General features: G+C 42.7%; 70 protein-coding genes, 1 rRNA gene, 2 pseudogenes and 2 other annotated features (2 of these 75 only partly in view). Of the genes and pseudogenes, 2 read left to right on the forward strand and 71 right to left on the reverse strand.

Annotated features, from left to right (window positions below; all coding sequences use genetic code 11):
* Positions 1-1246: ribosomal RNA gene (locus H7F27_RS19995) — 16S ribosomal RNA — on the reverse strand; it reaches 304 nt to the left of the window's first position.
* 351 nt (positions 1247-1597) lie between these two features.
* On the opposite strand from H7F27_RS19995, the gene pdaB reads away from it, so the two are divergent.
* Positions 1598-2362 carry a polysaccharide deacetylase family sporulation protein PdaB gene (pdaB, locus tag H7F27_RS20000; protein ID WP_101861377.1) on the forward strand — a complete coding sequence of 255 codons (765 nt, stop codon included), beginning with the start codon at positions 1598-1600 and terminating at the stop codon, positions 2360-2362.
* A gap of 1 nt (position 2363) precedes the next feature.
* Here pdaB and kbaA read toward each other — a convergent pair whose 3' ends face one another.
* Positions 2364-2960, reverse strand: coding sequence for a KinB-signaling pathway activation protein (kbaA, locus tag H7F27_RS20005; RefSeq protein ID WP_095714777.1), 597 nt, complete (start codon positions 2958-2960; stop codon positions 2364-2366).
* 109 nt (positions 2961-3069) lie between these two features.
* On the opposite strand from kbaA, the gene gerD reads away from it, so the two are divergent.
* On the forward strand, positions 3070-3627 hold the full coding sequence (gerD, locus tag H7F27_RS20010; RefSeq protein ID WP_010332792.1) for a spore germination lipoprotein GerD: 558 nt from the start codon (positions 3070-3072) through the stop codon (positions 3625-3627).
* 36 nt (positions 3628-3663) lie between these two features.
* Here gerD and salA read toward each other — a convergent pair whose 3' ends face one another.
* From salA to radA, 69 genes and pseudogenes are all read right to left on the reverse strand, one after another.
* On the reverse strand, positions 3664-4722 hold the full coding sequence (gene salA, locus H7F27_RS20015) for an iron-sulfur carrier protein/transcriptional regulator SalA (protein ID WP_103672513.1): 1059 nt from the start codon (positions 4720-4722) through the stop codon (positions 3664-3666).
* 95 nt (positions 4723-4817) lie between these two features.
* Entirely contained in the window at positions 4818-5531 is a 714-nt protein-coding gene (cwlD, locus tag H7F27_RS20020; RefSeq protein WP_044153395.1) for an N-acetylmuramoyl-L-alanine amidase CwlD, read from the reverse strand.
* Between the two features lie 59 nt (positions 5532-5590).
* On the reverse strand, positions 5591-6034 hold the full coding sequence (locus H7F27_RS20025) for a YbaK family protein (RefSeq protein WP_044153396.1): 444 nt from the start codon (positions 6032-6034) through the stop codon (positions 5591-5593).
* 220 nt (positions 6035-6254) lie between these two features.
* Positions 6255-7022: a class I SAM-dependent methyltransferase gene (locus tag H7F27_RS20030; protein ID WP_095714778.1), complete on the reverse strand. Its 768-nt coding sequence runs from the start codon at positions 7020-7022 to the stop codon at positions 6255-6257.
* 681 nt (positions 7023-7703) lie between these two features.
* Positions 7704-8096, reverse strand: a complete 393-nt coding sequence (gene rpsI / locus H7F27_RS20035; RefSeq protein ID WP_003225846.1) for a 30S ribosomal protein S9 — start codon at positions 8094-8096, stop codon at positions 7704-7706.
* 20 nt (positions 8097-8116) lie between these two features.
* Positions 8117-8554: a 50S ribosomal protein L13 gene (rplM, locus tag H7F27_RS20040; protein ID WP_003241966.1), complete on the reverse strand. Its 438-nt coding sequence runs from the start codon at positions 8552-8554 to the stop codon at positions 8117-8119.
* A 161-nt stretch (positions 8555-8715) separates the two neighbouring features.
* A complete protein-coding gene (gene truA / locus H7F27_RS20045; RefSeq protein ID WP_105955678.1) occupies positions 8716-9459 on the reverse strand; it encodes a tRNA pseudouridine(38-40) synthase TruA in 744 nt (247 codons plus the stop codon).
* 9 nt (positions 9460-9468) lie between these two features.
* Positions 9469-10266 carry an energy-coupling factor transporter transmembrane component T family protein gene (locus tag H7F27_RS20050; RefSeq protein ID WP_127696154.1) on the reverse strand — a complete coding sequence of 266 codons (798 nt, stop codon included), beginning with the start codon at positions 10264-10266 and terminating at the stop codon, positions 9469-9471.
* Positions 10263-11132, reverse strand: coding sequence for an energy-coupling factor ABC transporter ATP-binding protein (locus H7F27_RS20055; protein WP_095714782.1), 870 nt, complete (start codon positions 11130-11132; stop codon positions 10263-10265). Before H7F27_RS20055 ends, H7F27_RS20050 begins: the two co-directional genes overlap by 4 nt.
* Positions 11108-11953: an energy-coupling factor ABC transporter ATP-binding protein gene (locus H7F27_RS20060; protein ID WP_095714783.1), complete on the reverse strand. Its 846-nt coding sequence runs from the start codon at positions 11951-11953 to the stop codon at positions 11108-11110. The genes H7F27_RS20055 and H7F27_RS20060 overlap by 25 nt, the downstream gene beginning before the upstream one ends.
* A 129-nt stretch (positions 11954-12082) precedes the next feature.
* Entirely contained in the window at positions 12083-12445 is a 363-nt protein-coding gene (gene rplQ, locus H7F27_RS20065) for a 50S ribosomal protein L17 (protein WP_003225836.1), read from the reverse strand.
* A gap of 77 nt (positions 12446-12522) precedes the next feature.
* Positions 12523-13467 (reverse strand): DNA-directed RNA polymerase subunit alpha, encoded by a 945-nt coding sequence (locus H7F27_RS20070; protein ID WP_010332783.1) that lies wholly within the window; start codon positions 13465-13467, stop codon positions 12523-12525.
* Between the two features lie 176 nt (positions 13468-13643).
* Positions 13644-14039: a 30S ribosomal protein S11 gene (rpsK, locus tag H7F27_RS20075; RefSeq protein ID WP_010332782.1), complete on the reverse strand. Its 396-nt coding sequence runs from the start codon at positions 14037-14039 to the stop codon at positions 13644-13646.
* A 20-nt stretch (positions 14040-14059) separates the two neighbouring features.
* Complete coding sequence (gene rpsM, locus H7F27_RS20080; protein ID WP_003156545.1) at positions 14060-14425, reverse strand: 30S ribosomal protein S13; 366 nt, start codon at positions 14423-14425, stop codon at positions 14060-14062.
* A gap of 22 nt (positions 14426-14447) precedes the next feature.
* Positions 14448-14561 (reverse strand): 50S ribosomal protein L36, encoded by a 114-nt coding sequence (gene rpmJ / locus H7F27_RS20085; protein WP_003156543.1) that lies wholly within the window; start codon positions 14559-14561, stop codon positions 14448-14450.
* Between the two features lie 33 nt (positions 14562-14594).
* Entirely contained in the window at positions 14595-14813 is a 219-nt protein-coding gene (gene infA, locus H7F27_RS20090) for a translation initiation factor IF-1 (RefSeq protein ID WP_003156508.1), read from the reverse strand.
* A pseudogene (locus H7F27_RS21050) lies at positions 14791-15070 on the reverse strand (RNA-binding protein). Before H7F27_RS21050 ends, infA begins: the two are co-directional and overlap by 23 nt.
* Positions 15071-15134: 64 nt before the next feature.
* Complete coding sequence (gene map, locus H7F27_RS20095) at positions 15135-15881, reverse strand: type I methionyl aminopeptidase (protein ID WP_044153406.1); 747 nt, start codon at positions 15879-15881, stop codon at positions 15135-15137.
* Positions 15878-16531, reverse strand: a complete 654-nt coding sequence (locus H7F27_RS20100) for an adenylate kinase (RefSeq protein ID WP_010332780.1) — start codon at positions 16529-16531, stop codon at positions 15878-15880. The genes map and H7F27_RS20100 overlap by 4 nt, the downstream gene beginning before the upstream one ends.
* Positions 16532-16584: 53 nt before the next feature.
* Positions 16585-17880, reverse strand: a complete 1296-nt coding sequence (secY, locus tag H7F27_RS20105) for a preprotein translocase subunit SecY (protein WP_185848349.1) — start codon at positions 17878-17880, stop codon at positions 16585-16587.
* A 1-nt stretch (position 17881) separates the two neighbouring features.
* Positions 17882-18322 carry a 50S ribosomal protein L15 gene (rplO, locus tag H7F27_RS20110; RefSeq protein ID WP_003225819.1) on the reverse strand — a complete coding sequence of 147 codons (441 nt, stop codon included), beginning with the start codon at positions 18320-18322 and terminating at the stop codon, positions 17882-17884.
* 30 nt (positions 18323-18352) lie between these two features.
* Entirely contained in the window at positions 18353-18532 is a 180-nt protein-coding gene (gene rpmD / locus H7F27_RS20115) for a 50S ribosomal protein L30 (protein ID WP_003156497.1), read from the reverse strand.
* A 13-nt stretch (positions 18533-18545) separates the two neighbouring features.
* Positions 18546-19046 carry a 30S ribosomal protein S5 gene (gene rpsE / locus H7F27_RS20120; protein ID WP_003156493.1) on the reverse strand — a complete coding sequence of 167 codons (501 nt, stop codon included), beginning with the start codon at positions 19044-19046 and terminating at the stop codon, positions 18546-18548.
* A 24-nt stretch (positions 19047-19070) separates the two neighbouring features.
* Positions 19071-19433, reverse strand: coding sequence for a 50S ribosomal protein L18 (rplR, locus tag H7F27_RS20125; RefSeq protein WP_044153410.1), 363 nt, complete (start codon positions 19431-19433; stop codon positions 19071-19073).
* Positions 19434-19465: 32 nt separating this feature from the next.
* Complete coding sequence (rplF, locus tag H7F27_RS20130; RefSeq protein ID WP_010332777.1) at positions 19466-20005, reverse strand: 50S ribosomal protein L6; 540 nt, start codon at positions 20003-20005, stop codon at positions 19466-19468.
* A gap of 29 nt (positions 20006-20034) precedes the next feature.
* Positions 20035-20433: a 30S ribosomal protein S8 gene (rpsH, locus tag H7F27_RS20135; RefSeq protein ID WP_010332776.1), complete on the reverse strand. Its 399-nt coding sequence runs from the start codon at positions 20431-20433 to the stop codon at positions 20035-20037.
* A gap of 31 nt (positions 20434-20464) precedes the next feature.
* The gene (gene rpsN, locus H7F27_RS20140) at positions 20465-20650 is read right to left on the reverse strand and encodes a 30S ribosomal protein S14 (protein WP_003156488.1); all 186 of its coding nucleotides are present in this window, start codon (positions 20648-20650) and stop codon (positions 20465-20467) included.
* 22 nt (positions 20651-20672) lie between these two features.
* The gene (gene rplE, locus H7F27_RS20145) at positions 20673-21212 is read right to left on the reverse strand and encodes a 50S ribosomal protein L5 (protein WP_044153413.1); all 540 of its coding nucleotides are present in this window, start codon (positions 21210-21212) and stop codon (positions 20673-20675) included.
* A 25-nt stretch (positions 21213-21237) separates the two neighbouring features.
* Positions 21238-21549: a 50S ribosomal protein L24 gene (gene rplX, locus H7F27_RS20150; RefSeq protein ID WP_003156486.1), complete on the reverse strand. Its 312-nt coding sequence runs from the start codon at positions 21547-21549 to the stop codon at positions 21238-21240.
* A gap of 36 nt (positions 21550-21585) precedes the next feature.
* On the reverse strand, positions 21586-21954 hold the full coding sequence (gene rplN / locus H7F27_RS20155; RefSeq protein ID WP_003225805.1) for a 50S ribosomal protein L14: 369 nt from the start codon (positions 21952-21954) through the stop codon (positions 21586-21588).
* Positions 21955-21995: 41 nt separating this feature from the next.
* Positions 21996-22259, reverse strand: coding sequence for a 30S ribosomal protein S17 (gene rpsQ, locus H7F27_RS20160; RefSeq protein WP_003178345.1), 264 nt, complete (start codon positions 22257-22259; stop codon positions 21996-21998).
* 22 nt (positions 22260-22281) lie between these two features.
* On the reverse strand, positions 22282-22482 hold the full coding sequence (rpmC, locus tag H7F27_RS20165) for a 50S ribosomal protein L29 (protein WP_003156482.1): 201 nt from the start codon (positions 22480-22482) through the stop codon (positions 22282-22284).
* The gene (gene rplP, locus H7F27_RS20170; protein WP_003225801.1) at positions 22472-22906 is read right to left on the reverse strand and encodes a 50S ribosomal protein L16; all 435 of its coding nucleotides are present in this window, start codon (positions 22904-22906) and stop codon (positions 22472-22474) included. The genes rpmC and rplP overlap by 11 nt, the downstream gene beginning before the upstream one ends.
* Position 22907: 1 nt before the next feature.
* Positions 22908-23564, reverse strand: coding sequence for a 30S ribosomal protein S3 (gene rpsC, locus H7F27_RS20175; RefSeq protein ID WP_010332773.1), 657 nt, complete (start codon positions 23562-23564; stop codon positions 22908-22910).
* Positions 23565-23567: 3 nt separating this feature from the next.
* The gene (rplV, locus tag H7F27_RS20180; RefSeq protein WP_003156475.1) at positions 23568-23909 is read right to left on the reverse strand and encodes a 50S ribosomal protein L22; all 342 of its coding nucleotides are present in this window, start codon (positions 23907-23909) and stop codon (positions 23568-23570) included.
* A gap of 16 nt (positions 23910-23925) precedes the next feature.
* Positions 23926-24204 (reverse strand): 30S ribosomal protein S19, encoded by a 279-nt coding sequence (gene rpsS, locus H7F27_RS20185; protein WP_003156472.1) that lies wholly within the window; start codon positions 24202-24204, stop codon positions 23926-23928.
* A gap of 57 nt (positions 24205-24261) precedes the next feature.
* On the reverse strand, positions 24262-25095 hold the full coding sequence (gene rplB, locus H7F27_RS20190) for a 50S ribosomal protein L2 (protein WP_003225795.1): 834 nt from the start codon (positions 25093-25095) through the stop codon (positions 24262-24264).
* A 31-nt stretch (positions 25096-25126) separates the two neighbouring features.
* Positions 25127-25414, reverse strand: coding sequence for a 50S ribosomal protein L23 (rplW, locus tag H7F27_RS20195; RefSeq protein WP_003225793.1), 288 nt, complete (start codon positions 25412-25414; stop codon positions 25127-25129).
* On the reverse strand, positions 25414-26037 hold the full coding sequence (rplD, locus tag H7F27_RS20200) for a 50S ribosomal protein L4 (RefSeq protein WP_003242004.1): 624 nt from the start codon (positions 26035-26037) through the stop codon (positions 25414-25416). The genes rplW and rplD overlap by 1 nt, the downstream gene beginning before the upstream one ends.
* 27 nt (positions 26038-26064) lie before the next feature.
* Positions 26065-26694: a 50S ribosomal protein L3 gene (rplC, locus tag H7F27_RS20205; RefSeq protein WP_059291697.1), complete on the reverse strand. Its 630-nt coding sequence runs from the start codon at positions 26692-26694 to the stop codon at positions 26065-26067.
* A 39-nt stretch (positions 26695-26733) separates the two neighbouring features.
* Positions 26734-27042 (reverse strand): 30S ribosomal protein S10, encoded by a 309-nt coding sequence (gene rpsJ / locus H7F27_RS20210; protein ID WP_003156464.1) that lies wholly within the window; start codon positions 27040-27042, stop codon positions 26734-26736.
* 259 nt (positions 27043-27301) lie between these two features.
* On the reverse strand, positions 27302-28240 hold the full coding sequence (locus tag H7F27_RS20215) for an alpha/beta fold hydrolase (protein WP_185848350.1): 939 nt from the start codon (positions 28238-28240) through the stop codon (positions 27302-27304).
* Between the two features lie 98 nt (positions 28241-28338).
* Complete coding sequence (tuf, locus tag H7F27_RS20220) at positions 28339-29529, reverse strand: elongation factor Tu (RefSeq protein WP_010332768.1); 1191 nt, start codon at positions 29527-29529, stop codon at positions 28339-28341.
* Between the two features lie 119 nt (positions 29530-29648).
* Positions 29649-31727, reverse strand: a complete 2079-nt coding sequence (gene fusA, locus H7F27_RS20225; RefSeq protein ID WP_095714790.1) for an elongation factor G — start codon at positions 31725-31727, stop codon at positions 29649-29651.
* Positions 31728-31779: 52 nt separating this feature from the next.
* Positions 31780-32250 carry a 30S ribosomal protein S7 gene (rpsG, locus tag H7F27_RS20230; protein ID WP_003225784.1) on the reverse strand — a complete coding sequence of 157 codons (471 nt, stop codon included), beginning with the start codon at positions 32248-32250 and terminating at the stop codon, positions 31780-31782.
* 41 nt (positions 32251-32291) lie between these two features.
* Entirely contained in the window at positions 32292-32708 is a 417-nt protein-coding gene (rpsL, locus tag H7F27_RS20235) for a 30S ribosomal protein S12 (RefSeq protein ID WP_003156445.1), read from the reverse strand.
* A 114-nt stretch (positions 32709-32822) separates the two neighbouring features.
* On the reverse strand, positions 32823-33071 hold the full coding sequence (locus H7F27_RS20240) for a 50S ribosomal protein L7ae-like protein (RefSeq protein WP_059291694.1): 249 nt from the start codon (positions 33069-33071) through the stop codon (positions 32823-32825).
* 179 nt (positions 33072-33250) lie between these two features.
* Complete coding sequence (gene rpoC, locus H7F27_RS20245; protein WP_044153421.1) at positions 33251-36850, reverse strand: DNA-directed RNA polymerase subunit beta'; 3600 nt, start codon at positions 36848-36850, stop codon at positions 33251-33253.
* 61 nt (positions 36851-36911) lie between these two features.
* Complete coding sequence (rpoB, locus tag H7F27_RS20250) at positions 36912-40493, reverse strand: DNA-directed RNA polymerase subunit beta (RefSeq protein ID WP_044153423.1); 3582 nt, start codon at positions 40491-40493, stop codon at positions 36912-36914.
* A 245-nt stretch (positions 40494-40738) separates the two neighbouring features.
* Positions 40739-41344: a class I SAM-dependent methyltransferase gene (locus tag H7F27_RS20255; protein WP_185848351.1), complete on the reverse strand. Its 606-nt coding sequence runs from the start codon at positions 41342-41344 to the stop codon at positions 40739-40741.
* Between the two features lie 90 nt (positions 41345-41434).
* Positions 41435-41806, reverse strand: coding sequence for a 50S ribosomal protein L7/L12 (gene rplL / locus H7F27_RS20260; protein WP_003156436.1), 372 nt, complete (start codon positions 41804-41806; stop codon positions 41435-41437).
* 43 nt (positions 41807-41849) lie between these two features.
* Positions 41850-42350: a 50S ribosomal protein L10 gene (gene rplJ / locus H7F27_RS20265; protein WP_044153425.1), complete on the reverse strand. Its 501-nt coding sequence runs from the start codon at positions 42348-42350 to the stop codon at positions 41850-41852.
* A gap of 64 nt (positions 42351-42414) precedes the next feature.
* Positions 42415-42554: a sequence feature (ribosomal protein L10 leader region), on the reverse strand.
* 47 nt (positions 42555-42601) lie between these two features.
* The gene (rplA, locus tag H7F27_RS20270) at positions 42602-43300 is read right to left on the reverse strand and encodes a 50S ribosomal protein L1 (RefSeq protein WP_003225765.1); all 699 of its coding nucleotides are present in this window, start codon (positions 43298-43300) and stop codon (positions 42602-42604) included.
* Positions 43301-43394: 94 nt separating this feature from the next.
* Positions 43395-43820: a 50S ribosomal protein L11 gene (rplK, locus tag H7F27_RS20275; RefSeq protein ID WP_003156430.1), complete on the reverse strand. Its 426-nt coding sequence runs from the start codon at positions 43818-43820 to the stop codon at positions 43395-43397.
* Positions 43821-43987: 167 nt separating this feature from the next.
* Positions 43988-44521 (reverse strand): transcription termination/antitermination protein NusG, encoded by a 534-nt coding sequence (nusG, locus tag H7F27_RS20280; protein ID WP_010332761.1) that lies wholly within the window; start codon positions 44519-44521, stop codon positions 43988-43990.
* A gap of 183 nt (positions 44522-44704) precedes the next feature.
* Positions 44705-44884, reverse strand: a complete 180-nt coding sequence (gene secE, locus H7F27_RS20285) for a preprotein translocase subunit SecE (protein ID WP_010327716.1) — start codon at positions 44882-44884, stop codon at positions 44705-44707.
* A 33-nt stretch (positions 44885-44917) separates the two neighbouring features.
* Positions 44918-45067, reverse strand: coding sequence for a 50S ribosomal protein L33 (gene rpmG / locus H7F27_RS20290; protein WP_003156421.1), 150 nt, complete (start codon positions 45065-45067; stop codon positions 44918-44920).
* Between the two features lie 92 nt (positions 45068-45159).
* The gene (gene sigH / locus H7F27_RS20295) at positions 45160-45816 is read right to left on the reverse strand and encodes an RNA polymerase sporulation sigma factor SigH (protein WP_003225758.1); all 657 of its coding nucleotides are present in this window, start codon (positions 45814-45816) and stop codon (positions 45160-45162) included.
* A gap of 62 nt (positions 45817-45878) precedes the next feature.
* Positions 45879-46391: a ribosome-dependent mRNA decay endonuclease Rae1/YacP gene (gene rae1 / locus H7F27_RS20300; protein ID WP_044153431.1), complete on the reverse strand. Its 513-nt coding sequence runs from the start codon at positions 46389-46391 to the stop codon at positions 45879-45881.
* A gap of 6 nt (positions 46392-46397) precedes the next feature.
* The gene (gene rlmB, locus H7F27_RS20305; protein WP_185848352.1) at positions 46398-47147 is read right to left on the reverse strand and encodes a 23S rRNA (guanosine(2251)-2'-O)-methyltransferase RlmB; all 750 of its coding nucleotides are present in this window, start codon (positions 47145-47147) and stop codon (positions 46398-46400) included.
* Positions 47131-47563, reverse strand: a pseudogene (locus H7F27_RS20310) (mini-ribonuclease 3). Before H7F27_RS20310 ends, rlmB begins: the two are co-directional and overlap by 17 nt.
* A 3-nt stretch (positions 47564-47566) precedes the next feature.
* On the reverse strand, positions 47567-48967 hold the full coding sequence (gene cysS / locus H7F27_RS20315) for a cysteine--tRNA ligase (protein ID WP_185848353.1): 1401 nt from the start codon (positions 48965-48967) through the stop codon (positions 47567-47569).
* Complete coding sequence (cysE, locus tag H7F27_RS20320) at positions 48964-49617, reverse strand: serine O-acetyltransferase (RefSeq protein ID WP_059336716.1); 654 nt, start codon at positions 49615-49617, stop codon at positions 48964-48966. The genes cysS and cysE overlap by 4 nt, the downstream gene beginning before the upstream one ends.
* A gap of 80 nt (positions 49618-49697) precedes the next feature.
* Positions 49698-49928, reverse strand: a binding site (T-box leader).
* A gap of 2 nt (positions 49929-49930) precedes the next feature.
* Positions 49931-51382 (reverse strand): glutamate--tRNA ligase, encoded by a 1452-nt coding sequence (gene gltX, locus H7F27_RS20325; protein WP_185848354.1) that lies wholly within the window; start codon positions 51380-51382, stop codon positions 49931-49933.
* Positions 51383-51470: 88 nt separating this feature from the next.
* On the reverse strand, positions 51471-51947 hold the full coding sequence (gene ispF, locus H7F27_RS20330; protein WP_103672508.1) for a 2-C-methyl-D-erythritol 2,4-cyclodiphosphate synthase: 477 nt from the start codon (positions 51945-51947) through the stop codon (positions 51471-51473).
* Positions 51940-52638: a 2-C-methyl-D-erythritol 4-phosphate cytidylyltransferase gene (gene ispD, locus H7F27_RS20335; protein ID WP_185848355.1), complete on the reverse strand. Its 699-nt coding sequence runs from the start codon at positions 52636-52638 to the stop codon at positions 51940-51942. Before ispD ends, ispF begins: the two co-directional genes overlap by 8 nt.
* A gap of 14 nt (positions 52639-52652) precedes the next feature.
* Positions 52653-53753, reverse strand: coding sequence for a PIN/TRAM domain-containing protein (locus H7F27_RS20340; RefSeq protein ID WP_059291688.1), 1101 nt, complete (start codon positions 53751-53753; stop codon positions 52653-52655).
* Positions 53754-53872: 119 nt separating this feature from the next.
* Entirely contained in the window at positions 53873-54955 is a 1083-nt protein-coding gene (gene disA / locus H7F27_RS20345) for a DNA integrity scanning diadenylate cyclase DisA (RefSeq protein ID WP_003242042.1), read from the reverse strand.
* A 3-nt stretch (positions 54956-54958) separates the two neighbouring features.
* Positions 54959-55174, reverse strand: partial view of a DNA repair protein RadA gene (radA, locus tag H7F27_RS20350; protein ID WP_044153447.1) — the 3' portion only. Its footprint extends 1161 nt past the window's final position; 216 of the gene's 1377 nt are visible here — the last part of the coding sequence; its start codon lies beyond the right edge, outside the window; the stop codon is at positions 54959-54961.

A 55174-nucleotide genomic window follows, 5' to 3' on the forward strand; every position in this document is an offset into this window, starting at 1 on the left:
TTGTAGCACGTGTGTAGCCCAGGTCATAAGGGGCATGATGATTTGACGTCATCCCCACCTTCCTCCGGTTTGTCACCGGCAGTCACCTTAGAGTGCCCAACTGAATGCTGGCAACTAAGATCAAGGGTTGCGCTCGTTGCGGGACTTAACCCAACATCTCACGACACGAGCTGACGACAACCATGCACCACCTGTCACTCTGCCCCCGAAGGGGACGTCCTATCTCTAGGATTGTCAGAGGATGTCAAGACCTGGTAAGGTTCTTCGCGTTGCTTCGAATTAAACCACATGCTCCACCGCTTGTGCGGGCCCCCGTCAATTCCTTTGAGTTTCAGTCTTGCGACCGTACTCCCCAGGCGGAGTGCTTAATGCGTTAGCTGCAGCACTAAGGGGCGGAAACCCCCTAACACTTAGCACTCATCGTTTACGGCGTGGACTACCAGGGTATCTAATCCTGTTCGCTCCCCACGCTTTCGCTCCTCAGCGTCAGTTACAGACCAGAGAGTCGCCTTCGCCACTGGTGTTCCTCCACATCTCTACGCATTTCACCGCTACACGTGGAATTCCACTCTCCTCTTCTGCACTCAAGTTCCCCAGTTTCCAATGACCCTCCCCGGTTGAGCCGGGGGCTTTCACATCAGACTTAAGGAACCGCCTGCGAGCCCTTTACGCCCAATAATTCCGGACAACGCTTGCCACCTACGTATTACCGCGGCTGCTGGCACGTAGTTAGCCGTGGCTTTCTGGTTAGGTACCGTCAAGGTACCGCCCTATTCGAACGGTACTTGTTCTTCCCTAACAACAGAGCTTTACGATCCGAAAACCTTCATCACTCACGCGGCGTTGCTCCGTCAGACTTTCGTCCATTGCGGAAGATTCCCTACTGCTGCCTCCCGTAGGAGTCTGGGCCGTGTCTCAGTCCCAGTGTGGCCGATCACCCTCTCAGGTCGGCTACGCATCGTTGCCTTGGTGAGCCGTTACCTCACCAACTAGCTAATGCGCCGCGGGTCCATCTGTAAGTGGTAGCCGAAGCCACCTTTTATGTTTGAACCATGCGGTTCAAACAAGCATCCGGTATTAGCCCCGGTTTCCCGGAGTTATCCCAGTCTTACAGGCAGGTTACCCACGTGTTACTCACCCGTCCGCCGCTAACATCAGGGAGCAAGCTCCCATCTGTCCGCTCGACTTGCATGTATTAGGCACGCCGCCAGCGTTCGTCCTGAGCCAGGATCAAACTCTCCGATAAAGTAGTTTGACTGACTACGCACATCGCTGTGCGATTTATATTAAAACTTGAATTAACAGGTACGTTTTGTCTTGTTTAGTTTTCAAAGATCATTTATGCCGCTTAACGAAGCAGCTTTATTACTATAACATTCAGCTTCTTTTAAGTCAACACTTTTTTTAAAGGGTTAATGAAGCTTTTATTTGTTGTCAGCTGTTCATCAGCGACGAATAATAATATAACACGGATATTATCAAATGGTCAATAACTAATTTAATCTGTTTTAAAGAGACTTTTTATCAGTTATATTCGTTTGGCCAGGCACATAAGATGTAACACAAGAATGATGGACAAGATAAGGAGGCATCATCAGTGAATCACTTCTATGTGTGGCACATAAAACGCGTTAAACAATTTATCATTATACTTATCGCCGCATTTGCTGCAGCCAGCTTTTTTTATATCCAAAGAGCTGTCCCGCTCCCTGTGTTTTCGACTGACAGCGGACCGAAAGCCATTTATAAAGGAGAAACAGATTCAAAAGACATTGCTCTTACCTTTGATATCAGCTGGGGCGATGAGAAAGCCGAGCCTATTCTTAATACCCTGAAAACCAACGGCATCAAAAACGCGACGTTTTTTCTTTCCGCTTCTTGGGCCGAGCGCCACCCGGACACGGTGGCTCGCATTGTAAAGGACGGCCATCAAATAGGAAGTATGGGTTATGCGTATAAAAACTATGCCAATCTAGAGGATAGTGAAATAAAAAAGGACATTAACCGTGCGCGGACTGCCTTTGAAAAATTAGGAATCAAAGACATACGGCTCCTAAGACCTCCTACCGGTCAGTTCAATAAAAATGTCCTATCAATCGCAAAGCAGTATAACTATACAGTCGTTCACTATAGTGTGAACTCCCATGACTGGACGAATCCAGGCGTTGAAAAAATCGTCGATAATGTAAACCGTCAAGTTTCAGGAGGAGACATTATTCTTTTACACGCCTCAGACTCAGCTAAACAAACAGAAGAGGCCCTGCCTGAGATTATCCATCATATGAGAGAAAAAGGTTTAAAAAATGTCAACGTGGGAGATCTCATTGCAAACACAGATGCTAAATCCGCCGAAGTAAAATAAATTATTTCTCTGCAAACTTCGGCAGCATCAGCAATTGAAAAGCATTACACGCCATTAACGGAAAGAGCATTAAGTAAAGCCAGTCCTCATCATTTACTCTGAGCGCAGGAAACCATTCCAATGCAGTGATCACAACCATTAAAAATAAAGATGACACAAACGTTTTCTTTGAGGACTGCTTTTGTTTTATATACGCGGTAAGCAAACCGAAGATCAATAAAAATAACGGCAGCCACGCATAGCCAGCCATTGACTCTCCTCTATCTCCGAAAAATAAAAACCGCACGTACATTAAATCAAAAGCGACAAACAGGATGAAAAACAGCTGCAATAAATTCCATAATGATGAAGATCTTAATATTTCGAGTGCAAACCGGTGAACTGTTAAAAACACGAAAAAGCCCATTTGACTGATGACACTAAAAATCATGCCGACACCGATAAACCAAAATAAAACAGAGAAAATCTGGCCCGCTTCAAAGTTCAGAAACAGCTCCTTATATCCCCCCCATTTTAAAGCAAAACCCACAACACTTGTGACAACCGCTCCGACAGCTAAAATAGAAAAGAAAAAACGAACTAAGCCACGGCTTTTCATTTCTTTATTCAACCCCTCAAAAATCGCAGATCGCGATATTTTGTTATGTATAATTCCAACCGGATGAATCATATTAAAAGTAAGATAAGTATGTGAAAGGAGCTTAAGCATGTCAAAAGCCAAAACGCTATTGATGGGCTGTTTTTTGATATTATCTGTAACAGCTTGTGCTCCAAAAGACCAAGCAGCGGATATGGATTATGATCAGACCAAAAAAATGGTTGTTGATATATTAAAAACAGATGATGGAAAGAAAGCAATTAAGGAATTATTAAACGATGATGCGATGAATGAAGCACTGGTGATTGATCAGGATGCCATTAAAGGAACAATAGAAAAAACACTCACCTCTAAAAAAGGTGCGGATTTTTGGAAAAACATCTTTGAAGACACTGAATTTGCGGAAAGCTTTGCTAAAACCCTTCAAACAGAGCATGAAAAAGTAATTAAAAAGCTGATGAAGGATCCGGATTATCAGAAAATGCTGATGAGTGTTATGCAGGACCCGGGAATGAATAAAAAATACAGCGAACTGGCAAAAAGCCAAGAATTCCGCAGTTATTTAGAACAAGTAATTACTGAAACACTTTCTAGTCCGCTTTACAAAAAACAGTTCGAAGATGAACTGAAAAAAGCAGCAGCAGAAACCGCTAAAGAAGGTGAGTAAAGGGAAGCCGGGATCAAAAAATCCCGGTTCGCCTTTTTATATTTGCACTTCCATTTTTTCAACGACTTTTTTTGCAATGTCATGATATATTTCACCGATTGGATGGCTTTCGTCATAAACAGACGGAGCAAATTGATCTTTATCCCAATCAGGCTGTTTCAACGGTATTCTGCCGAGCAAAGGCACTTTAAGCTCCTCAGCAAGTTTATCTCCGCCGCCTTTGCCAAAGACATATTCTCTTTCCCCAGTCTTTGCACTTTCATAATAAGCCATGTTCTCTATGACGCCAACGACCTCATGATCTGTTTTAATAGCCATAGACCCCGCTCTGGCCGCAACAAAGGCTGCAGTCGGGTGCGGCGTTGATACGATAATTTCTTTACTGCTCGGAAGCATCGTATGTACATCAAGTGCGACGTCCCCTGTTCCAGGCGGAAGATCGAGAACGATATAGTCTACTTCTCCCCATTCTACTTCGTGGAAAAAGTTGTTGAGCATCTTGCCCAGCATTGGCCCTCTCCAGACGACAGGAGCATTTTCTTCAACGAAGAAACCCATCGACATGACCTTTACACCGAAGCGTTCAACAGGAAGCAGTTTGTCTCCTTCAATTGTTGGACGCACTGTAATGCCCATCATATCCGGCACACTAAAGCCGTAGATATCCGCGTCAATTAAACCGACCTTTTTCCCAAGCCGAGCCAGAGAAATAGCAAGGTTCACTGACACAGTTGATTTGCCTACTCCGCCTTTTCCGCTCGCTACAGCAAGGAAAACCGGCGGGTTATCCATATTTAACAATGTTTTGTTCTCTGTTGACGGCGCCCGAAATTTCGCAACTGTTTCTTCAGGCAGCTCTTCAAATCGAAGGCCTACCGTCTCAGCGCCTACCCCTTTTAAGACATTTACGATTTCTTGCTGAACCTGCATTTGTTCTGCTGTTCCGGTTTTTGCAAGAGCCACTTTTACACTGACATGCCGTTTTTCAGGCTTTATTTTTACTTCCTTAACGGCATCCAATTCTCCCAGAGGTCTTTGAAGAAAAGGTTCGCGCATTTCACCGACTAGTTTTCTTACTTCATCTTCTCTTATCATCGAACCTCACCCTTTTGTGTATTCGTTTACAAACATTATTATATCATACATAAACAGCAGGTGTCTTTTGCTTAGAACCATGAGAAAACCCTCCTTTACTCCGGAGGGTCGCCTTTTTCTGTAAAGTATCTCAATATTCCTTTATATATGGAAGATGCCACTTTGTCCTGATATTTCGGTTTCCCCAGCATCTTTGCTTCTCCAGGATTGGATAAAAAACCGACTTCCACAAGCGCACCTGGTTTTGTGACGTTTTGCATTAAGTAAATACCATGAATTCTCTTTGCTTTTCGGGTTGTATTCTCCAGGTTTGTTCTCAACTCATCCTGAATATATTTTGCAATTTTCTCGTTTTCCTCGTATTTTCCGTAATAAAAGCTTTGGGCTCCGCTCCATTTTTGTGACGGGATCGCATTAAGATGAATGCTAAGGTAGAGCTCAGCCTCTGAATTGTTAATTAAGTTCACTCGCTGTCTTAAGTCTTCCGCTTTTCGTTTACTATAGCCTCTTGTCCCTTCAGGAGCTAGATCGGTGTCACTTTCTCTAGTCATAATCACTAAGGCCCCTTGTTCCTGAAGATAATCCCTGACTCTGAAAGCCACTTCCAGGGTTATATCCTTCTCTAACAGCTTGCCGCCCACTGCCCCTCCATCAGGCCCGCCATGACCTGGATCAAGATAAATAATTTTTCCGCTCAAAGGCAGACTCCACGGATTCCAAGAATCGTTATTGCTGAATTGATACTTGAATAGAAACAGTAATACGATGAAGCCTAGCATAAAACTGAGCCATTTAAGCTTTTTCCTCATCCCTTCCCCTCCCGCTTGTCCGTTATTACATAAGTATGGGACAGGGTCGGGAAATATGATTAACGCATGCGAAGCTTACATTGTTTTTCTCTTTGGACAAACCCTTCTGTCCACCAGTCTTTGATGAATTTTCGTGCAGCTTCATAAACTGTGTTTTTATCAAACGTTGCGTATTGCTCATGTGTCCAATGATAAAGGTATTCAAAAAACTCCATACGAAGCTCTTCTTCTTCCCTTGCAGAGCGGGCACTAACACTTTGCATAGATTCTCCATAATACCCGAAAACCCCGAAACGCCCGCCTAACAAATAAGCTTCTATCGCAAAATCAATACAGCCTTCACTAATAACGTCCCTTTCATCCTGCAAAAATGGAAATAATGGAGTAAGACATGCCTTTACAGACTGAATGATTTGTCTAAGTGAGAGTTCTTTGAGCAAGTTTTTTTCTAATTCAAAATCCTTTTGGCGTTTCACATCCATAAAAGACAGTACCTCTGCCATACAAATTCACTCTCCTTTTACCGGTTATTTTGAGGTTTGGGAGGTGAAACCATGCCCAAATTCGGTTGGAAATTCGCCCAAATGAAGGTGTCGATAACTTGAACATATTAAAAAGAGTGTAAAAAAAGCAGCTTTCTGCGGGGCAGGGAACGTATGTTTGTTCACAAAAGCAGAGGCAGCACAATAATAAAAGGCAGCTCCCTCTAATAGGTCGCTGCCTTCATACTTTAATGCTTCTTGTTGCAGAATATGTATTAATGTATTGATCCAATACAAAACCGCCTTTATCTTCATAAAAACCAGTGACAATAAAACCGGCATCGAGCTGTCCCTTAATTTGGTCTTCTAAGGAATGCCCGAATTCCAGAGCTTCATTATTTTCAATCAGCTTTTTCACCTTATGTTTTGGAAGATCTTCTGAGTCGGCGTATGGAATAGAGTGCTTTACTTTTAAAACGCCCTGCTCTTCTAATTCAATGTCAAACAGAAAAACAACTGGATTAACAAATCCTGAAATTAAAACGCCATTTCTTTTCAGCACGCGGTGCGCTTCTTTCCAAACCGGCAGGATATCTTCAACAAAAACATTGGCAACTGGATGTACGATGAAATCAAATGATTCATCTTCAAATTGACTGAGATCATCCATACTTCCTTTCACGGTGCGTATGGTCAAGCCGTCGCGATCAGCAACCATTCTGTCCTGTCCAAGCTGCTGTTCTGAGTTATCTAAGACGGTGACATCCGCTCCGGCTGCCGCTAAAACCGGGGCCTGCTGTCCGCCTCCTGAAGCCAAACAAAGCACCTTCAAGCCTTTTACAGGAGGAAACCAATCCTTTGGCACATTTTTAATAGGTGTTAACCTTATATCCCAATTCCCTTTTTTCGCTTGTTCAATGACATGCCGCTCTACAGCAACAGTCCATTCATTGCCTGTCTCTACTTTTTGATCCCAGGCTTTGCTATTATGATCTACTAACGCATTCATGAATCGTTCTCCTTACTTTAATGTTTAGAGTATAACAAATATTTCTAGATTGATACCGCTTTCCCTTTGCATATTCGGAAAAAAATTCATAAAACCGCAATAAATTAACAAAGGAGATATGTGATTTTATTGCTAGTGATTATAATATCACTTTTTCAAATCAAATTAATGACAAAGCACTTGATGCCGGCATTACGCTTTTCATTGCCCTATGGCATTTGAACACTTATGTAAGACTCACTTCAGCACTAGACGTTTCTTTCTGCGATGCGAATTGGTATTTGAACGGTTCCGTGTTTCCAAAAACGAGTTGAAAATCCTTCAATTTGTGATAACAAACCATTTTAGCGAATAAATGCGTATGCCATTTGCAAAGGACGTTTGAATGGAGCACGCAGATGCGCTCTATTTATCTAGATGCACATACACCAGTCATAGAATAGCATGCGCTTGAATTTACAGGGGCTCAAGATAGATCATTGAAGCATTGAATTGAAAGGTGACATATTTTGTGCTGGAGCGGAGGTTAAACTATTCGAAACCTTGTGAGAAAGACCGGCATTTAAAGACGATCGTTTTATAAAGCAAAAAAAGGATGCCTGTTTAATCGCTTCTGTTTTAATTCTTAAAAGAAAATAAAAAAAGCCCCCAACCCATGGTTGAGAGCTTTGAAACGTAAAATTAACGTTTTGAGAACTGAGGTGCACGACGAGCGCCTTTAAGACCGTATTTTTTACGTTCTTTCATACGAGCGTCACGAGTCAGAAGACCTGCACGTTTAAGTGTTGCACGGTATTCTGGATCTGCTTCAAGCAAAGCACGAGCGATACCATGACGGATTGCTCCAGCTTGACCAGATAAGCCGCCTCCATGTACGTTTACTAAAACATCATAAGTTCCAGCTGTTTCAGTCAAAGTTAATGGTTGTTTGATATCTTCGATTAGAGCTGGAGATGGGATGTGCTCGCTGATTTCACGATTATTAACGACGATACGACCTTCTCCTGGAACTAAGCGCACACGCGCTACAGAGCTTTTACGACGGCCAGTACCGTAATATTGAACCTGTGCCAAATTGGTAACCTCCTTTTTAATTAACCGCGAAGTTCGTAAACTTCAGGTTTTTGTGCTTCATGTGGATGCTCAGAACCACGGTATACGTTCAATTTTTTGAACATTTGACGACCTAGAGAACCTTTTGGAAGCATGCCTTTGATAGCAAGCTCAAGCATTTTCTCAGGGTAGTTTGTACGCATTTCAAGAGCAGTTCTTGATTTTAATCCGCCTGGATGTTGAGTGTGACGGTAGTAGATTTTGTCAGTTAACTTTTTACCAGTTAACTCGATTTTTTCAGCGTTGATGATGATCACATGATCTCCAGTATCAACGTGTGGTGTGTAAGTTGGTTTGTGTTTTCCGCGAAGGATAGCTGCAACTTCTGAAGAAAGACGACCTAAAGTCTTGCCAGCAGCATCAACAACTAACCACTTGCGTTCAATAGTACTTGCGTTAGCCATAGGTGTTGTACGCATTGAATTTCCCTCCTAAATGATCTGTCATTTTCAATAAACTTCGATTACGTTCTATTTCACAACACAATAAGTTCCGGGGCTTATCGTGGGGTTGAAATACATACCATATGATATCTTATAACTTTATGCAGACTCTGTCAAGAAAATATTATACACCTGGTTTAGTTGTCATAGTAAACGTTCCATAAGTACAGTCCGTGTCCCGGTGCTGTGCGCCCTGCTGCTTCGCGGTCCTTCGCTTCCAGCATGGATTTCACATCATCAGGAGAAATTTTTCCAATACCTGCATCCAGCAAAGTACCTGCAATAATTCTGACCATATTATATAGGAAACCGCTGCCTGTGATCCGCATTTGCAGGCCGTCATCAGTCTCAGTCCAATCGAGTTCGTAAATCGTTCTCACTTTGTCCTGCACTTCCGTTTTAGCCGCACAAAAGCTTGTAAAATCATGTGTTCCTAAAAGATGCTTTGCCGCTTCTCTCATGTTCTGCACATTGAGGCGATATGAAAAATGGTAAGCGTAATGCCGTTTAAATACGTCCGGGTGTTTCTCCGTGTATACAAAGTAGCGATATTCCTTTTTAACTGCGCTAAATCGTGCATGGAACCCATCATCCGCAATTTCTGCCGTTTTGACTGCAATATCATCCGGAAGCAGTGCATTTAAAGCATAGGGCCATCTCTCAGCTGGAATAGAGAGCGGTGTATCAAAATGAATCACCTGTCCGGCTGCATGAACCCCGCTGTCCGTCCTTCCAGAGGAAACGACAGGGATTCTGTCTTGTGACTTATGCAGGACAGCCAGCGCCTTCTCCAGCTCATCCTGAACCGTTCTCTTCCCCGGCTGTACTTGATATCCTTTAAACAAATGTCCGTCATAAGAAATTGTGCATTTCAGTCTCATAAAGCACCTCTAAGCCCTTAAGAAAAATAACAGAGCAGCCAATATGAACAAGCTGACGATGACAGAAGTATCCTTTGCCGTCCATACAAGCTTTCTGTATTTAGTGCGTCCCTCTCCGCCTTGATAGCCTCTTGCTTCCATTGCAACCGCAAGCTCTTCAGCACGCTTAAACGCACTGACAAAGAGTGGGACTAGCAGCGGCACAATTGCCTTCACTCTGTCTTTAAGCGGTCCGCTTGTAAAATCAACGCCTCTCGCCATCTGAGCCTTCATAATCTTATCTGTCTCCTCCATCAAGGTTGGGATAAACCGTAAAGAGATCGACATCATAAGAGCCAGCTCATGAACAGGAAGCTTCAATTTTTTAAATGGGTTGAGCAGCTGTTCCATCCCATCGGTAATCTCAATAGGTGTTGTTGTCAGCGTTAATAGAGTTGTCATTAAAATCAGATAGACGAACCTAAGGGAAATGAAGATCCCTTGTACCAAACCGCCCTCATAGATCTTGAAAAAGCCAAGTTCAAAAATGATCGGCCCTTCATGTGTCATGATAATATGAAGCAGGAACGTAAAAAGAACAATCCAAATGATCGGCTTTAGCCCTTTCATCAAAAAGGAAAAAGGAACTCTTGTTAAGGAAACAACGCCTGCTGTAAATAAACCAACCACCGCATATGTCTGCACATTATTGGCCAGGAAAACGATACAGACAAACAAAAAGATCGTAACCAATTTTGTTCTTGGATCAAGCCGGTGCACAAGTGAAGAACCCGGCACATACTTGCCGATAATCATGCTGTCCATCATAAGGTTTTTCCCCCCTGAAAGAGAGCACGGATTTCAGCAGCGGCATCTTCTATTGTGAGCAGAGGTTCTTTAAATTTGATACCAAGTGCGGCTTCCAGCTGTCTTTGGAATTTAATCGTTTCCGGAAGGTCCAGCCCCCAGCCGGCCATTTCTTCCCCTTTTAAGAACAAGTCTCGCGGACTGCCTGATGCCTGGATAGTTCCTTTATGCATCACGATCATTTCATCAGCATAGGCAGCCGCATCCTCCATGCTGTGGGTAACAAGAATTGTCGTCAGGTTTCCCCGTTGGTGGAGCTCATAAAACATGTCCATGATCTCTTTTCGCCCTCTTGGATCCAGCCCTGCTGTCGGCTCATCGAGAACAAGCACTTCAGGATCCATCGCAAGCACCCCGGCAATTGCAACCCTGCGCATTTGTCCTCCGCTTAATTCAAAAGGTGATCTGTCCAGAAGCTCTTCAGATAAACCTACAAGCTTCAGCATCTCTCTCGCTTTTTGTTCAGCGTCTTCCTTTTTCACACCAAAGTTCATCGGTCCAAATGAAATATCTTTGAGAACTGTTTCTTCGAATAATTGATGTTCGGGGAATTGGAAAACGATTCCGACTTTTTTTCGGAGGGATTTAAGCTCTTTATTCTTTTTTCCTGCCTGTATAACGGTACTGCCTAATGAAATATGCCCCTTTGTAGGCTTCAGGAGACCATTCAGGTGCTGAAGAAGAGTGGATTTACCGGAGCCTGTATGCCCTATTACGGCCACATAGCTGCCTTCCTTAATCGATGCATTGATATCATACAGGGCAAGGCGCTCAAACGGCGTCTTTATCTGATAGCGATGCTCTACATCTTTGATTGTAATGTCCATAGCTCGTTCACCAGCCCTTCCTGAGTCAAATGATTTTCTTCCAAAGCCAGTCCATTTTCTCTTAAGAGCTGGCTGAGCTGGAATGAGAAGGGTAAATCAAGCCCGATTCGAACAAGTTCCTTATTCAATTTAAAAATTTCTTCAGGCGTACCCTCGGCATATTTCTTACCGCCATTCATGACAATGATTCTGTCAGCTTTTGCTGCCTCATTCAGATCATGTGTAATCGAGATGACAGTTGCCATGCCTTGCTCTTTTAAATGTCTTACCGTTTCAAGCACTTCTTCTCGCCCGATCGGGTCAAGCATGGATGTTGCTTCATCTAAGATAATAATATCAGGACGTGCGGCAATAATCCCTGCTATCGCAACTCTCTGCTTTTGGCCTCCGGAGAGATGGTGCGGCTCTTGATCAAGAAAATCCTGCATGTTGACCTGTTTGACAGCCCAATCTACTCTCTCAATCATTTCTTCCCGCGGTACACCATTGTTTTCTAAACCAAAAGCCACATCATCGCGAACTGTCGTTCCGACAAATTGGTTATCCGGATTTTGAAAGACCATTCCAATCTTCTTACGCACTTCCCACACTGACTCCTCTGTCAGTTGAATTCCAGCAACCTTTATGTCGCCTGATTCAGGAAGGATTAAACCATTCAATGCCCGGGCCAGTGTTGATTTCCCTGAACCGTTATGACCTACAATTGCAAGCCATTCACCCTCATACACCTGCAGGGAGACGCCATCTAGTGCTCGTCTTTCTGCGTCTTTCCGATATCGAAAAACGATATCCTCTACCGATATCAACTGATTTTGATTCACGGACAACCGGCCTCCTCTCAGCTCATACTCTGCTTGTCTCTCTATTGGAAAAGTTGCAGTATCTAAAAAAAGGGCATAGATCCAGTTAGAAACTGTCCCGCCCTTCTTTAGATACACAAAAATATGTGATTAAACCAATTCGATAATTGCCATTGGTGCTCCGTCACCACGGCGAGGACCAAGCTTCATAATACGTGTGTATCCACCTTGGCGCTCCTCGTAACGAGTTGCAATGTCAGAGAATAATTTTTGAAGTGCATCTTGGTTATTTTCTTCGTTAGCAACCTCGTTGCGGATGTATGCAGCAGCTTGACGGCGAGCGTGAAGATCACCGCGTTTGCCAAGCGTGATCATTTTTTCAACTACAGAGCGAAGTTCTTTCGCACGTGTTTCAGTTGTTTCGATTCTTTCGTTGATGATCAAATCAGTTGTAAGATCACGAAGCATAGCCTTACGCTGTGCACTCGTACGTCCTAGTTTTCTGTATGACATGTGATGTCCCCTCCTTTATTGGAATGCTTTTTCTGAATTATAAACACACGAAAATCCTAGTTCACAAGGGAAACTAGTCAATCGTCTTTGCGAAGTCCGAGTCCAAGTTCTTCTAGTTTCGCTTTCACTTCTTCAAGTGATTTACGTCCTAGATTACGAACTTTCATCATATCTTCTTCCGTCTTGTTCGCAAGCTCTTGAACCGTGTTGATACCCGCACGCTTTAAGCAGTTGTAAGAACGAACAGAAAGATCCAATTCTTCAATCGTCATTTCAAGAACTTTCTCTTTTTGATCTTCTTCTTTTTCAACCATGATTTCAGCATGCTGAGCTTCGTCAGTTAAACCAACGAATATATTAAGGTGTTCAGTTAAAATCTTTGAACCAAGCGCAATCGCTTCTTTAGGTCCAGTGCTTCCATCAGTCCAAACATCAAGTGTAAGTTTGTCATAGTTTGCAACCTGGCCTACACGAGTGTTCTCTACTTGATAAGATACACGAGAAACTGGCGTATAGATTGAATCGATCGGAATCACGCCGATAGGCTGATCGTCTCTTTTGTTTGCGTCAGCAGGCGTATACCCACGTCCTCTTTGAGCAGTAAGGCGAACTCGGAAACTCGCATTCTCACCAAGAGTCGCGATATGAAGATCAGGATTTAAGATCTCTACATCACTGTCGTGTGTAATATCAGCTGCTGTTACAGTTCCATCACCCTGTACATCAATTTCTAGCGTCTTCTCTTCATCAGAGTAGATTTTCAATGCAAGCTTTTTAATGTTTAAGATAATCGTTGTAACATCTTCCACAACGCCTTCAATTGTCGAGAATTCGTGCAGTACACCATCTATCTGGATTGATGTTACAGCGGCACCAGGGAGTGAGGATAAGAGGATACGACGTAAGGAGTTACCCAGAGTTGTACCATATCCACGCTCAAGTGGCTCTACGACAAACTTACCAAATTTGGCATCGTCGCTGATTTCAACCGTTTCGATTTTTGGTTTTTCAATCTCGATCATTACTTAAAACCCTCCTTCAAAACGTCGAAACCTCGAATAGAATCATATGAGATTCCATCCGAAATTCCCCATTGTTTAGTCCCGTATGTGCTCAGGCAACGAGTCGGTGCATTCGTTTAATAAATAACTGTATCATAACCCATTATTGACAGGGACACAAAATCTATACAAACAAATTACACGCGGCGACGTTTTGGTGGACGGCATCCGTTATGAGGAACAGGAGTTACGTCTCTGATAGCAGTGACTTCTAATCCAGCAGCTTGAAGCGCACGGATAGCAGCTTCACGACCTGAACCAGGGCCTTTTACAGTAACCTCAAGAGTTTTAAGTCCATGTTCGATTGAACCTTTAGCAGCTGTTTCTGCAGCCATTTGTGCAGCAAAAGGAGTAGATTTACGAGAACCTCTGAATCCTAGAGCTCCGGCACTAGACCAAGAAAGAGCATTACCATGAGTGTCAGTGATCGTAACGATCGTGTTATTGAAAGTTGAACGAATATGAGCAATTCCAGACTCAATATTCTTTTTCACGCGACGTTTACGCGTGTTAGATTTACGAGCAGCAGCCATTGTTTAGGTACCTCCCTTACTTATTTTTTCTTGTTAGCTACAGTACGACGCGGACCTTTACGAGTACGCGCATTGTTTTTAGAGTTTTGTCCGCGAACAGGCAAACCTCTGCGATGACGGATTCCGCGGTAGCTTCCGATTTCGATCAGACGCTTAATGTTAAGAGAAACTTCACGGCGAAGGTCACCTTCTACTTTCAGTTTGTCAATAACATCACGGATTTTACCAAGTTCTTCTTCAGTAAGATCACGCACACGAGTATCTTCTGAAACACCAGCCTCTTTCAAGACTTGCTGAGCCGTTGTGCGGCCAATTCCGAAGACATATGTTAAAGAAATAACAACACGTTTGTCACGTGGGATATCTACACCAGCAATACGAGCCATTCTCTGGGCACCTCCTTATAAATTATCCTTGTTTTTGTTTATGCTTTGGATTTTCACAGATCACCATTACTTTTCCTTTTCTGCGAATAACTTTACATTTTTCGCAGATTGGTTTAACTGATGGTCTCACTTTCATGTGTTTCCAACCTCCTTCAGTTTCCGGAGTGCTTTATTTGTAACGGTACGTAATCCTGCCACGAGTTAAGTCATATGGAGATAATTCTACCGTAACTTTGTCTCCAGGTAAAATGCGAATGAAGTGCATGCGGATTTTACCAGATACGTGAGCCAAAACAGTGTGTCCATTTTCGAGTTCAACTTTGAACATCGCGTTTGGCAATGTTTCGACTATCGTACCTTCCACTTCAATTACATCGTCTTTCGCCATTCAAGTGTTCTCCCTTCTTCAAATCAGTAACTTGCTTTCTGACAAATTTCAAAAGAGAAAATCTCAGTTTTCCGTTTGTCACACGCCCTGTTTCGTTTATACTGTTCTGAACTTCCGGAGATACGCAATCATAAAGGGTTAAATGATTGATATTCTATTTCTTAGGAGAATGAAATGTACGCTTTTCTCCGTCTGCTATTAGTACATGATGATTACAATTCCACCGACAACGGCAAGATGAATTCGTTCCTGCCAATGTTAAACCGAACCTTCTGCCCTATCAAGCCGGAAAAACATCTGCCTTCGGAATGATGTCATCATCTAGACTTTTGTCAGTATATCAAAACCCGTTTCCGTAATCGCAATTGTATGTTCAAAATGAGCACACTTTTTCCCATCTACCGTTACAACCGTCCAGTTATCAGCCAAAGTTTTCACATAGCGGCTGCCAGCGTTCACCATAGGTTCAATAGCGAGAACCATGCCAGGTTTAAGCCGTGGTCCTTTGTTGGGCGGACCGTAATGAGGAATTTGCGGGTCCTCATGCAAGTCTTGACCAACACCATGTCCGACATACTCCCTAACAACTGAAAACTGCTCATTTTCGACATACGTTTGTATTGCGTGGGAAATATTCGACAAACGTTCACCTGGTTTTGCTTCCTGCAAGCCTTTATATAAAGATTCCTCTGTCACTTCCAGAAGTTTTTTATCATCATCACTGATGTTTCCTACCGGATATGTCCATGCAGAGTCACCATGATAACCATTTAATTTAGCACCGATATCAATACTGATGATGTCACCGTCACGCAGCACCCTGCTGCCAGGAATGCCGTGAACGAGCTCTTCATTCACTGATACGCAAATGCTCCCGCGAAACCCATTATACCCCTTAAAAGATGGGATTGCACCCTGCTTCTTAATAAAACGTTCGGCAATTTGATCCAATTCTTTTGTCGAGATTCCTGGTTTAATGTGCTTTTTTAACTCTTCATGAGTCAAAGCCACGATTCGCCCTGCTTCCCGCATGATACCAAGTTCACGTGGGGTTTTACAGATAATCATTTTTTTAATCCTCCAAGAAGATCCTTCACATCTGCATAAACATCTTGAATGTCCTGCTGGCCATTCACGTTTACAAGATAACCTTTCTCAGAATAGAAATCGAGTAAAGGCTGAGTCTGCTTCATGTTTACCTCAAGCCGTTTAGAGACTGTTTCCTCATTATCATCTGCCCGTTGATAGAGTTCGCCTCCGTCTTTATCACAAACACCCGGCGTTTTCGGCGGATTAAAGACTAAATGATAGGTTGTGCCGCAAACACTGCAAATTCTGCGTCCAGTCAGACGTTCCATTAAAGAATCTTTATCAACTTTAATGTTAATGACATAATCAATCGGCTTGCCGTATTCTTCAAGAATTTCTTCAAGAGCTTCGGCTTGAGCGACTGTTCGCGGAAATCCGTCCAGAAGAAAACCTCTTTCACAATCATCTTTGCCAAGTCTTTCTTTGACAATTCCAATTGTGACTTCATCAGGTACGAGCTCTCCCTTATCAATATAAGATTTTGCTTCGAGTCCGAGTGATGTTTCCTCTTTCATAGCAGCACGGAACATATCTCCTGTTGAGATGTGAGGTATTCCATAATCCTCAACAATTCGTTCGCCCTGTGTACCTTTACCGGCACCAGGAAGCCCCATTAAGACTAAGTTCATTCGGATTTCCCCCGTCCTCTCTAATTAAGAGGGAATGGATAAATCCATTTCCTCTAGTTTTTCATAAATCCACGGTAGTTTCGTTTCACCAACTGGCTTTCTAGTTGTTTCATTGTCTCCAAGGCTACCCCGACAACAATTAACAAAGATGTTCCGCCAATTTGTGCACTTTGAGGCAATCCAGCGAATTGAATGAAAAAGATAGGAAGAATGGAAATCACGGCTAAGAATAAAGCACCCACAAACGTAAGTCGATACAAAATGCTCGTAATTCTATCTTGAGTCATTTTCCCTGGACGAACCCCCGGGATATAGCCACCCTGTTTTTTAAGGTTATCAGCCATTTGTTCAGGATTAACCTGGACAAAAGCATAAAAATACGTAAAGGCAATAATTAACGCAACATATATAGTCATCCCCACCGGATGTGTATTGTCAAAGTTGGCTTGAATCCACTTTGTCACATCGTTTGTTCCAAAGAATGACGCGATCGTACGCGGTGTTATTAAAAACGCAACCGCAAAGATTACTGGAATAACACCGGCAGGATTCACTTTCAATGGAAGGTGAGTAGACTGACCTCCGCCAGCAGGTGAACGACCTGTGCCTTTAGCATATTGAATCGCAATTTTCCGTACAGCTTGCTGAATGAAAATAACTCCAACAATAACTGCTAAAATCGCAATCACAAGAAGAGCGACTTTCACAATATGAATAAACAGCTGATCGTTGCTGCCGACAAATTGAGTCTCATATATTTGTCCAACCGTTTTCGGAATACTAGACACAATCCCCGCGAAGATAATGATCGATATTCCGTTGCCTACTCCATGAGATGTGATTTGTTCTCCAAGCCACATTAAAAAGGAAGTTCCGCCAGTAAGTACTAAAGCGATGATCAGATATGTGGATACGCCGGATTTTTCAATCAGCAATCCGTTAGCCAAATTGTTAAATCCGTATGACATACCCAACGCTTGGATAAATCCAAGGACAATCGTAAAGTATCTTGTGAACTGAGCCAATTTACGGCGGCCGACTTCACCCTGCTTAGACCACTCAGTAAACTTCGGCACAACATCCATCTGAAGCAGCTGGATGATGATTGAAGCTGTGATATAAGGAGTAATCCCCATTGCGAAAATAGAGAATTGGTAAAGCGCACCGCCGCCAAATGTATTAAGAAGATCAAATACTCCCATTTGAGACTGTGCCTGTAACACATCAGCGTTAACATACGGCACAGGAATAAACGCACCTATGCGAAAGACGATAAGCATGAGTAAAGTGAATATGATTTTATTCCGGATATCACTCACACGCATAAAGTTGGAGATTGTTTTAAACAAGTTAGATCACCTCAGCTGTACCGCCAGCAGCTTCAACAGCTTCTTTCGCAGAAGCAGAGAATTTATTGGCTTTTACAGTTAATTTTTTCTCTAATTTACCGTTGCCAAGAATCTTTACTCCTGCATTAAGTTTGCTTATAACACCAGTCTCAAGAAGAAGTTCAGGAGTGACTTCCGTTCCTTCTGCAAAACCGTTCAATTTGTCTAGGTTGACTACAGCGTATTCCTTACGGTTAATGTTAGTAAAACCGCGTTTAGGAAGACGTTGGAATAAAGGCATTTGTCCCCCCTCGAACCCTGGGCGTACACCGCCGCCAGAACGAGCGTTTTGACCTTTGTGACCTTTACCAGCTGTTTTACCGTTGCCAGAACCAATACCACGACCTACGCGATTACGCGTTTTGCGTGAACCTTCTGAAGGTTTTAATTCATGAAGTTTCATTAGGACACCTCCTTATCCGATCAATTATTTTTATTGTTCTTTAACAGAAACTAAATGAGATACTTTATTAATCATACCACGAATCGCAGCGTTGTCTTCATGAACAACAGTTTGGTTTGTTTTCTTTAAACCAAGTGTTCTCACAGTAACGCGTTGATCTTCCGGGCGACCGATTACACTTCGTTTGAGGGTAATTTCTAATTTAGCCATTAATATTCCCTCCTTATCCTAACAGTTCTTCTACAGATTTTCCACGAAGCTTCGCAACCTCTTCAGCACGCTTAAGTTCACTTAAGCCTTGAAGTGTTGCACGAATCATGTTGATCGGTGTGTTAGAACCTAAAGACTTAGAAAGGATGTCAGCTACACCAGCAAGCTCAAGTACCGCACGTACAGGGCCTCCAGCGATAACTCCAGTACCTTCAGAAGCAGGTTTTAACAAGATGTTACCTGCACCGAAACGTCCGATGATTTCATGTGGAATTGTAGTTCCAACCATTGGTACTTCAATTAAATTCTTTTTCGCATCTTCAACAGCTTTGCGGATCGCTTCTGGTACTTCTTGTGCTTTACCAGTACCGAATCCTACGTGTCCGTTTTTGTCACCGACAACGACTAGAGCTGCGAAGCGGAAACGACGACCACCTTTAACAACTTTCGCTACGCGGTTAACCGTAACTAAGCGTTCTTCTAACTCTAATTTGCTTGGGTCAATACGACGCATAATCATGTGTCCCTCCTTCTTTTATTAAAATTTAAGTCCAGCTTCACGAGCGGCATCAGCCAAAGCTTTTACACGTCCATGGTATAAGTATCCGCCACGGTCAAATACTACGTCAGAAACGCCTTTTTCAGCAGCGCGTTTTGCAACTAATTCTCCAACTTTAGCAGCAGCTGAAGTATCTCCAGTGCTTTCAACGTTCAAGTCTTTATCGAGAGTAGATGCACTAGCAAGTGTTACACCATTTACATCATCGATGATTTGAGCGTAAATGTGCTTGTTTGAACGGAAAACGTTAAGACGCGGTCTTTCAGCAGTACCAGAAAGTTTAGCGCGAACACGAGCGTGTCTTTTAAGACGAGCAGCATTTTTGCTAGTTTTCGTAATCATCTAGGTCACTCCTTTCTTCACTTTAAGCGATCTTACTTAGCAGATTTACCTTCTTTACGGCGAACAACTTCACCTTCGTAGCGGATTCCTTTACCTTTGTAAGGCTCTGGAGAACGGACAGCGCGAATGTTAGCAGCAATAGCTCCTACACGTTCTTTGTCTGTACCTTTAACGACTACTTTAGTTTGAGAAGGAACTTCGATATCGATGCCTTCTTCAGGGACGATCTCAACAGGGTGAGAGTATCCAACGTTTAAAACAAGTTTATTTCCGGATTTAGACGCACGGTAACCGACACCGACTAATTCCAAACCTCTTTCAAATCCTTTAGATACGCCTTCCACCATGTTGCCAAGCAGACTGCGAGTCGTACCATGCAGGGCACGGTGCTCTTTTTGATCAGAAGGACGAGCGACTGTAAGCACATTGTCCTCTATTTTAATCTCCATATCAGGGTGAAACGTACGAGTTAATTCTCCTTTTGGTCCTTTCACAGCTACAGTATTGTTATCGTTTAACGTTACTGTAACATCAGAAGGAATCTCAAGTAGCTTCTTACCTACACGAGACATACCAAACACCTCCATTCATGTTAAACTTTTTACCAAACGTATGCTAATACTTCTCCACCAGCTTGTTTTGCACGGGCTTCTTTGTCCGTTAAAACACCATGTGATGTAGAAAGAATTGCGATTCCTAGACCGTTAAGTACACGCGGTACTTCATTAGATTTAGCATAAACACGCAAACCAGGTTTGCTGATTCTTTTAAGACCAGTGATTACGCGCTCGTTATTTTGTCCGTATTTCAAGAAAACGCGGATGATACCTTGTTTACTGTCTTCTACGAACTCAACGTCACGAATGAAACCTTCACGCTTTAAAATTTCAGCAATTTCTCTTTTCAATTTAGAAGCAGGAATTTCAAGCTTCTCATGACGTACCATGTTTGCATTACGAATACGAGTCAGCATATCTGCAATTGGATCTGTCATAACCATTATATAATTACCTCCTTCCCTTTCTTGGGGATTACCAGCTGGCTTTTTTCACGCCAGGAATTTGTCCTTTATATGCAAGCTCACGGAAACAAATACGGCAAAGTTTAAATTTACGAATGACTGAATGCGGACGTCCGCAGCGTTCACAGCGAGTGTACTCTTGTACTTTAAACTTTGGTGTACGTTGTTGTTTCGCAATCATTGACTTCTTAGCCACGATTTCGCCTCCCTTTCATTGATTATTTCTGGAACGGCATACCTACTTGAGTTAATAGCTCACGAGCCTCTTCATCAGAATTAGCAGTCGTTACAATAACGATGTCCATTCCGCGAACCTTTGTTACTTTATCGTAGTCAATTTCAGGGAAGATTAACTGTTCTTTGATACCAAGTGTGTAGTTACCGCGACCGTCGAAAGATTTTTTAGAAACCCCGCGGAAGTCACGTACACGCGGTAAAGATACAGAAATAAGTTTATCAAGGAAATCATACATGCGCTCTCCGCGAAGAGTTACTTTCGCACCGATAGGCATTCCTTCACGAAGACGGAATCCAGCAATTGATTTCTTCGCACGAGTAACGACAGGTTTTTGACCTGCGATAAACGTTAATTCTTCAACAGCACTGTCGATTGCTTTTGCGTTTTGAACAGCGTCACCAACACCCATGTTGATTACGATTTTTTCAATTTTAGGCACTTGCATAACTGAGTCATAGTTGAACTTAGTCATTAAAGCAGGTGCAATTTCTTTATTGTACTTTTCTTTAAGGCGGTTCATGAGATAGACCTCCCTTCCTTTAATACTATTTATCTAGAACTTGCCCAGATTTTTTTGCTACACGAACTTTTTTGCCATCTTCCACTTTGTATCCTACGCGAGTCACTTCACCTGTTTTAGGATCGAGCGGCATAACGTTTGATACATGAATTGGCGCCTCTTGATTAGAAATACCGCCTTGAGGGTTAGCTTGAGTTGGTTTAGAGTGTTTCTTTACCATGTTAACACCTTCAACTAAAACGCGGTCCTTTTTAGGGAAAGCAGCAAGGATCGTTCCTTGTTTGCCTTTATCTTTACCAGAGATAACCATAACTTTATCGCCTTTTTTTACATGCATCCTGATCGCACCTCCTTGAATAAGGCATTTATTTCATTAGATAACTTCTGGAGCTAGAGAAACAATTTTCATAAAGTTGTTTTCACGCAATTCACGAGCAACTGGTCCGAAGATACGAGTTCCACGCGGGCTCTTGTCGTCACGGATGATAACACATGCATTCTCATCGAAGCTGATGTATGAACCGTCACTTCTGCGCGCTCCGCTTTTAGTGCGAACGATAACAGCTTTTACGACTTCACCTTTTTTGACAACGCCTCCTGGTGTTGCTTGTTTAACCGTGCAAACAATTACATCACCAATGTTAGCTGTTTTACGACCAGAACCACCAAGAACTTTAATAGTAAGTACTTCACGTGCGCCAGAGTTGTCAGCTACTTTTAAACGAGTCTCTTGTTGAATCATTATTTGTTACCTCCCTTCGGAAAAAAGAATTCCGAACTTTATTAGATAATAACAGCTTCTTCGACAACTTCAACTAGACGGAAACGCTTAGTTGCAGACAATGGACGAGTTTCCATGATCTTTACGATGTCACCGATTTTCGCTTGATTATTTTCATCATGTGCTTTGAATTTCTTTGAGTATTTTACGCGTTTACCGTAAAGTGAATGTTTCTTGTATGTTTCAACAACAACAGTGATGGTTTTATCCATTTTGTCAGAAACAACACGGCCTTGGTAAACTTTGCGTTGGTTACGTTCGCTCATGCTCACGACCTCCCCTCAGTGATTATTTATTAGCAGCAATTTCTCTTTCACGAATCACAGTTTTCATGCGCGCGATAGCTTTGCGCACTTCACGAATGCGAGCAGTATTTTCAAGTTGTCCTGTCGCTAATTGAAAGCGAAGATTGAAAAGTTCTTCTTTAAGAGACTTTACTTTTTGTTCAATTTCAGCAGTGGTAAGGTCACGAATTTCATTAGCTTTCATTTGATTCACCACCAATTTCTTCACGTTTTACGAACTTCGTTTTAATTGGCAATTTGTGAGATGCAAGACGAAGTGCTTCACGAGCAACCTCTTCAGACACACCAGAAATTTCAAATAAAACTTTGCCCGGTTTTACAACAGCTACCCAACCTTCTGGAGCCCCTTTACCGGATCCCATACGTACCTCAAGTGGTTTAGCAGTGTAAGGTTTAGAAGGGAAAATTTTGATCCAAACTTTACCGCCACGTTTCATGTAACGAGTCATCGCAATACGGGCAGCTTCGATTTGACGGTTAGTGATCCAAGAAGCTTCTAGAGCTTGGATACCGAACTCACCGAAATGTACTTCAGTACCGCCTTTCGCACGGCCACGCATTTTTCCGCGATGCTCTCTGCGATATTTAACGCGTTTAGGTAATAACATATTATTTTCCTCCTTCCTCAGTTTTCTTCTTAGTAGGAAGAACCTCTCCACGATAGATCCAGACTTTTACACCAAGCTTACCGTAAGTAGTGTCAGCTTCAGATGTTGCATAGTCAATGTCCGCACGTAATGTGTGCAATGGAACAGTTCCTTCACTGTAGTATTCAGAACGAGCGATATCTGCACCGCCAAGACGACCAGAAACCATTGTTTTCACACCTTGTGCTCCAGCACGCATTGTGCGTTGGATTTGTTGTTTCTGCGCACGGCGGAAAGAAACACGGTTTTCTAATTGACGAGCGATGTTGTCAGCAACTAGCTGTGCATCAAGATCTGCTCTTTTGATTTCAAGAATGTTAATGTGTACACGCTTGCCAGTAAGGCTGTTAAGGGCTTTACGAAGTGCTTCAACTTCAGAACCGCCTTTACCGATAACCATACCAGGCTTAGCTGTGTGGATCGTAATGTTAACACGATTTGCTGCGCGCTCGATTTCAACTTTAGAAACAGAAGCGTCAGAAAGTCGTTTGCTAATGTATTCACGAATTCTTAAATCTTCGTGCAGGAAGTCAGCGTAATCTTTACCAGCGTACCACTTAGATTCCCAATCACGAATGACTCCGATACGAAGACCGACTGGATTTACCTTTTGACCCACTACTTATCCCTCCTTCTTTTCTGATACAACGATTGTAATGTGGCTCGTACGTTTGTTGATTTGGCTCGCACGTCCCATAGCACGTGGGCGGAATCTTTTTAACGTAGGGCCTTCGTCAACGAATGCTTGAGAAATAACCAGGTTATTAGCGTCCATTTCATAGTTATGCTCAGCATTTGCAATAGCGGATTTTAATACTTTCTCGATAATTGGAGAAGCAGCTCTCGGTGTTAGGTTCAAGATTGACACTGCTTCACCTACTTGCTTGCCTCGAATCAGGTCCATTACTAGACGTGCTTTACGAGGAGCAATACGGACTGTTCTTGCAACAGCTTTAGCTTGCATTTAAAAGCCTCCTCTCTTAGCGTCTTGTTTTTTTGTCATCACTAGCATGACCTTTGTACGTACGAGTTGGAGCGAATTCACCCAACTTATGCCCTACCATATCTTCAGAGATGAATACAGGCACGTGTTTACGTCCGTCATAGACTGCGATTGTGTGACCAATAAACTGTGGGAAAATAGTAGAACGACGAGACCAAGTTTTTACGACTTGTTTCTTGTCTGTTTCATTTAATTTCTCGATTTTTGTCATCAAGTGTCCATCGACAAATGGTCCTTTTTTCAAGCTGCGAGCCATTTTGGAACCTCCCTTCGTGATTGCACTACGGTCCGAAGTGAACCGTAGACAACCCCGTTATTTATTTTTGCGACGACGTACGATAAATTTATCAGATTTGTTCTTTTTCTTACGTGTCTTGAATCCAAGAGTTGGTTTGCCCCATGGAGACATTGGTGATTTACGTCCGATTGGCGCACGTCCTTCACCACCACCGTGTGGGTGATCGTTAGGGTTCATTACAGAACCACGAACTGTTGGACGGATGCCTTTCCAGCGAGAACGTCCAGCTTTACCAATGTTGATAAGTTCGTGCTGTTCGTTACCTACTTGACCGATAGAAGCACGGCAAGCAGAAAGAATCATGCGAACTTCTCCAGAGTTAAGACGTACAAGAACGTATTTACCTTCTTTACCAAGAACCTGAGCAGATGTACCAGCTGAACGTACAAGCTGTCCGCCTTTTCCAGGTTTTAATTCAATGTTATGCACAACTGTACCAACAGGGATGTTGATAAGTGGAAGTGCATTACCTACTTTGATGTCAGCTTCTGGACCTGACATGATTTCAGTACCCACTTGAATTCCTTTTGGAGCAAGAATGTAACGTTTTTCTCCGTCTGCATAGTTGATTAGAGCGATGTTAGCTGAACGGTTTGGATCGTATTCAACTGTAGCAACGCGTCCAGGTATACCATCTTTATCGCGTTTGAAGTCGATAACACGGTATTGGCGTTTATGTCCGCCACCTTGGTGACGTACAGTCAATTTACCTTGGTTGTTACGTCCGCCTTTTTTGTGAAGGGGAGCAAGCAAGGATTTTTCCGGCTTGTCAGTCGTGATTTCAGCAAAATCTGAAGTTGTCATGCCACGACGTCCATTAGAGGTCGGTTTATACTTTTTAATCGCCATTTTGAATTTCCCTCCTTCTTTTTACAGATAATTAAGCTTCAAAAATTTCGATTTCTTTGCTGTCTGCAGTAAGTTTTACGATCGCTTTTCTGCGACGGCTAGTCATACCAGTGTAGCGTCCAACACGTTTTGATTTACCTTTGTAGTTCATGATGTTGACTTTGTCAACTTTCACTCCAAAGATGCTTTCAACCGCGTCTTTCACTTCTGTTTTGTTAGCTCTTACATCAACTTCAAAAGTATATTTCTTTTCAGCCATTAAATCAGCAGAACGTTCAGTAATGACGGGGCGCTTTAGAACATCACGAGGATCTTTCATTATGCAAGCACCTCCTCTACTTTTTCAACCGCTGCTTTTGTAATCAGAAGCTTCTCGTGGTTGACAACGTCTAAAACGTTGATTCCGTTAGCTTCAACTACAGTAACTCCAGGAATGTTGCGAGCAGATAAAGCTACTGCTTCGTTAGCATCTGCAGTTACGATTAAAGCTTTTTTCTCAACAGATAATCCTTTAAGGATAGCTGCCATTTCTTTTGTTTTAGCCGTATCAAGAGTAAGATCTTCAAGTACGATGATGTTGTTGTCGTTTACTTTAGAAGACAATACTGATTTGATTGCCAAGCGGCGAACTTTTTTAGGTAATTTATAAGAATAGCTGCGTGGTGTTGGGCCGAATACGACACCACCTCCGCGCCATTGCGGTGAACGGATAGAACCTTGACGGGCACGTCCAGTACCTTTTTGACGCCATGGTTTACGACCTCCGCCGCGTACTTCAGAACGATTTTTTACTTTGTGAGATCCTTGACGTAAGGAAGCTCTTTGCATAAGAATAGCGTCGAATACAACACTTTCATTTGGCTCAATTCCAAATACAGAAGCGTTTAATTCGATGTCACCAGCAGTAGAACCGTTTTGGTTGTATAATGCTACTTTTGGCATGATCAATTTCCTCCTTTCCTAAGAGAGTTATTTAGATTTAACAGCACTTTTAACAGTGATTAAAGATTTTCTCGCACCAGGTACGTTACCTTTGATCAAAAGAAGATTGCGTTCCGCATCAACTTTTACGACTTCAAGGTTTTGAACAGTGATCTGCTCTCCGCCCATACGTCCAGGTAATAATTTACCTTTGAATACACGGTTAGGATCTACAGGTCCCATTGAACCAGGACGACGGTGGTAGCGTGAACCGTGAGACATAGGTCCGCGAGATTGTCCGTGGCGCTTGATCGCACCTTGGAAACCTTTACCTTTAGATACTCCTGTTACATCTACAATTTCTCCAGCAGAGAAAATTTCAACCTTGACTTCCTGACCAACTTCATACGCATCCATTTCCACTCCGCGTAATTCTTTTACGAAGCGCTTAGGAGCAGTTTCCGCTTTAGCAACGTGTCCTTGTTCAGGTTTGTTAGAAAGCTTTTCGCGCTTGTCGTCAAAACCAAGCTGGATTGCTTCGTAGCCGTCGTTTTCAGCTGTTTTCTTTTGGAGAACAACGTTCGGAGCAGCTTCAATAACAGTTACCGGAATAAGATCACCGTTTTCTGCGAATACTTGCGTCATACCAATTTTTCTTCCTAAGATTCCTTTGGTCATTCGTCACACCTCCTATTAAGATCATTCTATATTTTAGAATTAAAGTTTAATTTCGATATCGACACCAGATGGTAAGTCTAATCGCATGAGCGCATCAACAGTTTGTGGTGTTGGGTTCACAATGTCGATTAAACGTTTATGTGTACGCATTTCAAATTGCTCACGAGAATCTTTGTATTTGTGCACCGCACGAAGGATTGTGTAAACTGATTTTTCAGTTGGCAACGGAATCGGACCAGATACGCTGGCACCAGAACGTTTTGCCGTTTCAACAATCTTCTCTGCAGATTGATCAAGGATTCTATGATCATATGCTTTCAAACGAATACGAATTTTTTGTTTTGCCATTATTTTCCCTCCTTTTCGCCTACTTCACGTTAGACAGTTCTCCGTGAGAAAAACCTGAACACCTTGCCATGGCAAAGCGGCCGGGTGTGTCAGCAACCTCTCACTTCATCGCAGTCAAAGACCAACATACACCATTATACAGAAAATAGACGTATGTTGCAAGACTTATTTAGAATATGCATGATTTGCACACTTTTAGTATTATACAGGTGTTTTTCTTATTTATCAAGAAGCGAGTGAATAAGGGAATTTTCTTCTATCATAAGTGGTACACTGCGTGTTTACTCAGAGTATTGGCAAATAATGAAGGCTCCTCGATATGCGGCGTGTGGGCGGAGTTTTTAAAATAATGCCAGCGCTTTTCAGGAGCATCCACAAACAGATAATACTGTTTCGATGTTTCAGCAGGAACGATCAAATCATGTCTCCCCGAAATAAAAAAGCTCGGTACTTTAATAGAAGAAACTGATTTAAATGCATCAAAACGAAATAAATCATCAGTTAAATACTTTGCGCTGAAAAGCTGTCCTCTGATGAAACGAGAGATGTTTTTTATTCCATACTCATTTCCAGCAAGCAACTGACACAATACTGTAAGAATGTGCCGGCGATGATGAGTGAATCCTCCCCTGCTCAGTTCAATACAGACTCGAAAGATGAAGTGCTGAATTTTCTTGTTCCAAGGTGGAGGGCCGAGTAAGCCTAAGGCTACTGAAAGAAAGCGATTTGTCTTGCGCAGAGAATCATAGGCCGTTTTTTCTTCCAGCTGAGTATTAGTTACCTGACTGATTCCATAATAAGCGTGAAAAAGATCCGGCCTCTCTTGCAGAACATGAAGAGCCAGCAGCGAACCCCAAGAATGTCCTGCAAGGTACACTTTTGGTTTTGAAAAATAATTTAAGAGCCATTCAGTAACTTGAATAGTGTCTTTAATGATTTGACTGATTGTCATTGAACTCTGCGGAATCTGTTTAGTATAGGAAAGACCTGAACCCCTTTGATCCCAATTTACAACTGTAAAGTGCTGTTCCAGTTCCTTTTGATAGCTCCTGATAAATCCGATTTGGGATGCTCCGGGTCCACCATGTAAAAAAAGCAGCAATGGGTTCGCTATATCATTTCCATTGATCATGAGCATTTGCTTCGTATTTTCGATCCTCAGTTTTTTCATGAAAGAAATTGATGTGTTTTCACTCATAACCCATAGCTCCTCAAATAAGATAAACCTTATTATACAAGTAAACAAATAAGTACACAAAAAAACGAGACCCAAAGGGTCTCGTTTTCAATATACTATTACTCAGTGATTGTAGAAACAACGCCTGAACCAACAGTACGTCCGCCTTCACGAATAGAGAAACGAGTTCCTTCTTCGATAGCGATTGTAGAGATAAGCTCAACGTTCATTTCAGTATTGTCTCCAGGCATAACCATTTCTACGCCTTCTGGAAGATGGATAATACCAGTTACGTCAGTTGTACGGAAGTAGAACTGAGGACGGTAGTTAGAGAAGAATGGAGTATGACGTCCACCCTCTTCTTTAGAAAGAACGTAAACTTCAGCTTTGAATTTGCTGTGTGGAGTGATTGTACCTGGTTTAGCAAGTACTTGACCACGTTGGATATCTTCACGAGCTACACCGCGAAGAAGGGCACCAATGTTGTCTCCAGCTTCAGCGTAATCAAGAAGCTTACGGAACATTTCAACACCAGTAACAGTTGTTTTGCTGTTTTCTTCTTGAAGACCGATGATTTCAACTTCGTCACCGACTTTAACTTGTCCACGCTCAACACGTCCAGTAGCAACTGTACCACGACCAGTGATTGAGAATACGTCCTCAACTGGCATCATGAATGGTTTTTCAGTGTCACGTTCTGGAGTTGGGATGTACTCATCAACTGCATCCATAAGTTCGAAGATTTTAGCTTCGTACTCAGCATCTCCTTCAAGAGCTTTAAGAGCAGAACCTTTGATAACTGGTACATCATCACCAGGGAAGTCGTATTCGCTAAGAAGATCGCGAACTTCCATTTCAACTAGTTCAAGAAGCTCTTCGTCGTCTACCATGTCGCATTTGTTTAAGAATACAACGATGTATGGTACACCAACGTTTTTAGAAAGAAGGATGTGCTCACGAGTTTGTGGCATTGGGCCATCAGCAGCAGATACTACTAGGATAGCTCCGTCCATTTGCGCAGCACCAGTGATCATGTTTTTAACATAGTCAGCGTGTCCTGGGCAGTCAACGTGTGCATAGTGACGAGTTTCAGTTTCATACTCAACGTGTGCAGTAGAGATTGTGATACCGCGCTCACGTTCTTCTGGTGCACCATCAATTTGATCGTACGCCATAGCTGTACCTTTACCAGATTTCTTATGAAGTACTGTTGTGATAGCAGCAGTTAAAGTTGTTTTACCATGGTCAACGTGTCCAATTGTACCGATATTGGCATGTGATTTGGAACGGTCGAATTTTTCTTTAGCCATTCTAAAATCCTCCTTAAGAGCTTTTAATTAGTAATGTATAGAGTGATAGGAAGTGAAAGAAAGCTTTCACTTCCTCATCTTACAATAGTAGTTATACTTGAGTTAAGAGGCAAAATCAATTATTCGCCTTTATTTTTTTTGATAATTTCTTCAGCAATGCTCTTCGGCACTTCTTCGTAGTGATCCATGTGCATAGTGAACGTACCGCGACCTTGCGTGTTAGAACGAAGGGCAGTAGCGTAACCGAACATTTCAGCAAGAGGAACCATCGCACGAACAACTTGCGCGTTACCGCGAGCTTCCATACCTTCTACGCGTCCGCGACGAGAAGTAACATCACCCATGATGTCTCCCATGTATTCTTCAGGAATAACCACTTCTACTTTCATGATTGGTTCAAGAAGAACTGGGTTACATTTGCTGACTGCATTTTTCAATGCCATAGAAGCAGCAACTTTAAACGCCATTTCGTTTGAGTCAACATCATGGTAAGAGCCATCAAAAAGTTTTGCTTTAATGTCGATAAGCGGGAATCCAGCTAATACACCATTTTCAAGTGAATCTTCTAGACCTGCTTGAACAGCTGGGATGTATTCACGAGGAACAACCCCACCGACAATCGCATTTTCGAATTCAAAGCCAGCGCCTTCTTCGTTTGGTTCGAATTCAATCCAAACGTGACCGAACTGACCGCGTCCACCAGACTGACGTACGAATTTACCTTCAACTTTTGCACCGGAACGGAATGTTTCACGGTACGCAACTTGAGGAGCACCAACGTTAGCTTCTACTTTGAATTCACGCTTCATACGATCAACAATGATATCAAGGTGAAGCTCACCCATACCAGAGATGATTGTCTGACCAGTTTCCGGGTTTGTTTGAGTACGGAAAGTTGGATCCTCTTCAGCAAGTTTTGCTAAAGCGATACCCATTTTATCTTGGTCAGCTTTTGATTTAGGCTCAATTGCAACGTCGATAACTGGTTCTGGGAATTCCATTGATTCAAGGATAACTAGATCCTTTTCATCACATAGAGTATCTCCAGTAGAAGTATCTTTTAGACCTACAGCAGCTGCGATATCTCCTGCATATACAGTAGAGATTTCTTCACGGCTGTTGGCGTGCATTTGAAGGATACGTCCAACACGCTCACGTTTGCCTTTAGTTGAGTTTTTCACGTATGAACCAGAATCAAGTGTTCCAGAGTACACACGGAAGAACGTCAGCTTACCAACGTAAGGGTCAGTCATAACTTTAAATGCTAATGCAGAGAATGGCTCGTCATCAGAAGAATGACGCTCAATCTCTTCATTTGTATCAGGACGTATACCTTTGATTGCAGCAACGTCTGTTGGTGCAGGAAGGTAGTCAAGAACAGCATCAAGTACTAATTGAACACCTTTGTTTTTGAAGGCAGAACCCACAAGAACTGGGTAGAATTCAACATTTAAAGTACCTTTACGGATACCTGCTTTTAACTCGTCAATAGTGATCTCTTCACCCTCAAGGTATTTGTCCATAAGCTCTTCATCAAGCTCACATACAGCTTCAATGAGGCTGTTGCGAAGCTCTTCAGCTTGCTCTTTGTACTCTTCAGGGATTTCTTTCGCATCAGAACGAGTTCCGAGATCATCTTCGTAGAAATACGCAACGTTTTCTACTAGGTCAATGATACCTTCGAAGTTGTCTTCAGCACCGATCGGCAATTGAATTGCATGCGCGTTAGCTTGAAGACGATCTCTTAAAGTTCCTACAGAGTAAAGGAAGTCTGCACCGATTTTGTCCATTTTGTTGACGAAAACGATACGCGGTACTCCGTAAGTTGTTGCTTGACGCCAAACAGTTTCTGTTTGAGGCTCAACGCCAGACTGTGCGTCAAGTACAGCAACAGCACCATCAAGTACACGAAGAGAACGTTCAACTTCAACTGTGAAGTCTACGTGTCCTGGAGTATCGATGATGTTTACGCGGTATCCTTTCCACTGTGCAGTTGTCGCAGCGGAAGTGATTGTGATACCACGTTCTTGTTCCTGCTCCATCCAGTCCATTTGTGAAGCTCCTTCATGAGTTTCACCAATTTTGTGGATACGACCAGTATAGAACAAGATACGTTCTGTAGTAGTCGTTTTACCGGCATCAATGTGAGCCATGATCCCGATATTACGAGTTTTGTCTAAGGAGAACTCTCTTGCCATTGGGTAATTTCTCCTTCCTTATTGGGAAATTGTGTTTTTTAGTATATAAATCCTACCAACGATAGTGAGCAAATGCTTTGTTTGCTTCAGCCATCTTATGAGTATCTTCACGCTTCTTAACAGCAGCACCAGTGTTGTTAGCTGCGTCAAGGATTTCGTTAGCTAAACGCTCTTCCATCGTTTTTTCTCCGCGAAGACGAGCATAGTTAACTAACCAGCGAAGTCCAAGAGTAGTACGACGTTCAGGACGAACTTCTACAGGAACTTGGTAGTTCGCACCACCTACACGGCGTGCTTTTACTTCAAGTACAGGCATGATGTTTTTCAATGCTTGTTCGAAAACCTCCATTGCATCATTGCCAGTACGTTCTTTAATGATATCGAATGACTTGTATAGGATTGTTTGAGACTTACCTTTTTTACCGTCGATCATCATTTTGTTGATTAGACGAGATACAAGCTTAGAGTTGTAAATCGGATCAGGTAAAACGTCTCTTTTTGCTACAGGACCTTTACGTGGCATCTGAATATCCTCCCTTCATCAATTATACGTTTATACGTTTATTATTTTGCTTTAGGACGTTTAGTACCGTATTTAGAACGGCCTTGCGCACGGTTTTCAACTCCAGCAGTGTCAAGCGCACCACGAACGATGTGGTAACGTACCCCTGGTAAGTCTTTTACACGTCCGCCGCGGATAAGTACAACACTGTGCTCTTGCAGGTTGTGACCGATACCAGGAATGTAAGCAGTAACCTCAATTCCGTTAGTCAAACGAACACGAGCATATTTACGAAGTGCTGAGTTCGGTTTTTTCGGTGTCATTGTACCAACACGAGTACATACCCCGCGTTTTTGTGGAGAAGATACATTAGTGTGCTCTTTTTTAAAGCTGTTGTATCCTTTGTTAAGTGCAGGAGACTTTGAGTTTTCTACTTTACTCACGCGTCCTTTGCGAATTAGCTGATTAATTGTAGGCATGTTTTGTTCCTCCCTTCATTACGTTTTATAACCCACATACCCAGGTGGTTCATCAATAGGCAAAAAACAATGTCTTTACACGAGAATAAATCTCACGCAAAAACAAAAAGTACGTTATAACATAATGGCAACAGCTGCTGCTCCTACTTCAATTCCGCAGGCTTTGCCGAGCTTTTTCATGGATTCAACCATTGAGACAGCAATCCCATTATCTTTCGCAAGTGTTATCACACTTGACGTAAGAATAGGATCCGCGTCTTTTGCAACGACTACTTCCTTTACTGAACCTCGTTTTAGAGCTTTCACTGTTTGCTTCGTACCAATAATAATTGATTTGGCCTGTGATACTTTATCATAAGACATAAACATATCCTCCAAAGTAACAGGTTTATTTCGAGCACCTTGGTTATATTATCATTCTAGGAGACGAATGTCAACAAGGTATGACATTTTTTAGTTTCTATCTTCTCATAGAGTGATTTTTTTATTTAAATATGACTGCTGAAAGACTGTTTTGCAGTCTCTCAGCAGCATGATATCAGTTATTCAACCGGAACCATGTCCTCAGTCGGCTGAACATTTGAAACAGGTTTTACTTTTCGGTATTTCATCATTCCAGTACCAGCCGGAACAAGCTTACCGATGATAACATTCTCTTTCAGGCCGAGAAGTTCGTCACGCTTACCTTTGATCGCTGCGTCTGTAAGGACACGTGTTGTTTCCTGGAAGGAAGCAGCAGATAAGAATGAATCAGTTTCAAGAGAAGCTTTGGTAATACCGAGTAAGACAGGACGGCCTGTAGCAGGTCGTTTGCCTTCCAGCAATACCTTTTTGTTCGCTTCAGTAAATTGGTGAATATCAAGTAATGAGCCAGGAAGCACATCAGTCTCACCGGCATCAATCACACGTACTTTGCGAAGCATTTGGCGAACCATTACTTCTACGTGTTTATCGCCGATTTCAACACCCTGCATACGGTAAACCTTTTGAACCTCATGAAGAAGATACTCTTGAACAGTAGTCAGGTCAGTCACTTTAAGAAGTTCCTTCGGATCGATTGAACCTTCTGTCAGCACTTGGCCTCGAGTAATTTTATCTCCTTCCGCTACTTTTAAGCGGGAGTTATATGGTGCCGTATAAGAGCGTGTTTCAACTGCGCCTTGAACCACAATTTCCTGCTGTTTGTCGCGAACTTCATTGATTTCAACGACTGTACCGTCGATTTCGGTAATTGTTGCCTGACCTTTTGGATTACGCGCTTCGAAAAGCTCTTGGATACGCGGAAGACCCTGTGTGATATCGTCTCCTGCAACCCCGCCTGTATGGAATGTACGCATTGTTAACTGTGTACCAGGCTCACCGATTGATTGGGCAGCGATGATTCCAACTGCTTCTCCGACTTCTACATCGGTACCAGTCGCAAGGTTTCGGCCATAGCATCGTTTACATACACCATGAGGCGTATTACATGTGAAGGCAGAACGGATCCACACTTCTTCAATGCCGGCTTCAACGATTTCAATCGCTTTATCTTCATCGATCAGTTCGTTTTCGTTTACAAGCACTTCACCTGTTTCAGGGTGTTTCACTTGTTTTCTTGCAAAACGGCCGATTAAGCGTTCTTCTAAGCGCTCAATGATTTCAGTGCCTTCTCTAAGCGGTTGAGCAAGGATGCCACGGTCAGTTCCGCAATCAGTTTCACGGATGATAACATCCTGTGCAACGTCAACAAGACGGCGTGTAAGGTAACCTGAGTCAGCAGTTTTAAGGGCGGTATCGGCAAGACCTTTACGCGCACCGTGAGTGGAGATAAAGTACTCCAATACTGTCAGACCTTCACGGAAACTAGATTTGATCGGTAACTCAATGATACGTCCAGCCGGGTTGGCCATCAGACCGCGCATTCCGGCAAGCTGAGTAAAGTTAGACGCGTTACCACGGGCACCAGAGTCACTCATCATGTAGATCGGGTTGAGCTCATCAAGTGATTTCATCAGTTTGCCTTGGATAACGTCTTTTGCAGAACTCCAGATAGAGATAACTCTCTCATAGCGTTCTTCTTCAGTGATCAGACCGCGGCGGAACTGCTTCATAACGTTATCAACTTTGCCCTGTGCTTCTTCAAGAATTTCTTGTTTATCATCGAGAACGACGATATCAGAAACTCCAACTGTAATACCAGCTTTTGTTGAATATCTGAAACCTAGGTTTTTCATGCGGTCAAGCATTTTAGACGTTTCCGTAATGTGGAATCGTTTAAAGATTTCCGCGATGATTTTACCCAGAATACCTTTTTTAAACGGTGCATTGATTGGCTGCTGTGCGATGGCAGCTTTTACATCGGCACCTTTTTCTAAGAAGAAACGGTCTGGTGTTTTCTCTTCAATGTTGCTCTTCGTTGGTTCATTCATGTAAGGGAATGATTCTGGAAGAATTTCATTGAAGACCAATTTACCGACAGTTGTAATTAACAATTTTGAGCGCTGTTCTTCGGTAAATGTCACGTTCTTAAGGGAGTTCGCTGCAACAGCCACTCTCGTATGAAGGTGAACATATCCGTTTTGATAAGCAAGAAGCGCTTCATCCGTATTCTTGAAGACCATACCTTCACCAACAGCACCAGCACGCTCCAGAGTCAGGTAATAGTTACCCAGTACCATATCCTGAGACGGTGTTACAACTGGTTTACCATCTTTAGGGTTCAAGATGTTTTGAGCGGCAAGCATCAAGATGCGTGCTTCAGCTTGAGCTTCTGCAGATAATGGTACGTGAACCGCCATTTGGTCACCGTCAAAGTCAGCGTTATAAGCTGTACATACGAGCGGGTGAAGACGGATTGCGCGTCCTTCAACAAGTGTCGGTTCAAACGCTTGGATACCTAATCTGTGAAGCGTAGGGGCACGGTTCAGAAGGACCGGGTGCTCCTTGATAACTGATTCTAGTACATCCCATACTTCAGGCTGTACGCGCTCAATTTTACGTTTCGCACTCTTAATGTTGTGAGCAAGACCCTTTTCAACAAGCTCTTTCATAACGAAAGGTTTGAAAAGTTCGAGCGCCATTTCCTTCGGTAATCCGCATTGGTACATTTTCAGATGAGGACCAACGACGATTACAGAACGTCCGGAGTAATCGACACGTTTACCAAGAAGGTTTTGACGGAAACGGCCTTGCTTCCCTTTCAGCATGTGAGAAAGAGATTTTAATGGTCTGTTACCAGGACCTGTTACAGGGCGTCCGCGACGGCCGTTGTCAATTAAAGCATCGACAGCCTCTTGAAGCATACGCTTTTCGTTTTGAACGATAATGCTAGGCGCACCAAGGTCTAAAAGGCGTTTCAAACGATTGTTACGGTTGATGACACGACGATAAAGGTCGTTCAAATCAGAAGTCGCAAAACGTCCGCCATCAAGCTGAACCATCGGTCTGAGCTCAGGAGGAATAACAGGAAGCACATCAAGGATCATCCAAGAAGGCTTGTTTCCTGAGTTACGGAAGGCTTCCAAAACTTCAAGGCGTTTGATCGCACGAGTGCGACGCTGTCCTTGAGATGTTTTCAGCTCTTCTTTTAACATATCAACTTCTTTTACAAGATCGATATCTTGAAGAAGTTTATGAATCGCTTCCGCACCCATAGATGCTTGGAACTTATTACCGTACTTATCAAGATACGCACGGTATTCCTTTTCTGATAGAAGCTGTTTCTTTTCAAGCGGTGTGTTTGCCGGATCAGTTACAACGTAAGAAGCAAAGTAAATAACTTCTTCCAGTGCACGAGGCGACATATCTAACACTAGACCCATACGACTTGGGATACCTTTGAAATACCAAATGTGGGAAACTGGGGCAGCCAGTTCAATGTGCCCCATTCTCTCACGACGGACTTTAGCCCGTGTTACTTCAACTCCGCAGCGGTCACAAACTACGCCTTTATAACGAACTCGCTTGTACTTCCCGCAATGACATTCCCAGTCCTTAGTCGGTCCGAAAATGCGTTCGCAGAATAGACCGTCCTTTTCAGGTTTTAACGTACGATAGTTTATCGTTTCAGGCTTTTTCACTTCACCAAAAGACCATGAACGGATTTTATCCGGTGAAGCAAGACCGATGTTCATATACTCAAAATTGTTCACATCTAGCAAGGGGCCTACCTCCCTTTTTATCTTCGGATTAACCGATGTCACTTGCCTTTATAACTAGAGATTATTCTTTTGTTACTACATCGCGTTCAACGTCTGCAGATGCTGTTTCTTCCGGCTCTTCATCACCTGATAACGCCAGGCCGTCAGCTTGTTTTGCATCTTCTTCGTCTTCTAAATCTCTCATTTCTATTTCTTCTTCATCGCTAGAAAGGATTTTCACATCCATACCTAAACTTTGAAGTTCTTTAATTAATACTTTGAATGATTCCGGAACACCAGGTTCAGGAACGTTGTCGCCTTTAACGATGGCTTCGTATGTTTTCACACGTCCAACCACGTCATCAGACTTAACAGTCAGAATCTCTTGAAGAGTGTAAGCTGCACCGTAAGCTTCAAGTGCCCAAACCTCCATCTCACCAAAACGCTGTCCGCCAAATTGAGCTTTACCGCCAAGAGGCTGCTGCGTAACAAGTGAGTAAGGACCTGTAGAGCGTGCATGAAGTTTATCGTCAACCATGTGAGCCAGTTTAATCATGTACATGATACCGACAGATACACGGTTATCAAACGGCTCTCCGGTACGTCCGTCGTAAAGAACGGTTTTAGCGTCACGAGACATTCCGGCTTCTTCAAGTGTTTCCCAAACATCCTCTTCACGCGCTCCGTCAAATACCGGTGACGCAATGTGGATGCCGAGGTAACGAGCGGCCATACCCATGTGAAGCTCTAATACCTGCCCGATGTTCATACGTGATGGTACGCCCAGCGGGTTAAGCATGATATCAATTGGCGTGCCGTCAGGAAGATAAGGCATATCCTCTTCAGGAAGAATCTTAGAAATAACACCTTTGTTACCGTGACGACCGGCCATTTTATCCCCTTCAGAAATTTTACGCTTCTGAACGATATATACGCGCACTAACTGGTTTACACCTGGAGGAAGTTCGTCTCCGTCCTCACGGTTGAAGACTTTAACATCGTGAATAATTCCGCCGCCGCCGTGAGGCACACGAAGAGAAGTATCACGAACCTCGCGGGCTTTTTCACCAAAGATGGCGTGAAGAAGGCGTTCTTCTGCAGTAAGTTCTGTTACACCCTTAGGCGTTACTTTACCAACGAGAAGATCTCCGTCTTTTACTTCTGCCCCGATACGGATAATTCCGCGGTCATCAAGATTGCGAAGCGCATCTTCACCGACGTTCGGAATATCGCGAGTGATTTCTTCAGGCCCGAGTTTAGTATCACGTGCTTCTGATTCATATTCTTCAATGTGAATAGATGTATAAACATCATCTTTCACAAGACGTTCACTCATGATGATGGCATCCTCATAGTTGTAGCCATCCCATGTCATGAAGCCGACCATTACGTTACGGCCAAGTGCAAGTTCACCAAGCTCCATAGAAGGACCGTCAGCAAGGATTTCTCCTTTTACCACTTCATCGCCGACACTTACGATCGGACGCTGGTTGTAGCAAGTACCTTGGTTAGAGCGGACAAATTTCAGCAAGCTGTATTTATCCAGGTTGCCTTTTACTTTTTGGCCGTCTACTTCTTCATAGCGGCGAACCCAAACGTTTTTCGCTTCTACACGTTCAACGATACCAGGGTGTTTACAAATCACAGCGGCACCAGAGTCTTTACCTGATACGTATTCCATACCAGTTCCTACAAATGGCGCTTCCGGCTGCATCAAAGGCACAGCCTGACGCTGCATGTTCGCTCCCATTAGGGCACGGTTCGAGTCATCGTTTTCTAAGAACGGGATACATGCTGTCGCAGCAGATACTACCTGCTTAGGCGATACATCCATGTAATCAACACGGTTTCTAGGAACAACGGTGTTCTCACCGCGGAAACGGGCTACAATGCTGTCATCCACAAATGCACCTTCGTCATCGAGTCGTGCATTTGCCTGAGCGACAACGTAGTTATCCTCTTCATCAGCAGTTAAGTAATCGATTCTCGGCGTCACTTTTCCTGTTTCAGGATCAACGCGGCGATATGGCGTTTCAATAAAGCCAAAACGGTTTACTTTTGCATATGATGATAGTGAGTTGATCAAACCGATGTTCGGTCCCTCTGGCGTTTCAATCGGACACATACGGCCATAGTGGGAGTAGTGAACGTCACGCACTTCCATTCCGGCACGCTCACGTGTCAATCCGCCCGGTCCAAGAGCCGACAGACGGCGCTTATGTGTTAATTCAGCAAGCGGGTTCGTCTGGTCCATGAATTGAGAAAGCTGAGAGCTTCCAAAGAACTCTTTAATGGACGCAATAACAGGACGAATATTGATCAGCTGCTGAGGTGTAATTGTATTCGTATCTTGAATTGACATTCTCTCACGAACCACACGCTCCATACGGCTTAAACCGATACGGAATTGGTTCTGGAGAAGTTCACCTACAGAACGTAAACGGCGGTTTCCAAGATGGTCAATATCATCTGTGTCGCCTACTCCGTGCAGCAAGTTGAAGAAGTAGCTGATAGAAGAAATAATATCAGCAGGAGTAATGTTTTTAATCTCTTCTTCAACGTAAGCATTGCCGATGACATTAATAACCTGTTCTCCTTCTTGATCAGTAGGAGCAAAGATTTTAATGGATTGAAGCGTTACTTCATCCTCAACAACACCGCCGTTCGGATACAGCTTTCTGAAACCGATTCCGTTTTCTAAGTATGGCAGTACTTTATCAAGAGTTCTTCTATCAAGAATCTGACCTTTTTCAGCCAGGATTTCTCCTGTTTCAGGATCAACAAGCGTTTCAGCAAGTCTCTGATTAAAGAGGCGATTTTTAATATGAAGCTTTTTATTAATTTTATAGCGTCCTACATTGGCAAGATCGTATCGTTTCGGATCAAAGAAACGAGAATCAAGCAAGCTTTTCGCATTTTCCACTGTAGGCGGCTCTCCAGGACGGAGGCGCTCGTAGATTTCGAGCAGCGCTTTATCGCTGTTTTCTGTGTTATCTTTATCAAGCGTATTTCGCAGGTATTCGTTTTCTCCTACAAGATCAAGAATCTCTTGATCGGAGCCGAAGCCGAGAGCACGCAAAAGAACCGTAACCGGCAACTTACGTGTGCGATCAATGCGTACATAAACAACATCTTTCGCATCAGTTTCGTATTCTAACCATGCGCCACGGTTTGGAATGACAGTTGCGGTAAAACCTTTTTTACCGTTTTTGTCTACTTTACCACTGAAATATACACTTGGAGACCGAACAAGCTGGGAAACGATAACGCGTTCCGCACCGTTTATGATAAAAGTACCTGTATCTGTCATAATAGGGAAATCACCCATGAAGACATCTTGGTCTTTTACCTCTCCAGTTTCTTTGTTAATTAAACGAACCTTCACTCTTAGCGGAGCTGAGTAAGTCACATCACGTTCTTTTGATTCCTCTACAGGATATTTAGGCTCCCCTAAACTGTAATCAATGAACTCAAGAGAGAGGTTACCAGTGAAATCCTCAATTGGCGATATGTCTTGAAACATCTCTCTAAGACCCTCATCAAGAAACCACTGATAAGAAGAGGTTTGAATTTCAATGAGATTTGGTAATTCTAACACTTCGCTAATGCGAGCATAGCTTCTGCGCTGGCGGTGTCGTCCATACTGAACTAGTTGACCTGTCAACTGATTCACCCCTCAAATCATGCGTATTATATGTGTAATAAGCATTTCTTCCAAAGAAAGAAAACACTTTTACAAGACAAAAGAAAAAAGGGTTTCTAATTAAGAAAACCACATCCAAAAACAAATACCGATTTTATTAGCATTTCCATACTTGTATAATTTATACATAGATATTGACATTTCATCATATCAATCTAAATATATACATTGGCATTTTATAATATTAACATAGCCAAAATACCGAGTCAAACTTTTTTTGCTTTTATGATATAATAGCCTTTCTTTTTTTGAACGACAGAAACTTCTTCGAACAGTTCCTCAAGCTTTTCAATGGCAGAAGGCGCACCTTGTTTTTTCTGTATGACGATCCACAATTCACCTGAAGCTTTTAAGTGTTCAGCGCTTTTCTCAAAGATAGCATGGACAACTTTTTTTCCGGCTCGGATTGGGGGATTTGTAAGAATAGAAGCAAATGTTTGAGCAGAGTCAACGTTTGAAAACAAATCGCTTTGGTAAATCTCAACATTTGTTATTCCGTTTCGTTCTGCATTTTCATTTGATAACTCTACGGCTCTTTCATTAACATCAATCATGTGGATGGTCCGGTCTTTAAAGTCGCTGGCCAGCGATAATCCAATCGGGCCATAGCCGCAGCCCACATCTAGAAAGCTGCCCTCAACTTCAGGCTTTTCAAAAGATTCGACCAGCAGGCGCGAGCCAAAATCGACTTCCTTTTTAGAAAAAACACCGCTGTCGCTGGTAAACGTAAACTCCTTGTTTCGAAGCCTAAAAGACCATGTTTGTTTGTTGCTTTTTACTGAAGGTTTTTCTGAATAATAGTGCTCACTCATTATTAGAACCTCCTTTTTTTCATAACTTAAAGAATGGCAAAGAAAAAGCCCGCCTCATAAAAGCGAGCTTCCCCTACAGGCAAGTGAAGATTACTTAACTTCTACAGAAGCGCCAACTTCTTCAAGTTTAGCTTTAAGCTCTTCAGCTTCTTCTTTAGCAATACCTTCTTTAAGTGGTTTTGGAGTGTTGTCAACAAGTTCTTTAGCTTCTTTCAAGCCAAGACCAGTGATTTCACGTACAACTTTGATAACTTTGATTTTTTGAGAACCTGCACCAGCAAGGATAAGGTCGAATTCGCTTTGCTCTTCAGCAGCTCCGCCTGCAGCAGCTCCGCCAGCTACAGCTACAGGAGCAGCAGCAGTTACGCCAAATTCTTCTTCGATTGCTTTTACTAGGTCGTTCAATTCAAGTACAGTTGCTTCTTTAACGGAAGCAATGATTTCTTCGATATTTAAAGCCATTTGTAATTCCTCCATTTGTTTTGATTTTTAAAAACTGATTAGATTAAGCGCCTTGTTCTTCCTTTTGATCTGCCACAGCTTTTGCAGCAAGAGCAAGGTTGCGAACTGGAGCTTGAAGTACGCTAAGCAACATAGAAAGCAAGCCTTCGCGTGATGGAAGTTCAGCAAGAGCTTTCACTTCTTCAACAGTAGAAACTTTACCTTCGATAACGCCAGCTTTGATTTCAAGAGCTTCATGCTGTTTAGCAAACTCGTTAAGAACTTTAGCTGGAGCGACAACATCCTCAGTACTGAATGCAATTGCATTCGGTCCAGTTAAGACATCATTCAAACCATCAAGTTCAGCTTGTTCAACCGCACGGCGAGTCATTGTGTTTTTGTAAACTTTGAACTCAACGTTAGCTTCACGAAGCTGTTTACGAAGTTCTGTTACTTCAGAAACGTTAAGTCCGCGGTAATCAACGATGATCGTTGATTTGCTTTCTTTTAATTTAGAAGCAATTTCTTCAACAACAACTTTTTTTGTTTCAATTGCGCTGCTCATGGTTACACCTCCTGTAGATTCTTGTGTAACACTTATACCGTCAGGTGATCACGACTGAGAAACGGATTCCATATAAAAAGCCTCCATGAGACATGGAGGCTGTATATACAAGCATACGTAACGTAATAGCTGTGATAATATACACCTCGGTAGGATATTAAGCTGTTAAGCCCCTACTGTCTACGGTATAAATGATATATTATATTTTACAACATTTTGAATCATATCAGAATGTTGAATTCATGTCAATATTATTTTACGTTGAAAGTTGAAGCATCTACTTTGACACCAGGTCCCATAGTAGAAGTTACAGCAACGTTTTTCACGTAAACACCTTTTGCTGCAGCAGGTTTTGCTTTCAGGATTGTATCATACATTGTTGTGAAGTTCTCAACAAGTTTTTCATCCTCGAAAGAAACTTTACCGATAGGAACATGGATGTTTCCAGCTTTATCAACGCGGTATTCAACTTTACCAGCTTTGATTTCGCCGATTGCTTTTTCAACTTCGAAAGTAACTGTACCAGTTTTAGGGTTTGGCATTAAACCTTTTGGTCCAAGTACACGACCGATTTTACCAACTTCACCCATCATGTCAGGTGTAGCTACGATTACATCGAAATCGAACCAGCCTTGTTGAATTTTGTTGATGTAGTCAGTATCTCCAACGTAATCTGCACCAGCAGCTTCAGCTTCTTTCGCTTTTTCGCCTTTTGCGAAAACGAGAACGCGCTGAGTTTTACCAGTTCCGTTTGGAAGCACAACTGCTCCGCGGATTTGCTGGTCGTTTTTACGAGGGTCAACCCCTAGACGGAATGCAACTTCAACTGTAGCGTCGAATTTAGCTGTGTTTGTTTTTTTAACAAGAGCTACTGCTTCAGAAACATCGTAAGCTTTCGCACGATCTACAAGCTTAGCAGCTTCTGCGTACTTTTTACCTTTTTTAGCCATTTTAAAATTTCCTCCTTATGTGGTTATAGCGGAATAACCTCCCACGAATAAGGGTTGCGAACTTGTGAAAACTCGCAACCCGACAAGAAACAAATTAATCCTCGATTACAATACCCATACTGCGTGCAGTACCTTCAACCATGCGCATTGCCGCTTCAACGTCTGCTGCGTTTAAGTCAGGCATTTTCGTTTCAGCGATTTCGCGTACTTTATCGCGCTTAACGGTTGCCACTTTATTACGGTTTGGTTCACCAGAACCAGACTCAATTCCAGCTGCTTTTTTAAGCAATACTGCAGCAGGTGGAGTTTTTGTAATAAATGTAAATGAACGGTCTTCGTAAACCGAAATTTCAACAGGAATGATTAAACCAGCTTGGTCAGCTGTACGAGCGTTAAACTCCTTACAGAATCCCATGATATTAACACCGGCTTGACCTAGTGCAGGTCCAACTGGCGGCGCTGGGTTAGCTTTTCCAGCAGGAATTTGCAATTTTACAACTTTTACTACTTTTTTAGCCACGAGACACACCTCCTTAAGTCCGTGATGTGGTAATAGGGTAAACCCTCCCACTCAAGGTTTCATTCTTTATATGAATGATGAAATATCAAGCTAGCTGCCTTGGATAAGTCCAAGACGTACCTTTGCTATATTATCATTTATATATAGCAATTTCAAGTTTTTTCACATTACAATTTGTCGATCTGGGTAAATTCCAGCTCAACCGGCGTTTCACGGCCGAACATATTAACGAAAACTTTAACCTTGCTTTTATCGTAGTCAATCTCTTCAATTGATCCCGTAAAGTTGGCAAAAGGTCCGTCTATCACTTTCACTGTCTCTTTTAATTCAAAGTCAATGTCAGTTTTGCGTTCGTCCATACCCATTCTCTTCAGAATGGTTTCTGCTTCGCCAGGAAGAAGCGCCGTCGGTTTTGAACCAGAGCCGGCAGAACCTACGAATCCAGTAACACCAGGTGTGTTGCGGACAACATACCAAGAATCATCCGTCATGACGATTTCAACAAGGACATAACCAGGGAATACTTTCTTTTTGACGACTTTTTTCTTGCCGTTTTTGATATCCGTCTCTTCTTCTTCAGGTACGACTACACGAAAAATCTTATCCTGCATCCCCATTGATTCAACACGTTTTTCCAAGTTGGCTTTTACTTTGTTCTCATAACCAGAGTACGTGTGAACAACATACCAATTCTTTTCCATTCTCTTCAGGACTGTCCAGTCCTTCCCTCCCCGCATTTGGTTTTAGTGTACTACCATAACGCTTCATGCAATAAATAGGCGGTAAGCCTATGATAACTTTCATTTTTAACCCACAATAAAAAACCCGCTGAACGGGTTTTGGCAAGTGATATTATGATCTATTATAGCACGTATTGCTGATCATTATTCAACTATTAAACGAATTAATTGAGAAATTCCTGTGTCAAGGAGGGCAAAAAAGATAATAAAAAAGATAACTGTTGAAATAACCGTGATGGTATAGCGAGTTAACTCTTTTCCTTTAGGCCAGCTTACCTTTTTCATTTCTTTCCCAACATCTTTAAAGAATCTCATAATACGCATGTAAAAGACCTCCACAATTTAAAAGCGCAAACACTATTTTGTTTCAAGATGAGCTGTATGTGAATTGCAAGTACTGCAGTATTTCTTTACTTCTAATCGCTCAGCCGCTGATGCAGAGCTCTTCATTGTCGTATAGTTACGGTTTCCGCATGTCTTGCATGCTAACGTAATCTTTTTTCTCATGTCATTACACCTTTTTCTAAATAGACATTAGTTCTTATCTTAAGTAACATATCATAGTCAGAAAAATACTGTCAATATACCATAAATCCCTATTACAAACTGATCTCGCGAATTTCCAGGTACTTCTCCAGCTTGCGTTTGACTCGCTGAAGGGCGTTATCGATCGATTTGACATGGCGGTTCAGCTCATCTGAAATCTCTTGGTAGCTTCTTCCGTCTAGATATAATACAAGTACTTTTCTCTCTAAATCACTTAAAAGTTCTCCCATTTTCATTTCAATATCATCAAATTCTTCCTGATTGATAATCATTTCTTCTGGGTTTAACGTTTTCGCTCCCGAAATGACATCAAGCAGCGTTCGATCTGATTCTTCATCAAAAATCGGTTTATCTAATGAGACGTAGGAATTCAAAGGAATGTGTTTCTGGCGAGTAGCTGTCTTTATTGCGGTAATAATTTGGCGGGTAATACATAATTCTGCGAAAGCTTTGAAAGAGGTAAGCTTGTCCTCTTTGAAGTCACGAATAGACTTATAGAGGCCTATCATTCCTTCCTGAACAATATCTTCTCTGTCCGCACCTATTAAAAAATAGGATCTTGCTTTTGCACGAACAAAGTTTCGGTACTTCGTAATCAAGTAATCTAACGCATCACTGTCCCCAACATGAACCTTTTCAATGACCTGCTCGTCCTCCAACTGGCAAAACTGCTCTTTGTTGAATTTTCCCTTGTTGTTCTGTAGATTCACTCCGATCCCCCCGGCGCACGTAGATAGAAATATTATACATTACTGGACAAAAAAGCGTCAACTTAATCTAAGTCGCCCCTCCGCCATTTTTCAAACGTTTTCAAAACCTCTTCCGATAAAGCAATTTTACCCGCTGGCTTTTCGGAAGTGATCTTTCTTACCCGCCTTTCGATTCGCCTTTCTATCGCTTCTACCTCTCTCAAGAGCTCCCGGGCCGATTTTCGCAATGCCCCTTGTCCGAAAATCGCCCACTGCTCAGTGTAGTCAGAGGTCGCAACATGAATTTGAGTCGCAATGTTATTCAGATCCTGTGCCAGCTTTTCTATCCGCTCATCCGCAGTCTCATTTTCTTTTGTGAAAATCACTTCAACTCTGTGGTTAGTCTGTTTTTTCTCAATTCCCTTCACAAGATGCGCGTCAAATACGACAATAACCCTGTTTCCTGTATACGATTGATATTCCGCCATTTTCTGAATCAGTACGTCTCTCGCCTCTTCAAAACTATTCGCTTTTAAATCCTTCAGCTGCGGCCAGGCTCCAATCATGTTGTATCCGTCTACTAACAGGATATCCATTGATCATTATTCTCCCAGAGGGTTTCGCTTCCGGTAGACTTCATACATCAAAAGCCCCGCCGCTACAGATGCATTGAGTGAAGTAACTTTACCTGCCATCGGGAGTTTAATAAGAAAATCACATTTTTCTTTAATCAGGCGTCCCATTCCTTTTCCTTCACTTCCGATGACGAGAGCCAAAGGCATGCTGCCGTCCATTGTGCGGTAATCCTCCCGCGCGGATGCATCCGTTCCGACAACCCAGATTCCCCGCTCTTTCATTTCCTCTAGCGTTCGCGCCAAATTGGTGACCTTCGCCACTGGAATATGCTCAATTGCGCCTGTTGAAGCTTTTGCCACTGTAGTTGTCAGACCGACAGCTCTGCGTTTTGGAATGACAATGCCATGGGCGCCGACTGCATCAGCTGTTCTCATAATTGAACCGAGATTATGAGGGTCCTCAAGCTCGTCCAGAATGAGAAAGAAAGGCTGTTCATTTCTTCCCTCTGCCGCTTTATATAAGTCGTCCAGTTCCGCGTACTCATACGCTGCGACCTGCGCCACTACACCTTGGTGCTGCCCCGTCACAATTTGGTCGAGTTTTTTTCTAGGGACGTATTGAATGGTGATGCCCTGCTTTTTCGCAAGCTCAATCACCTGCTGTGCTTGTCCCTTTACGGTGTTTTCCGCCATCCACAGCTTATACAGCTTGCGATCTGATTTTAACGTCTCGATCACTGCATTTTTTCCTATGACGTAATCATGTTGCTGACTCATTTGTTTTCCTCCCTGACCGTTCCGAATTGTATAGCTTCAGCAACAAGCTGATTCAGTCTTTCTTCTTTTTTCTCAAGAAAAAGATAGCCCAGCAGTGCTTCAAATGCTGTACTATAGCGGTACGTCTGCACATCTGTATTTTTAGGTATCGTTCCCGACTTGGCATTTCTGCCTCTTTTCAGCACCGCTTCCTCTTCTTCCGTGAAAAAGGATTGATTCCGCAGAAAGAAAAGGATCTCAGCCTGTGACTTTGCCGATACGATCCGGCTTGATTTCTTGTGAAGATCATTTGGTTTGGTAAATCCCTGCTTAAGCAGGTGATGCCTCACATAAACTTCAAAAATGGCATCACCTATATAAGCAAGCGCAAGGCCGTTAAGCTGCTTTGAATCTTTTATCGTTTCAAAATCAAGCATCCGTTATTCTCCCCGTTTCCAGCGAGTGCCTTGAGCCGTATCTTCAAGAATGATATTCATGCTTTTCAGCTGGTCGCGGATCTGATCAGACAGAGCAAAATCACGATTGCGGCGCGCTTCATTTCTTTTTTCAATCAAATCTTCAATCTCTTGATCCAGAAGCTCCTGCTCACCCAGTGAGAAACCGAGGACAGAAACAATTCGGTCAAACATGTCAATAAACGCTGTAATAACGTGATCTGCCGTATGATCTTCCTGAAGATAATAGTTCGCATTCTTCGCCAAATCGAATAAAACAGAAATGGCATTCGCTGTATTAAAATCATCATCCATTGCTTCTTCAAATGCTGTTCGATGTTCTTCAATCTTTGCAAGCCATTTATCATCATCTTCTGTTAAATTCGTGCTGCTGTTTAAACGGTACTGAAGGTTGCTGTACGCTGTTTTCAACCGGTTAAACGCGCTCTTTGTGTTCTCCAGAAGCTCTTCTGAATAGTTAATTGGGTGACGATAGTGAACAGACAGCATAAAGAATCTGAGCAGCTGCGGATCATGCTGTTTAATAATGTCATGCACAAGCACAAAGTTGCCGAGTGATTTTGACATTTTTTCATTATCGATATTGATATAGCCGTTATGAAGCCAGTATTTCGCAAATATTTTGCCAGTCAGCGCTTCTGATTGAGCAATTTCATTTTCATGGTGAGGGAATGTTAAATCCTGGCCGCCTGCATGGATATCAATTTGATCACCTAAGTACTTTTTCACCATCGCAGAGCATTCAATGTGCCAGCCCGGACGTCCTTTCCCCCAAGGGCTATCCCAAGAGATTTCTCCTTCTTTAGCCGCTTTCCACAGAGCGAAATCAAGAGCATCTTCTTTTTTCTCGCCAACTCGGATGCGCGCGCCAGATCTCAATTCATCAATCGATTGCTGCGAGAGCTTTCCGTATCCCTCAAATGCTCTTGTTTTGAAATAAACATCTCCTTCAGATTCATAAGCATAGCCCTTTTTCACCAGCTGATCTATGAAATCAATAATCGCGTCCATGTTTTCCATGACGCGCGGATGAAGGTCCGCTTTTCTGCAGCCAAGAGCGCCCACATCTTCAAAGTATGCCTTAATAAAACGCTCAGAAATGGTTGGAACATCTTCACCAAGTTCATTTGCCGCTTTAATTAATTTATCATCTACATCTGTGAAGTTAGAGACATATTGGACATCGTAGCCTTTATACTCCAAATAGTTTCGAACCGTGTCATAAACGATGGCCGGACGGGCATTTCCAATATGAATATAATTGTAAACCGTAGGTCCGCACACGTACATTTTTACTTTTCCCTCTTCAAGAGGAACGAACGTTTCCTTCTGTCTAGTCAATGTATTATAAAGAGTGATTGTCATTTTTGATTAATCCTTTCTTTTCTGTCTTCAAGTTCCGTCTTCAGCTCTAAAATCTGCTGTTCCAAAGACTTAAACCGGTCAGCAACCGGATCGGGTAAATCCTGATGGTTTAAATCCCGTTTGATTTTCTTGCCGTTTTGCACGACAACCCTTCCCGGGATGCCGACAACTGTAGAGTAGTCCGGAACATCGTGCAGCACAACTGAACCAGCCCCTATTTTAGAGCCTTCACCGACAGTTATTGAACCGAGCACTTTAGCACCTGTCGCTATCAATGCGTCATCTTTAATTGTCGGATGCCTTTTTCCCCTTTCTTTCCCCGTTCCTCCGAGGGTAACCCCCTGAAAAACGGTTACGTTATTGCCGATTTCACATGTCTCCCCAATGACAACCCCCATCCCATGGTCTATGAAAAATCTTCTTCCGATCGTAGCCCCTGGGTGGATTTCAATTCCTGTAAAAAATCGGCTCACCTGAGATATAAGGCGTGCAAGGAAATAAAATTTTCGTTTATATAAAGCATGTGCAATCCGATGCGCCCATATAGCATGTAAACCGGAATAAGTTAAAATCACTTCAAAATAACTTCGTGCTGCAGGATCTTGATCGAACACCGTATCAATGTCTTCTTTGAGCATTTTAAAAAACACATGCTTCCCCCCATTCTACCCGCTATCATCTATCTATTTCCTCTAGACCCAATAAAAAAAGCGCCTCTGCATGTAAACATGACAGAGACGCTTTGACCGCGCGGTTCCACTCTGTTTGAAAAGCAGACTCCTGCTCTCCCAACTTCAGCCTGTAACGGCGGCGGCCGCCTTTGAATACTGGTTTCGAAAAACGTTCTTCAAAGGTCTTAAGGGCGCACTTCTAAAACCCGACTCCTGGATCTCTCTCAGCCAATGAAGATCCTTTCTGTATTGGTCTAAAGCTTTATACTCTTCCCTGTCAACAATCATCTATTTAGATATTTTTCAACCGCTGAATTGCAGATTCTTTTCCGATCAGTTCAATTGATTGCGGAAGCTCAGGACCGTGAGTCTGGCCTGTTACAGCAACACGGATCGGCATAAACAGTTTTTTCCCTTTATGACCTGTTTCTTTCTGCACTGCTTTGATAGAAGCTTTGATCTGGTCCGGAGTGAACTCCTCCAGCTCTTCAAGCTTCGCAGCGAATGTGCTGAGTACTACAGGCACCTGTTCTTCTTCTAGAACAGCTTTTGCTTCTTGATTATACTCGATCTCATCCGTAAAGAACAAATCAGTCAGCTCAACAATTTCCGCACCGTAGCTCAATTGCTCATGATATAGAGAAATCAGTTTGCGAACCCATTCTTGTTCTTCAGGAGATAGTTCATTGCCAACTTTGCCGGCTTTTTGAAGATGCGGAAGCGTAAGCTCAACAACCTGATCAAGATCCAATTTTTTCACATATTGGTTGTTGACCCATTTCAGCTTATGCATATCAAACAGAGCTGGTGATTTAGATAAACGATTTACATCAAAAATTTCAATAAACTCTTCTTTTGTGAAAAGCTCTTCTTCTCCCACCGGCGACCAGCCCAGCAGGCCGATAAAGTTGAACAGCGCCTCCGGCAAGTAGCCAAGCTCTTTATATTGCTCAATGAATTGAATAATCGATTCATCACGTTTGCTGAGCTTTTTACGGCTTTCATTTACAATCAACGTCATGTGGCCGAACTGAGGAATATCCCAGCCGAACGCTTGAAAGATCATGATCTGTTTTGGTGTATTCGAAATATGGTCCTCACCGCGCAGCACGTGCGTCATTTTCATTAGATAGTCATCCACAGCTACTGCAAAGTTATAAGTCGGCGTTCCGTCTTTTTTCACAATAACAAAGTCGCCGATGCCATCAGATTCGAAAGAAATTTCACCTTTTACAATATCATTAAACGCAATGATTTTTCCTTCAGGGACACGGAAACGAATACTCGGCTTTCTGCCCTCTGCAAGGAATTTTTCCTGTTCTTCCTGAGTCAGATCTCTGTGCTTTCCGGAATAACGCGGCATCTCTCCGCGGGCAATCTGCTCTTCACGTTCTTTTTCAAGTTCTTCTTCTGTACAGAAACATTTATAAGCAAGCCCTTTTTCAAGCAGCTCTTCATAGTAAACCTTATAGATATCGTTACGCTCGGACTGACGGTATGGGCCGTACTCTCCGCCGACATCCACACTCTCATCCCAGTCGATGCCAAGCCATTTTAAATAGTTGAGCTGGCTTTGTTCTCCGCCCTCAATGTTGCGTTTTTTATCAGTGTCCTCAACACGGATAATAAACTTGCCGCCTTGATTGCGGGCAAATAAATAATTAAAAAGCGCCGTTCTGGCATTTCCAATATGCAAATGTCCTGTTGGACTCGGTGCATAACGGACGCGTACTTCGTTTCCCATTTCAAATACTTCCTTTCATCTCATGTATGGCCTCAGGCTAAATGTATGCATCTATTCTACCACCAAATAGACCGGGCATCAAAACAAGTTAGCCTTTTTGTATCAGCACTGTGGCTTGAGCCGCTATTCCTTCCGCTCTTCCTGTAAATCCAAGCTTTTCGGTCGTGGTCGCTTTAACATTCACTTGGGAAACCTCTGCCTCAAGCCCTTCAGCGATTCTTTTTCTCATGTCTTCTATGTACGGCGCCATCTTCGGCTTCTGTGCAATGATCGTACAGTCAATATTTCCAAGTACATACCCTTTCTGTTTCACAATCCTCCAGACATGCTGAAGTAATTTAAACGAATCAGCATCCTTGAACTCCGGATCTGTATCAGGGAAATGCTTGCCGATGTCGCCCTCCCCGACAGCTCCGAGGCATGCGTCAGCAACGGTGTGCAATAATACATCCGCGTCAGAATGTCCGAGCAATCCTTTTTCATGCGGGATTTCAACTCCGCCGATAATGAGAGGCCGGCCCTCTACTAATTGGTGCACATCAAAACCTTGTCCGATTCTAAACATGTTTATTCCCACTTTCTGCTTCCATGATAGCTTCAGCTGACGTTAAATCATCAGGAGTCGTCAGCTTAATATTTGTATAGTTACCTTCTACAACACGAACCGAACGGCCCTCCAGCTGTTCGACGAGACTGGCGTCATCGGTTCCTAAAAACCCTCTGCGCTCTGCCTCAGCGTGAGCCTCCATCAATAAAGAAAGACGAAAAGCTTGTGGCGTTTGGACAGCCCACAAGCTTGAACGTTCAATCGTCTCACTGACTTCTAAATCTTGAACGCGTTTAATCGTATCTTTTACCGGAACAGCCAGGATGGCCGCTCCGGTCTGCTCCGCTTCTGCAATCAGTTCGTCAATCTGTTCATGCTTTATAAAAGGACGAGCGCCGTCGTGAACGAGGACAATCTTTTCGTGTTTAACGGCTTTGAGCCCTTTATAAACACTGTGCTGGCGTTCATCTCCGCCTGCTACAAGCTCGATAGCGGTTTGAAACGGATATTGGTTCAGCAATTGCTGAAAGTCGTCCCGTTCGCGCTCGTTAATCACCAAAATGATTCTGCCGCACGGACGATGGCTGTCAAACACCCGTAAAGTGTGAATGATAACCGGGTCTCCTTTCAGCTCGATAAACAGTTTATTTCTCCCTGCCTTCATCCGTTTCCCCTGTCCGGCCGCAAGAATTACCACATCATAATTCATTGTTCTTTCTCCCTTTACAGCGCCTTCTCCAACAGCTTAGGCTTGGCAAAAATCATTCGTCCCGCTGCTGTCTGCAGCACGCTTGTGACGAGAACATCAATGTGTTTGCCGATATAATTCCGTCCTTCTTCAACGACAATCATAGTGCCGTCATCCAAGTAAGCGACTCCCTGATTATGCTCTTTGCCGTCTTTAATGACCTGAACATTCATTTCCTCACCCGGAAGCACAACAGGCTTGACCGCGTTGGCAAGGTCATTAATGTTTAACACTGCTACCTTCTGAAGCTCGCACACTTTATTTAAATTAAAATCATTCGTCACAACGACTCCGGATGTCAGTTTAGCGAGTTTGACCAGCTTGCTGTCAACCTCCTGGATATCTTCAAAGTCACCTTCATAAATTTCAACTTTAATATCTAATTCTTTTTGAATGCGGTTCAGGATATCAAGACCGCGGCGCCCTCTGTTGCGTTTTAACACATCTGAGGAGTCAGCGATATGCTGCAATTCCTCAAGGACAAACTGCGGAATCACGATAATTCCCTCTAAAAAACCAGTCTGACAAATATCTGCAATTCTCCCATCAATAATAACACTTGTGTCCAGGATTTTCAGCTTTTTGTCTTGGACCTCGTGCTCTTCATCAGCTGTTCCTTTTTTCTTTTGCATTCTGGCGGAAATGGAGAATAGGCTGATCAATTCATCCTTTTTCTTAAAGCCCACCTGAAAGCCAAGATAACCGAGAAAGAAAGCTAAAAACACAGGGATGATTGTGCTGAGTATGCGGTAAGGTATATTGTCTAAAGGAATAACGTTTACGATAAGATAAGCAATTATAAGTCCAAATACTAAGCCAAGACTTCCAAATAACAAATCTGGAACCGGCGCTTTTAATAATGAATCCTCTATCCACTTAACCCAGTTCACAACGTAATCTGTACCCCATATACTGATGAGGAAAAAGATAATTGCACCTATTGCCGCAGACGTATATGCGTTTGTTATTAAAGGTATGTCCTGTAAACTTAACAGTACAAACAATTCAGGTATTAAAAATATACCAACAACGCCGCCGAAGATAATGAAGAACGCCTGAACTATTCGTTTTAACATACCCCCACCTCCTTTAAAGAAAATTATTGTATTTCACAAGATTTTACGCAACCTACGAATATCAGAATAAACAAAAACCAACAATAATATACCCGTAAAGATATGGTTTTAACCGAAAATCATAGCTGTCTGTCTAAATAATGCTTCTCTTGAAGGCGTTTTAAGCCCTTTTTGATTTTTTGGGCTCGTACTTCACCGATACCCTCTACTTCATCTAATTCTTCTGCGCTGGCCTCAATAATTCTCGGCAGTACTCCAAATGCCTCCACCACATTCTCCACAATCGGCATCGGAAGGCGCGGAATCTTATTTAGCAGCCTGTATCCTCTAGGCAGAACATAGTCATCAAGATTTGTAGAAGCCGGATAACCAAGCAGCTTATAAACAATGGAATCATCAAGCAAATCGTAGCTGGACATATCCTGCAGCTCTTTTAAAAGGACAAATGGATCTTTAATCTTTTCTTTCACATAATCCTTAATAAATAAAGCAGCCTCTTCTTCCATATCAGTAATCAGTTCGATGACCTGCAGCTTAATCAAATGACCTTCTGTTCCCAGTTCCCTGATATACATGTTGATTTCATTTTTGATTCGCAACACCATTTCATAACGGTGCATCACAGACAGAACATCGCTGAATGTAACGAGTTCCTCAAACTCTAATGCGTTTAGTGCATTAATCGTTTTGTCCAGAATTGTTTTATATTTTTCTAGAGTTTGAATGGCTTGGTTCGCTTTTGTTAAAATAAATCCTATGTCTTTAAGTGTATACTTCATACTTTCCTGATATAACGTTATGACATTTCTTCTCTCAGAAATTGCGATAACGAGACAGCCGGTTTGCTTAGCTACTCTTTCGGCGGTGCGGTGCCGCATTCCTGTTTCTGACGAAGAAATTGTGGCTTCAGGCATCAATTGTGTATTGGCATATAGGATTTTTTGACCAGAATCACTTAAAATAATCGCACCATCCATTTTAGCCAGTTCATATAAATGCGCCGGAGAAAAAGCAGTGTTAATGTGGAAACCGCCATCCACCACTTCTTTTACTTTATCATTATATCCAACAACAATCAGACCGCCTGTATTTGCTCTCAGTACATTTTCTATCCCCGCTCTGAGCGGTGTTCCAGGAGCAACAAACTGCAAAATAGAAGACAGGTCTAACTCATGTTTCGCCCCTTTTTTCTCTTTTTCCATCTATTATCCTCCTAATGAAGTACGAAGTGCCTCTGCAACATTTGCTACTCCGATGACCTCAATCCCTTTTGGTTTCGTCCATCCATCCAGATTTGCCGCAGGTATGATCATGCGTTTAAAACCAAGCTTTGCCGCTTCTTTTACACGCTGTTCAATTCTTGATACCCGGCGGACTTCTCCGGTTAATCCCACTTCTCCTATAAAGCAATCTGCAGGATT

This window comes from Bacillus sp. PAMC26543, from assembly GCF_014250375.1.
Classification (GTDB): Bacteria; Bacillota; Bacilli; order Bacillales; family Bacillaceae; genus Bacillus; species Bacillus halotolerans.

What these genes read in the sequence shown, in the direction of transcription:
- kbaA (WP_095714777.1), bottom strand. Translation starts at nt 2,960, where the DNA reads ATGAAAAGCCGTGGCTTAGTTCGTTTTTTCTTTTCTATTTTAGCTGTC.
- gerD (WP_010332792.1), top strand. Translation starts at nt 3,070, where the DNA reads ATGTCAAAAGCCAAAACGCTATTGATGGGCTGTTTTTTGATATTATCT.
- salA (WP_103672513.1), bottom strand. Translation starts at nt 4,722, where the DNA reads ATGATAAGAGAAGATGAAGTAAGAAAACTAGTCGGTGAAATGCGCGAA.
- cwlD (WP_044153395.1), bottom strand. Translation starts at nt 5,531, where the DNA reads ATGAGGAAAAAGCTTAAATGGCTCAGTTTTATGCTAGGCTTCATCGTA.
- H7F27_RS20025 (WP_044153396.1), bottom strand. Translation starts at nt 6,034, where the DNA reads ATGGCAGAGGTACTGTCTTTTATGGATGTGAAACGCCAAAAGGATTTT.
- H7F27_RS20030 (WP_095714778.1), bottom strand. Translation starts at nt 7,022, where the DNA reads ATGAATGCGTTAGTAGATCATAATAGCAAAGCCTGGGATCAAAAAGTA.
- rplM (WP_003241966.1), bottom strand. Translation starts at nt 8,554, where the DNA reads ATGCGTACAACACCTATGGCTAACGCAAGTACTATTGAACGCAAGTGG.
- truA (WP_105955678.1), bottom strand. Translation starts at nt 9,459, where the DNA reads ATGAGACTGAAATGCACAATTTCTTATGACGGACATTTGTTTAAAGGA.
- H7F27_RS20050 (WP_127696154.1), bottom strand. Translation starts at nt 10,266, where the DNA reads ATGATGGACAGCATGATTATCGGCAAGTATGTGCCGGGTTCTTCACTT.
- H7F27_RS20055 (WP_095714782.1), bottom strand. Translation starts at nt 11,132, where the DNA reads ATGGACATTACAATCAAAGATGTAGAGCATCGCTATCAGATAAAGACG.
- rplQ (WP_003225836.1), bottom strand. Translation starts at nt 12,445, where the DNA reads ATGTCATACAGAAAACTAGGACGTACGAGTGCACAGCGTAAGGCTATG.
- H7F27_RS20070 (WP_010332783.1), bottom strand. Translation starts at nt 13,467, where the DNA reads ATGATCGAGATTGAAAAACCAAAAATCGAAACGGTTGAAATCAGCGAC.
- rpsK (WP_010332782.1), bottom strand. Translation starts at nt 14,039, where the DNA reads ATGGCTGCTGCTCGTAAATCTAACACGCGTAAACGTCGCGTGAAAAAG.
- rpsM (WP_003156545.1), bottom strand. Translation starts at nt 14,425, where the DNA reads ATGGCTCGTATTGCTGGTGTAGATATCCCACGTGACAAACGTGTTGTT.
- rpmJ (WP_003156543.1), bottom strand. Translation starts at nt 14,561, where the DNA reads ATGAAAGTGAGACCATCAGTTAAACCAATCTGCGAAAAATGTAAAGTT.
- infA (WP_003156508.1), bottom strand. Translation starts at nt 14,813, where the DNA reads ATGGCGAAAGACGATGTAATTGAAGTGGAAGGTACGATAGTCGAAACA.
- map (WP_044153406.1), bottom strand. Translation starts at nt 15,881, where the DNA reads ATGATTATCTGTAAAACCCCACGTGAACTTGGTATCATGCGGGAAGCA.
- H7F27_RS20100 (WP_010332780.1), bottom strand. Translation starts at nt 16,531, where the DNA reads ATGAACTTAGTCTTAATGGGGCTTCCTGGTGCCGGTAAAGGTACACAG.
- rplO (WP_003225819.1), bottom strand. Translation starts at nt 18,322, where the DNA reads ATGAAACTTCATGAATTAAAACCTTCAGAAGGTTCACGCAAAACGCGT.
- rpmD (WP_003156497.1), bottom strand. Translation starts at nt 18,532, where the DNA reads ATGGCTAAATTAGAAATTACCCTCAAACGAAGTGTAATCGGTCGCCCG.
- rpsE (WP_003156493.1), bottom strand. Translation starts at nt 19,046, where the DNA reads ATGCGTCGTATTGACCCAAGCAAATTAGAGTTAGAAGAACGCTTAGTT.
- rplR (WP_044153410.1), bottom strand. Translation starts at nt 19,433, where the DNA reads ATGATTACGAAAACTAGCAAAAATGCTGCTCGTCTTAAAAGACACGCT.
- rplF (WP_010332777.1), bottom strand. Translation starts at nt 20,005, where the DNA reads ATGTCTCGTGTAGGTAAGAAGCTACTTGAGATTCCTTCTGATGTTACA.
- rpsH (WP_010332776.1), bottom strand. Translation starts at nt 20,433, where the DNA reads ATGGTTATGACAGATCCAATTGCAGATATGCTGACTCGTATTCGTAAT.
- rplE (WP_044153413.1), bottom strand. Translation starts at nt 21,212, where the DNA reads ATGAACCGCCTTAAAGAAAAGTACAATAAAGAAATTGCACCTGCTTTA.
- rplX (WP_003156486.1), bottom strand. Translation starts at nt 21,549, where the DNA reads ATGCATGTAAAAAAAGGCGATAAAGTTATGGTTATCTCTGGTAAAGAT.
- rplN (WP_003225805.1), bottom strand. Translation starts at nt 21,954, where the DNA reads ATGATTCAACAAGAGACTCGTTTAAAAGTAGCTGACAACTCTGGCGCA.
- rpsQ (WP_003178345.1), bottom strand. Translation starts at nt 22,259, where the DNA reads ATGAGCGAACGTAACCAACGCAAAGTTTACCAAGGCCGTGTTGTTTCT.
- rpmC (WP_003156482.1), bottom strand. Translation starts at nt 22,482, where the DNA reads ATGAAAGCTAATGAAATTCGTGACCTTACCACTGCTGAAATTGAACAA.
- rplP (WP_003225801.1), bottom strand. Translation starts at nt 22,906, where the DNA reads ATGTTATTACCTAAACGCGTTAAATATCGCAGAGAGCATCGCGGAAAA.
- rplV (WP_003156475.1), bottom strand. Translation starts at nt 23,909, where the DNA reads ATGCAAGCTAAAGCTGTTGCAAGAACAGTCCGTATTGCTCCTCGTAAA.
- rpsS (WP_003156472.1), bottom strand. Translation starts at nt 24,204, where the DNA reads ATGGCTCGCAGCTTGAAAAAAGGACCATTTGTCGATGGACACTTGATG.
- rplB (WP_003225795.1), bottom strand. Translation starts at nt 25,095, where the DNA reads ATGGCGATTAAAAAGTATAAACCGACCTCTAATGGACGTCGTGGCATG.
- rplW (WP_003225793.1), bottom strand. Translation starts at nt 25,414, where the DNA reads ATGAAAGATCCTCGTGATGTTCTAAAGCGCCCCGTCATTACTGAACGT.
- rplD (WP_003242004.1), bottom strand. Translation starts at nt 26,037, where the DNA reads ATGCCAAAAGTAGCATTATACAACCAAAACGGTTCTACTGCTGGTGAC.
- rplC (WP_059291697.1), bottom strand. Translation starts at nt 26,694, where the DNA reads ATGACCAAAGGAATCTTAGGAAGAAAAATTGGTATGACGCAAGTATTC.
- rpsJ (WP_003156464.1), bottom strand. Translation starts at nt 27,042, where the DNA reads ATGGCAAAACAAAAAATTCGTATTCGTTTGAAAGCATATGATCATAGA.
- H7F27_RS20215 (WP_185848350.1), bottom strand. Translation starts at nt 28,240, where the DNA reads ATGAGTGAAAACACATCAATTTCTTTCATGAAAAAACTGAGGATCGAA.
- tuf (WP_010332768.1), bottom strand. Translation starts at nt 29,529, where the DNA reads ATGGCTAAAGAAAAATTCGACCGTTCCAAATCACATGCCAATATCGGT.
- fusA (WP_095714790.1), bottom strand. Translation starts at nt 31,727, where the DNA reads ATGGCAAGAGAGTTCTCCTTAGACAAAACTCGTAATATCGGGATCATG.
- rpsG (WP_003225784.1), bottom strand. Translation starts at nt 32,250, where the DNA reads ATGCCACGTAAAGGTCCTGTAGCAAAAAGAGACGTTTTACCTGATCCG.
- rpsL (WP_003156445.1), bottom strand. Translation starts at nt 32,708, where the DNA reads ATGCCTACAATTAATCAGCTAATTCGCAAAGGACGCGTGAGTAAAGTA.
- H7F27_RS20240 (WP_059291694.1), bottom strand. Translation starts at nt 33,071, where the DNA reads ATGTCTTATGATAAAGTATCACAGGCCAAATCAATTATTATTGGTACG.
- H7F27_RS20255 (WP_185848351.1), bottom strand. Translation starts at nt 41,344, where the DNA reads ATGAGTGAGCACTATTATTCAGAAAAACCTTCAGTAAAAAGCAACAAA.
- rplL (WP_003156436.1), bottom strand. Translation starts at nt 41,806, where the DNA reads ATGGCTTTAAATATCGAAGAAATCATTGCTTCCGTTAAAGAAGCAACT.
- rplJ (WP_044153425.1), bottom strand. Translation starts at nt 42,350, where the DNA reads ATGAGCAGCGCAATTGAAACAAAAAAAGTTGTTGTTGAAGAAATTGCT.
- rplA (WP_003225765.1), bottom strand. Translation starts at nt 43,300, where the DNA reads ATGGCTAAAAAAGGTAAAAAGTACGCAGAAGCTGCTAAGCTTGTAGAT.
- nusG (WP_010332761.1), bottom strand. Translation starts at nt 44,521, where the DNA reads ATGGAAAAGAATTGGTATGTTGTTCACACGTACTCTGGTTATGAGAAC.
- secE (WP_010327716.1), bottom strand. Translation starts at nt 44,884, where the DNA reads ATGCGTATTATGAGATTCTTTAAAGATGTTGGGAAAGAAATGAAAAAG.
- rpmG (WP_003156421.1), bottom strand. Translation starts at nt 45,067, where the DNA reads ATGAGAAAAAAGATTACGTTAGCATGCAAGACATGCGGAAACCGTAAC.
- rae1 (WP_044153431.1), bottom strand. Translation starts at nt 46,391, where the DNA reads ATGGATATCCTGTTAGTAGACGGATACAACATGATTGGAGCCTGGCCG.
- rlmB (WP_185848352.1), bottom strand. Translation starts at nt 47,147, where the DNA reads ATGAGTCAGCAACATGATTACGTCATAGGAAAAAATGCAGTGATCGAG.
- cysS (WP_185848353.1), bottom strand. Translation starts at nt 48,967, where the DNA reads ATGACAATCACTCTTTATAATACATTGACTAGACAGAAGGAAACGTTC.
- gltX (WP_185848354.1), bottom strand. Translation starts at nt 51,382, where the DNA reads ATGGGAAACGAAGTACGCGTCCGTTATGCACCGAGTCCAACAGGACAT.
- ispF (WP_103672508.1), bottom strand. Translation starts at nt 51,947, where the DNA reads ATGTTTAGAATCGGACAAGGTTTTGATGTGCACCAATTAGTAGAGGGC.
- ispD (WP_185848355.1), bottom strand. Translation starts at nt 52,638, where the DNA reads ATGAATTATGATGTGGTAATTCTTGCGGCCGGACAGGGGAAACGGATG.
- H7F27_RS20340 (WP_059291688.1), bottom strand. Translation starts at nt 53,753, where the DNA reads ATGTTAAAACGAATAGTTCAGGCGTTCTTCATTATCTTCGGCGGCGTT.
- disA (WP_003242042.1), bottom strand. Translation starts at nt 54,955, where the DNA reads ATGGAAAAAGAGAAAAAAGGGGCGAAACATGAGTTAGACCTGTCTTCT.